Raw genomic sequence first — 57,671 nt, forward strand, 5'->3', positions numbered from 1 at the left:
GCTTAATATATTAACAAGAGAATATATTTTATATTCTTAATAAGTTTTAGAGTATTAATATGACTGGTCATTTTTCACGATAAATAACTAATATGGTTTGAATGCGCATGTTCGTTGCCCGATAAAGATGTACCCGGCAGGCGAAATCGGTAACCCTCTCAGGCGTGGGATTGCATAATGCTCAATATATCGTGGGACCCTGTGTTAATCGCTATCTCTTATCTGGTGGCGTTTATCGCCTCCTTTGTGGCGCTGGACAGCGCCGGAAAGATCCCCCTCTCCAGCCGAAAGGCTGCCCTGTTCTGGCGCATTGCCGGTGGGGTCACGCTGGGCATTGGCATTTGGTCGATGCACTTTATCGGCATGCTGTCGATGCAAATGCCCATGATGATGAGCTACGACCTCTGGTTAACCCTTGCGTCACTGGGTGTCGCGGTGGTTGCATCAGCCACGGCACTTAATATTGCCGTCGCGGGCAAAAAACTTTCTCCCTTTCGACTGATCTTTGCCACGGCGATCCTGAGCGCTGGCGTGGTGTCGATGCACTACATCGGTATGGCGGCCCTGATGCTGGATGGCAGCATCATCTGGGATCGCCGCCTCGTGGGGTTGTCCGTGGTTATTGCGGTTGTTGCCTCCGGCACGGCGCTGTGGCTGGCTTTCCGACTGCGGGATAAACACAAAGGCGTCTTTATCAATCGCATTCTCGCGGCCTTCATCATGGGTGCCGCCATTTGTGCGATGCACTATACCGGCATGAGTGCCGCGCAGTTTCAGGAAATGGCGCATACCCTCCCGGGCGGGATCGGCGAGCTGGGGTTATCCATCTGGGTTTCGGTCACCACGCTCTGCCTGCTCGGCGTGATGTTAATCATTTCACTGATCGATTCCCACCGGCGCACCAACCGGCTGACGGATAATCTGCATCAGCTCAACCGCCAGCTTGAGCTACAGGCGCGTTTTGACGCGCTCACCGGGCTCGCAAACCGCCACCAGATGGATCTCCGCATGCAGGATTGTCTGCGCAGCGCGCTGCTGAGCAAGAAGCCATTTGCGGTTATTTTCCTGAACGTCGATCACTTCAAACGCGTTAACGATACGTGGGGTCACAGCGTCGGTGATGAGCTATTGATCACGGTCGCGCAGCGCATCACGGCCCGGCTCACGCGCGAGATGACCCTGGCAAGGCTCGGAGGCGACGCCTTTATCCTGCTGGTGCCGGAATGTGACGACGACAGGCTCAACGCGCTGGTCACCGCGCTTCTTGAAGATGTGCGACGCCCTCTGTCCGTCTGCGGACATACGTTAAGCACGACGATCAGCGCGGGCGTCAGCCTCTATCCTCAGGACGGCGAAACGCTGCATGAGCTGAAGCTCAAGGCGGATGCAGCATTACATCGCGTCAAGGAAGATGGCCGCAACGGCTGGGCGATTTACCGGACCGAGATGTCAACGGCGCTCCCGGCAAAACCCGGTTTCCTGCAGGAGCTTTCTCAGGCGCTTGAGCGCGATCAGTTTGAACTGTGGTACCAGCCAACCTGGCATGCCGGAGAGAAAACCATTCACGGTTTTGAAGCCCTTCTGCGCTGGCGGCATCCTGAGCAAGGGGTTGTATTGCCTAATCTGTTTATCCCCTCTCTGGAGCAAACGGGCTTAATTATTCCGGTAGGTAACTGGGCCATTGAAGCGGCGTGCCGACAGCTTCATTTCTGGACTGAGCAAGGTTTCAGCCAGTGGACGCTGTCTCTCAACCTATCCCCCATCCAGTTTGAACAGCCTGATATTTTCCAGATCGTCTCGTCGATGCTGGAAAAATATAACTTGTCTCCGTCCCGGCTGATTCTGGAGGTAACGGAAAGCACCGCGCTTAAAAATCTGGACCGCAGCATTGAGTTGCTCAATGCGTTTAATCACGAGGGGATCGTTGTCTCGATTGATGATTTTGGGACGGGCTATTCCAACCTTTTGATGCTGAGCGTGCTGCCAGCAAAAGAACTCAAGATCGACAGAAGCTTTGTCACGTCGATGCTGGAAAATGAAAAAAGCTACAAGCTGGTTGAAACCATTATCAGTATCGCCCGGACCATGGAGATGAATGTGGTGGCAGAAGGGATCGAGACGGAAGAACAGCAGGCGGTTCTCACCCGACTCGGCTGCGATTACCTGCAGGGATATCTTTTCTCCCGCCCCTTACCTGCCGAACAGGTACCGTGGCTACTGCTGCAGATAAACTCAGACAAACAGATTATACCCATTAATAAAATTCAAACGGACCCCGCATTTATTTCTCAAAAAAATCATGCCTGACGGGGTTAAGTGGAGTATGTTTCAAAGGAGTACACGCGAGTCAATTCTGTCATGATTGTCAGGCACATGTTGTCGATGAACAGGAAACGCCTATGTCGCAACCTTGTTTTGATGCGTTGAATGTAATTAAAACACCCGTGTGGCTCGTTTCACCCGTGTCGGAAAAGATCATTTTTGCGAATGTGGCCGCAACGCAGATCATGGGGGATAAAACGCTCGATGACATGCGCAAAGGGATCTATTCAGCCAGTGCGCAAACCGTCCTGTCGATGTATGTATCTGAACTGAAAACAGAGCAGGAGATCGTCGAAATCTGGACAACGAGCCGGGATGGACAGGATACGCCGTTAAGCTGTCGCCTCTCGCTTGCCCACTACGCGCCCTGGGGCGATGTGATTGTTTTCGAGGGCATCTCCCAACAAATACTCTCAGGATTGAAGGCCAGCCGTTCCGCTACCTACCGGCGGAAAAAACAGGGTTTTTATGCGCGCTTTTTTCTGACCAACAGCGCCCCAATGCTGCTAATCGATCCGGCCCGCGACGGCCAAATCGTCGATGCGAATCTGGCCGCGCTCAATTTTTATGGTTATTCACATGATGACATGTGCAGTAAGCATACCTGGGAAATCAATACGCTGGGGCGAGATGTGATGCCCATTATGACTGCGATTGCCGCGCTGCCCGGTGGTCACAAGCCGCTCAATTTTGTTCACCGCCTTGCCGATGGATCCACCCGCCACGTTCAGACGTATGCCGGGCCCATTGAGATCTACGGTGACAAGCTGATGCTGTGCATCATCCACGATATCACCGAGCAAAAAAGGCTGGAGCAGGAGCTGGAACATGCGGCGTTACGTGACTCCATGACGGGGTTACTCAACCGGCGCCAGTTCTACGCGATTACCGATCAAAGCAATCTGAATAAACTTCCCTCGCAGCAGCAATTTAGCCTGCTGCTGGTGGATACCGACCATTTCAAAAACATTAATGACCTGTTCGGCCATCTGAAAGGCGATGAGGTGCTTATCGCCCTTTCCCGGACGCTGGAAGCCTGTAGTCGGGAGGGCGATATGGTGTTCCGCTGGGGTGGCGAAGAGTTCGTTATCCTGCTGCCGCGCACCTCTCTCGACACCGCGATGCAGATTGCCGAGTCAGTCCGTGCAGCCGTTGCCCGCATTACGATTCCAGGCCTGCCGCGGTTTACCGTCAGCATCGGCGTGGCGCGGCACAATCAGGGTGAGAGTATTGACGAGCTGTTTAAGCGTGTGGACGATGCGCTGTATCGCGCTAAAAATGACGGACGCAATAAAGTCCTTGCGGCATGAAACTGGAGTATCCGGAAAAGCCCCGCTACAATGCCCACCTCGAATCAATTAGCGTCAGGTGGGTAAAAGCCGCAATGGGAAAAACAGAAATAATACTCACCTTAATTATTTTACTCCTTATTATATTTGGCTTCTGGTTTATTTTTAGCGGTGAGATCTGGTATCTCGTCGAGTTCCTGGAAAATAGCCTTTACCCGACCTTCGATGCACCGTAACGCACGTTTAATCGCTTGTTTCACCTACCGAATATGTCAGGTATCTGCTTCCGTTACAGCCGCGTAAAATACGCGGCGTTATCCTCCAACAACGTTGATAACGAATCACTTATTCATTTGCTTATGTTGCCCGTGCTCTGACGGGCTTTTTTATTTCCGGCAATTCACCCACGCCAGGCTATATCTTAATCATCTTTATTGATAGAGGTGAGGAAAGATGAGCAAGAAGATCCTGATGCTGGTTGGCGATTACGCCGAAGATTACGAAACCATGGTGCCTTTTCAGGCGTTGCAGATGATTGGTCATCAGGTGGACGCGGTCTGCCCCGACAAACCGAAGGGCGATTACATCATGACGGCAATCCATGACTTTGACGGCGCCCAGACCTACAGCGAAAAGCCCGGTCACCGCTTTACCCTCAATGCCGATTTTTCAGCCGTAAAGGAGCAGGACTACGACGCGCTGCTCATCCCCGGCGGGAGAGCGCCCGAGTATCTGCGGTTAAATGAGGACGTCTTAAAGCTGGTACAGGCATTTGACGCCGCGCGTAAGCCGATTGCCGCAGTGTGCCACGGACCACAGCTGCTTGCTGCCGCGGGGATTCTGAAAGGACGAACCTGTAGCGCCTACCCGGCCTGTGCGCCTGAAGTCCGTCTCAGCGGTGGTCACTACGCCGCTATTGGCATCGATCAGGCCCATGTAGACGGTAACCTGGTTACGGCTCCCGCCTGGCCCGCGCATCCGCAGTGGCTGGCGAAGTTTAATGCGCTATTAGAATAACAGAGACCCGGCATCGGGCCACGCATAGCGAATGAAGCGGTACCGCGTATTGCAGACCTGGCGCATTCTCGCGCCAGGTCTCATAAAACATCAGTGCTTCTCGATATACATCGTCCGGCTATACGCCACGTCTTCCGGGTTATTAATAGGGTAGCCTTTCACCCAGGGCTTAATCAGGCGACCATTGGTGTACTGGTAAATGGGCGCGATAGGCGCTTTCTCCAGGAGGATTTTCTCCGCCATGTTGTAGTCGGTATTACGCGCTTTCGCCGTGGTTTCCAGCGTCGCCTGGTGGATAATTTTATCGTAGGCCGGGTCGTTGAAACGCGAGATATTCCCGCTGTGGGTGGAGGTCAGCAGGGACAGGAAGGTCGACGGCTCATTGTAATCGCCTACCCATGACGCGCGGATCACATCAAAATTGCCGGTATTACGGCTGTCGATATAGGTTTTCCACTCCTGGTTTTGCAGTTTGACGTCCACACCGAGATTTTTCTTCCACATGGACGCCACCGCAATGGCGATTTTCTGATGGTTTTCCGAGGTGTTGTACAGCAGGGTCAACTTCAGCGGACGCTGCGGGCCGTAACCTGCGGCCTGGAGCAAAGTTTTCGCCTGAGCGTTCAGCTCCTGCTGGGACATCTGCTCGAACGGTGAAGGCTCAGGGGTGAAGCCCGCCGTCACGTCAGGGGTGAAATGCCAGGCCGGCTTCTCGCCTGTACCTAATACCTTTTCCGCCATAATGCGGCGATCGATAGTCATGCTCAGCGCAAGACGAACCCGGGCATCGGCCGTCGGGCCCTTTTGCGTGTTGAATGCGTAGTAATAGGTCCCGAGCTGAGGCGGCGTATACACCTGTCCAGGAATGTCCTTCAGGAGCTTCTGATACATGTTTTTCGGGAATGATTCGGTGATATCAATATCCCCCGCCAGATAACGCTTAGTGGCTGACGATTCCTGATTAATCGGAATGAAGGTCACTTTTTGCAGGACAGTTTTCGCGTTGTCCCAGTAGTGCGTATTCGGCACGACAACCAGTTTTTCATTCACCACGCGGTCGTTCAGGACGTACGCGCCGTTACCCACCAGGGCGCCCGGACGCGTCCACTCTTTCCCGCTTTCAACGTTCGCTTTTTGCACCGGATAGAAGGCAAAGTTCGCCGTCAGGTTGCTAAACCACGGGAGCGGTTTGTCCAGCTGGACGCGTAAGGTTCTGGCATCCACCGCCGTCACGCCCAGGGTATCTGGCGCCGCTTTGCCATCAATAATGGCCTGCGCGTTGTTGATGCCTGCCAGCGCCGCAAACCAGGCAAACGGAGAGGTGGATTTCGGGTCAACCAGACGCTGCCAGCTGTAGACAAAATCCTGCGCGGTGACGGGCGTACCGTCAGACCATTTCGCGTTATCGCGCAGGGTGAACGTCCAGATACGGTTATCGTTACTCTGCCAGCGCGTCGCCACGCCGGGGGTCAGCTCCCCTTTCTCGTTCTGATTTACCAGCCCTTCGAAAAGATCGCGAATTACCTGAATCTCGGGTAATCCCACCGCTTTTGCCGGATCGAGCGAAGCCGGTTCGTCTTTGATATGCCTGACCAGCTCCTGTTTTTGCGCCAGTACCGTGCCCTGGGGCACATCAGCAGCGTACGAGAGTGTAGAGAGTCCGCACAGGTACAGTGCAGCGCAAAGACGCGAAACAGGATGCTTCATAAGATCCCCTTTGATGAATTCAGGTAACAAGCAGATGCGTAATTATTTGTTTCGAAACAGAGAAATGCAAATACCTTACGCCTGAATAGTGATTTAAGGCAATTCTCAAGCGTTACGGAAACTATTTGATTAACAGCGGGTTTTGCACAACACTGCCAGTAGAGACTTCTTTATCAGGATTTCGTATGGCAATCACCCGACCACGAGCGGAACGCGGAGCCTTTCCGCCGGGCGCTGAGCAATATGGCCGCTCATTTTTAGGCGCATCGCTGATCTGGTTCCCGGCGCCCGATGCCGATCGCAGCAGCGGTTTGGTCATTGCCGGCACGCACGGAGATGAGAACTCGTCCATCGTCACGCTTTCCTGCGCGCTGCGGACGCTGACGCCTTCATTGCGCCGTCACCACGTGATTCTTGCCGTCAATCCGGACGGCTGTCAGCTTGGATTACGGGCGAATGCGAGGGGCGTTGACCTGAACCGTAATTTCCCGGCGGCAAACTGGCGCGCCGGAGAAACGGTTTATCGCTGGAACAGCTCCGCCGAGGAGCGGGACGTGGTGCTGCTGACGGGAGACAAGCCCGGCTCGGAGCCGGAAACGCAGGCGCTATGCCAGCTTATCCATAAGATCCACCCCGCCTGGGTTGTCTCCTTCCACGATCCGCTGGCCTGCATTGAAGATCCGCGTCACTCCGACCTGGGCGCGTGGCTGGCGCAGGCTTTCGCCCTGCCGCTCGTCACCAGCGTGGGCTATGAAACACCCGGATCGTTCGGTAGCTGGTGCGCCGATTTGAGCCTGCCCTGCATTACCGCTGAATTCCCGCCAATTTCCTCCGACGAAGCCAGCGAAAAATACTTAAACGCGATGATGGAGCTACTGCGCTGGCAGCCTCAAAGATGAAGCACGCCGCTGGTAAAATTAAGCGCCGGTGAAACGTCAACCGCCAGCCACGTCGGGCCATCCAGATCGGCGAAACGGACCTGATTGACCAGCGGCAGCGCCGCGCCGATCGCCCGGGATGTGCAGAGCATGCATCCCAGCATCAGGGAAAAGCCCTGCGCCTGCGCTTCCGCCGCCAGGGCCAGCGCTTCTGTCAGCCCGCCGGTCTTGTCGAGCTTGATATTGACCATCTCATAGCTGCCCTTAAGCGCGCTCAAATTCTCGCGGGTATGACAGCTTTCATCCGCACAGACGGGCAGCGGATGGATAAAATTCTTCAGCGCCGCATCATCCTTCGCTGGCAGAGGCTGTTCCAGCATCGCCACGCCCAGGTCAGCCAGCAGCTGGCATCGCGCGGCAAGCCCCTCGGGATGCCACGACTCGTTGGCGTCAACAATCAGCGTGGCCGAGGGAACCGCCGAGCGAATGGCGACCATCCGCTCGCTGATCAGGCGATCGTCGAGCTTCACTTTTAACAGCGTGGCCCCTGCGTCATAGAGCGCTTTTGCGCTGGCAGCCATCTGCTCCGGCTCACCAATCACGACCGTTTGCGCCGTCACGACGGACTCCGGCAGCGCCCCCCCCAGCAAGGACGTCAGCGATTGTTGCTGCCTGGCGGCCTCAAGGCTCCAGAGCGCACAGTCGATGGCGTTGCGCGCAGCCCCGGCGGGTAAACGCTGCTGTAACGCCTCGCGCGTGAGCCCTTTTTGCAGGTCAGGCACCAGGGTCATGATATGCGCCATCACCGACGCAGGACTTTCTCCATAGCGCGGGTAAGGCGTACATTCCCCAACGCCTTTAACCCCCTCTTCTTCAATTTCAACCACGACCACGCTGGCTTCACTTCGACTGCCGCGGGAGATCACAAACGGGGTATGCAATGGCCAGGCTTCTTCATAGACCTTAACGCTTCTCATCACTGACTCCTTGCGGCCCGGAAAGGCGAAAAATTTGGTTTGCCGTGTTATACGCTGATGGCATACACTAGCCCCGACGTTAACTATATGTAAACAGGAAGATATCTATGTCACAACTCGTTCATTTCCAGGGCAACCCGGTTGCTGTTGCAGGTTCCATTCCGCAGGCTGGCAGCAAAGCGCAGGCTTTTACTCTGGTGGCTAAAGATCTGTCTGACGTCACACTGGCTCAGTTTGCGGGTAAACGCAAAGTACTGAACATTTTCCCAAGCATTGATACCGGCGTTTGTGCCGCGTCCGTGCGTAAATTCAACCAGCTGGCGACTGAAATGGACAACACCGTTGTGCTGTGCATTTCCGCTGACCTGCCGTTTGCCCAGTCCCGTTTCTGCGGTGCTGAAGGCCTGAGCAACGTTATCACCCTCTCCACCCTGCGCAGCGCAGATTTCCTCGAGAAATACGGCGTCAGCATCGCGGAAGGCCCACTGAAAGGTCTGGCAGCACGTGCCGTACTGGTTCTGGATGAAAACGACACCGTTGTCTTCAGCGAACTGGTTAACGAAATCACCACCGAGCCGGACTACACTGCCGCGCTGGACGTGCTGAAAGCATAATAAGTACTTAGCATTCTATACAACTTATTCTCAACCTCGCTGCGGCGGGGTTTTTTATTATATTAAAGCTGAATCGTTAAAGCATAAATGCTCACAAATCACATTAGTCATGCAATAAAAACGTCGACGCGTAACATTAACGTGATCAATAACGCATAATAATCGTTAAAATTCTCTATTTTCATCCCCAGTGAAGCACATCACATTTCCCTTTTTGCCTAAACATTAGATTTGCTTACGAAAGAAAATAATCGTTTCAGCAAAAAGGATAAAATATGAAAATTAAATTCGCTTTTACGCTCCTTGCGGTACTGATTTCTGGCCATGCAGCGGCCAAAACCTGGGTGCTGACAAGCGCTGAAAGCAGCGTAGAGAAAGGAAACTGGAAGATTTCCAGTGATGAGCTGAAAGTTAAAGACCAAACGTTCAGCATTGAGCAAAAAGTCTTACACGGTGGTAAACAGGAAGGCAGCAAAGTCATCATTATTAGCAGCAAAGATGGCCTCACCATCACCCTGAGCCCGACCCGCGGGATGAACCTTCTGCATGTAGAAGGCTTTGGCACCCGACTGGGGTGGAATTCGCCCGTTAAAGAGGTCGTTAATCCGGCATATATCAATCTTGAGAGCCGCAACGGTCTCGGCTGGCTGGATGGTTTCAACGAGATGATGGTGCGCTGTGGCTATGAGTGGACAGGACACCCGGTTACCGCTGACGGGCAAATTTACACCCTGCACGGCAGGGCCGGTAATACCCCCGTTTCGCAGGTCGAGGTTGAAATCGCCGATGCCGCCCCGCATGAGATCCGCGTTCGGGGTTTGATCAAAGAGAGCACGTTTAAAAAATCGGATCTGCAAACCATGACCGAACTGCGCTACGTTCCCGGAACCAACCAGTTCAGCCTGCACGATGTTCTGACCAACCATGCGGATTACCCTCATGATTACCAAATCATCTATCACAGCAACTTCGGCACGCCGATCCTTGAAGAAGGCGCCCGCTTCCTTGCGCCGGCGGCGAGCGTGAGCCCGTTCAATGACTACGCCAAAGCGGGGGTTAACGACTGGCAAACCTATGCCGGGCCGACAAAAGGCTTTGATGAGATGGTCTTTAACATTAAACCGCTCGCGGACAATAACCACGAAACGCTTGCGGCGGTGGTCAATAAAGCCGGAGATAAAGGCGCGTCAATCCAGTTTGATACCCGCCAGCTGCCCGTGCTGACCTTATGGAAGAACACCGATACGCTGAAGCAGGGCTACGTCACGGGCATTGAGCCGGGCACCAGCTACGCCTACCCCGTTACGATTGAACGCGAGCAGAAGCGGGTTAAGCAGCTGCAGCCCGGTGCCAGCGCGCAGTTTGACCTGACCTATACCCTGCTGCACAGCCCGCAGCAGGTGAAAGAGGTCGAAAACAGGATTGCATCGATTCAGGGAGAGACAAAAACAGACATCGTTAACACGCCGATGGCGAAGGAATAAACGCAAAGTAAAAAGCCTCTTTACAGAGGCTTTTTGTTATTCGTCGCCTTTCTTATGATTCAAACCGTACTCGCGCAGCTTGTTCGCGATCGCGGTATGCGAGACGCCAAGGCGTTTTGCCAGCTTGCGGGTGCTGGGATAGCTGCGGTACAGCTGCGTCAGCACTGAACGCTCAAAACGGCTGGTGATATCGTCCAGCGAACCTTCCATCGCCTCTTCGCCAACCGATACCGTCCCCGCGTCGTAATCAGGCAACAGAATATCCTGCGGACGCAGTTCATAGCCTTCCAGCTGGGTCAGCGCACGATAAACGGCGTTTTTAAGCTGGCGAATGTTGCCCGGCCAGCCGTAGCGCATCAGCACCGTGCCGAGATCGGCAGACAGCTTCGGACGCGGCACCCCCTGCTCGTCGGCAAAGCGGGCGACGAACAGCTCCGTGAGCGGCATGATGTCCTGCGGACAATCGCGCAGCGGGGGAATATTCAGCGTCAGGACGTTGAGGCGGTAATAGAGATCTTCGCGGAAGATCCCCTTTTGCACCAGTTCCACCAGGTTTTTCTGGGTGGCGCAAATGACGCGCACGTCCACATGCACTTCGTGATCCTCACCGACGCGGCGGAAGGTTCCGTCGTTCAGGAAACGCAGCAGCTTAGCCTGCATGCGCGGCGACATTTCGCCGATTTCGTCCAGCAGCACGGAGCCGCCGTTAGCCTGCTCGAAGAACCCTTTCTTGCCTTCCGGCGCGTGGCCAAACAGCTCGCTTTCAACGGCGTCTTCCGGAATAGAGGCGCAGTTAAGTGCCAGATAAGGCTTAGCCGCACGCGGGCTCGCCAGATGCACCGCATGAGCCAGCAGGTCTTTCCCGGTGCCGGTATCCCCGGTAATCAGCAGCGGCGCGGTCAGGCTTGCAAGCTTGCGCGCCTGGTCAACCACATGGCGCATTTTCGGGCTGACGGCAATAATCTGGCTGAACGCGCCAACATCCTGGCTGGAAATGTTCTGCAGCTGGCGACCCATGCGTAACGTCGAGCGCAGCATGATCACCGCCCCGGTCAACACGCGGGTATTCCCTTCCCCTTTCAGATAGACCGGCGTGATCTCCATCAGGAAATTCTGCCCGTTAATCACCACATGCTCGCTAAGCGTGTTCTGCGGATTGCTGTCCAGCCAGCGCTGGAAGTTAAAGCCGGGGATCAGCTGCGCGGCGTTATGATTGCTGAGCTTCTCCTGGCTCTGCGCGAAAAGCTGGCAGCTCGCGTGGTTAACGCGCTCAACTTTGCTTTTCAAATCCAGGGAGAGGAACGGCTCAGGCATCGCTTCCAGCAGCGCGCTCAGCGCCAGGTGCTCACGCTCAGAGGGCATCCAGGGAATGGTGCGTACATCCGTAACGCCAGCGATACGGCGGATTTCCGCCATCAGGCTGCTGAAGGTATTAAATTCAATTTCGGCAAAATTGAGGTAAATTCGCCCGACAGGATCGATCTCAATGCCACGTAAATCAATGCTACGTAAAACAAGAAGATCGAGTAATTCGCGGGTCAGACCGAGACGGTCTTCACAGAAGACTTCAAGACGCATGGGAAATTCACCGTTTTAAGCCAATAACAGTAAAATGATATGTCAGAACACGGTGATCGGGAAGATGGCTGTCAACAAATATTGACAGCCAGCACGATAAGTGAACAAAACCTCACGGAGCCGGTTTTTTATTGAGCGTCTCTTTAAGCTGGCCGATCAGCTCGCGCCTGAAATCCCCCAGCCGGGGCTTATCGCCATCAATCCACGGCAGCGGACGGCAGACTTCCATCGCTTTAATCCCCAAACGCGCGGTCAATAATCCCGCGCCGATACCCTGCGCGGCACGAGCGGAAAGACGCGCCGCCAGATCCTGCGACATCCAGTCCATTCCGACTTCGCGCACCAGTTCACTCGCCCCGGCAAACGCGATATTGAGCAGGACCAGCTTGAACAGCCGGAGTCGACTGTAGTAACCCAGCTCTATGCCGTAAAGGTTCGCGATACGGTTGATCAGGCGCAGGTTACGCCAGGCGATAAAGGCCATATCGACCAGCGCCAGCGGGCTGACGGCAATCATCAGGGTGGATTCCGCCGCAGAACGGCTGATCTCGCGTCGCGCCTGGGCATCCAGCACCGGCTGAACCATATGGGAGTAGAGCGTCACAACTTCCCGGTCATTCTGGGTTTCATGGATGGCGGCATACCAGCGCTGAAGCGCCGGATGCGACTGATCGATTCCGGCCTGGCTGGCCAGCTTTTCACAGAACGCGCGGCCTTTGCCGGTGCCGTGGCTGTGGAGCAGATCCCGCGCCTCATCACGCTCGTGCGCGCGCTGGCGCAAACGCCAGAGCCGCCGCCACTCGGTGGCAACCGACCCGATACCCGCTCCCACAATCAGCGCGCCCGCGGCACATCCGCCCAGCGCGACCCAGTCCTGAGTTTGCCAGGCATTCATCGTCCACTGCGCGCCCTGCCCAACCACGCTTACGCCAAACAGCGCCAGACCGGCGGTGACCATCCTGCGCCACAGGCTGCGTTTTGGACGCAGGGCGGCTTCCACAACGGCCTCAGCATGACCTTCCTCGACGCCGGGCTCCTCGGTCAGGGCCGGGGCAAAGTTATCAGCCTGCGTGCCGCTGAACGTCTGCGCGGTTTTGAACGCCTCCTGAGGATCCTGCTCAAGCGTTCCGGTAAAGTCTATGCGCGGTTTTAACGGTTCCGTCATCGCAATTTATCTCCAATCAAAAACTCCAGCGCCGCATCCAGACGGATGTGTGGCAATGGCCGATCGACGCTCATTGCCTGCGGGCGGAAGGCTTCAAACTGAAAGCCCTGGTTCTGCCAGAAGGCCTGGCCCGGCAGCCGCGCAGGCACTTCACCCGGATAGACGGTAAGCGGTTCACCGTCGCTGAGCCGGTTCCCGCGTAATGCCGGTATTTTCTCGCCGTTAAGATCAATCAGCCCGCTTTGCGTTGCCTGCACGGACGCAAGCCCAAGGCAATCCATGCCGATCCCTTCGAAGGCGGCGTTTTGCCAGGCGTCCTGCACCAGCTGCTGCAGCAGCGATACCATATTGGCATGCTGGTCGACCGTGACGTGATCGGCCTTGGTGGCCGCAAAGAGCAGTTTATCGATCACCGGTGAGAACAGACGGCGAAACAGCGTCCGCTGCCCGTAGTGAAAACTTTGCATCAGCTGCGTCAGCGCCAGGCGCATATCGTTGAAGGCCTGCGGCCCGCTGTTGAGCGGCTGCAGACAATCCACCAGCACAATCTGACGGTCAAATCGCAAAAAGTGGTTTTTATAGAATCCCTTGACCACTTTTTCACAGTAGTAATTGTAACGCTCGCGCAGCATCCCGGCGTTAGTGTGCCTGTCGGCCTGCGCCAGCTTCGACTCGCCCACCCTATCCACGTCCGGCCAGGGGAAGAACTGAAGCGCAGGCGCGCCCGCTAAATCACCCGGCAGGACAAAGCGACCCGGCTGAATGAAGTGCAACCCTTCCTGCTTGCACTGGTGCAGATACGCCGTCCAGGCTTCGGCAATGGCCGCCAGACGGTTTTCATCGGCTGGCGCAAGCGGGTCCAGGCCTTCGCACAGCTGTCGCCATTTGGCCGACCACCCGGCGCGCTGCCCCTGTAACAAGCCCGTCATCTGGCGGGACCAGCTGAGGTAATCCTGCGCCAGCATCGGCAGGTCGAGCAACCATTCACCGGGGTAATCGACGATTTCAAGGTACAGCGTAGAAGTATCCTTGAAGTGGCGCATCAGGGATTCATTCGAGCGAAAGCGCAGCGCGAGGCGAATTTCACTCACCCCTCGCGTCGGCGTCGGCCACATGGGCGGATCGCCATAGAGCTGCGCCAGCCCTTCGTCATAGGTAAAACGTGGAATCCCAAAATCACGCTGAGGAACGCGCTTCACGCCCAGCAGGCGTTCTTCCCGCACCGCGCTGAGCAGCGGCAGACGCGCCCCGGCGTGCAGGTTCAGGAGCTGGTTCACCATCGCGGTGATAAACGCCGTCTTACCGCTGCGGCTCAGCCCCGTCACGGCCAGACGCAGATGACGGTCAACGCCACGGTTCACCAGTGAATTGATTTCGTTTTTAAGTCGCTTCATCGCCGTCCTTCGTTGCCTGGAAGCCTTGAATGCATGGCTTCAGAATACAATAAATGGGGGCAGATCGTTGATTATCAATTCTTATTTATTGCTATTGCCGTTTTCTCTCCAGTAAGATGAACGGTATTGCTGTCAGTCCGGAGTGAGTAAGGTGTATGTCACCCACCATCTATGATATCGCACGGGTTGCGGGCGTATCGAAATCAACCGTTTCCCGCGTTCTGAATAAACAAACGAATATTTCTCCCGAAGCGCGTGAAAAAGTGCTGAAGGCGATTGACGAATTAAATTATCAGCCCAACAAACTGGCCCGCGCCCTGACCTCTTCAGGCTTCGATGCCATTATGGTTATTTCGACCCGTTCAACCAAAACCACTGCCGGTAATCCTTTTTTCTCCGATGTCCTGCATGCCATTACGGCAAAAGCGGAAGAAGAAGGATTTGACGTTATTTTACAAACGTCAAAAAGCAGCGAAGATGATTTGCTGAAATGCGTGAGTAAAATAAAACAGAAGATGATCAAAGGGATCATTATGCTGAGCTCACCGGCAAATGAATCCTTTTTCACCACGCTGGATGAGTATGGCGTACCGGTAGTGGTTATCGGTAAAGTGGAAGGTGAGTATCAAAATATCTATTCCGTCGACACGGATAATTTCCATGACAGCGCCACGCTGACCGAAACCTTTATTAAAAACGGACGCCGTAAAATTGCCTGTCTGCATGCCCCGCTTGATTATCATGTTTCGATCGATCGCCTTGCGGGCTATAAAGCCAGTCTGGAAAAGCACCATATTGCCCTTAACCCGGACTGGATCAGGGATGGCGGTTATACCCATGAGAGTGCGCTTACGGCAGCGCTGGAATTGTTGTCTTCACCCACGCCGCCTGATGCAGTATTCGCTACCGACAGCATGAAGTTACTTAGCCTCTATCGCGCGGCGGATGAGTTGAACCTGATGATCCCGGAGCAGGTGGTGATAGCCGGATACAGTGACCCGATGCTGTCTCTCATTTTAACGCCCGCACCTGGCGGCTTTGATATCCCCACCCGAAAACTGGGGGAAGAGAGCTGCGATCTTCTTTTCAGGCGTATTGCGGGTCATCCCGCTCCGCAAAAAGTGCTGGTTGATACCCACTTTTTGTTGGCTGCTTCCCTTCGCTAAAGCCAGGGGCGAAGTGCCCCTGGCGTGCAGTCGGTCAGAACGCGTAGTTTACGCCAACCCCCGCATAGTGGAAGCGGTCGCTTTCGCCTTCATCGTGGTTTTCCCACTCATAGGCGTATTCCAGCGTCATGGATAAACCATTGTTGAAATCGTAAGCGTAGAGGAGACCGAGTCGGTTGAAATCGTGTCCTTCACGCTCAGGATCGTCCTGCCAGTCCCAGTTAGACCAGCGATCGAGCCCCAGGCGGGTATAAGGCGTTAAGGTGGTCTGGCCTAACGAAATAGGCAGATAGGCACGAATTTCCTGAGTAGAAAACTCGCCGTTATTACGGGAACTGTCCATATTGAAGCCGCGCTCTAAATAATAATTCACTTTAGCAGCAAAGGTTTTGTTAATGGTCCAGGTAAAGCCCGTTTCGGTTTCAACGCGGCTGTCAGCATAGCCGGTTTTTTGCAGATCGTTAGCAAACTGATACATGGCAAACCAGCCGCCAAAACGCCAGTCGTCGGTTAATTTAATATCCCAGTCAGGCTGAACTTTGTAGCGCTGCATATTAGCGCTGCCGTCTTTGGCACCGTGCTCATCTTTAAAGTGATAACCATAATTACGGAAACCGCCGGTCAGACCGAAGGTGAAATTATCGGTTCCGATAAAGCGATAGCGTAATTGAAATTCAGGACGATCGAAATAGGTTCCACGGGTCATACTACTGTAATCAACCGGCCCCTCCTGATACATCGCCAGCGAAATAGTCCACGCATCCCAGGTTGCATTGAACCATACGGAAGGTTCATATAATCCATCTTTATCGTCGCCCTGCCCCTCAACGTTTTCGATTTCATACATTGCGCCAATATTAAATTCCCACTGTTTAGCTGCTTCTGATGCTTGTGCACAGCTAACTCCTGCGCACAGAACGAGCGCAGCACTTCTTAGTAGAGTACTCATTTAATTTTCCCTTTATAAGTAACAAACAAAAAAACCGGAAATTTTCATTTCCGGCGAACACCTTTCTTATCTAATAGCCGCTTCGGTTTCAGCGTCGAAGAAATGGCACTTATTCATATCGAACTGGATATTGATATTATCCCCTGCGGCATAATCATTCGCCGCGCCAGCGCGAACCACCAGCTCATGACCGCCAACGGTGGCGTAAAGCATAAATTCTGCGCCGGTCAGTTCGGCTACGCTGACTTTCGCCGCGATATTTTTACCACTGCTCTGCAGAGTGAGAATATCTTCCGGGCGGATCCCAAATACCACCGCTTTGCGCTGATACCCTGCGGCATTCAGTGAAGCGAGCTTGTCTTCCGGGATCGCCAGACGCAGCGTTTCCGTGACGAAATAGCGATCGTCGATAGCACCGCGAATAAAGTTCATGGCTGGCGATCCGATAAACCCAGCAACAAACACGTTTGCCGGTTCGTTGTACACCTGCTTCGGAGCGCCAACCTGCTGAATAATGCCGTCTTTTAAGATCACGATTCGGGTCGCCATCGTCATGGCTTCCGTCTGGTCGTGAGTCACGTAAATCATCGTGGTGTTGAGCTTCTGGTGCAACTTGCTGATTTCAGCCCGCATCTGCACGCGAAGCTTGGCATCAAGGTTGGAGAGCGGTTCATCCATCAGGAACACGCCCGCTTCGCGCACGATCGCCCTGCCCAACGCCACGCGCTGTCGCTGGCCGCCGGACAGCGCGCCCGGTTTACGCTTGAGGTACTCGCGTAATCCGAGGATCTGTGCCGCCCAGTTAACGCGCTCGTCGATAACCACAGGCGCAATTTTTTGCATCTTCAGGCCGAACGCCATGTTGTCGTAGACCGTCATATGCGGATAAAGCGCATAGTTCTGGAACACCATCGCGATATCGCGTGACTTGGCGGGCACGTCATTCATGCACACCCCGTCAATAATCAGTTCACCCGCGCTGATCTCCTCCAGACCGGCAATCATGCGCAGCGTCGTGGATTTCCCGCAGCCCGAAGGCCCGACGAAGACGATGAACTCCTTGTCTTCTATTTCGAGACTGAAATCCTTAACCACGTGGACCTGGTTATCATAGATTTTCTGAATGTGTTTCAGGGACAGTTGAGCCATTGTTAATTCCTTATCAATACGTCCGGGATGCCCAAAACTCGGTCAGGCATTTCCAGGTCAGTTCCCGCGTTGAATGAAGTTGTAAACCCGCATGGTTCAGGCCAGATCCAATCCCAACCGATAGCATTCCCGCCGCGTTGATCGCCTCAACGCCTGCAGGTGCATCTTCGATACCTATAGCCTCGTCAGGACGCACATTCAGGCCTGCACAGGCAGCAAGGAAGATCTCCGGGTCTGGCTTTGAGCGGCGAATACGGGAAGCATCGGCGCAAAAATCGAAGGCCTGATGAATGCCCAGCGCGTGCAGGATCCCCGGGGCATTCAGGGATACGGAGGCGAGCCCAATTTTGACCTTCGCCGCACGGATATCCGCCAGGACGTCGCGAATACCCGGAAGCAGTGAATCCTCCGTCAGCGACGCCAGAGACTGGACATAGAGCGCGTTCTTTTTCGTCGCCAGCGCGAGGCACTGCTCATGGCTGAACATCCCCTCTTTCCCGCCATGCTTCAGGATGCGCTGCAGGGAATCCATGCGGCTAATGCCCTTCAGCTGTTCGTTAAATACTTCGTCGAAGGTGATGCCGATTTCATCCGCCACTGCACGCCAGGCCAGAAAATGGAGGTGTGCGGTATCGGTGATCACACCGTCCAGATCGAATACAACCGCCTTAAGCGTCATGGCGCCCCTCCGTGGTAGCGGTCCCATTAACAGGTGCAAGAAAATCCTTATAAGCGCAAACTGTCCGCCCCGATATGTGTAGCGTCTTGCCCCACAGCGTCAACATGGAAGGTGCCGAAGCTTCAATGGTTAACACCTCGTTTTCACAGGTGAAGTGCAGCGTTGCATTTCGCCAGCGCAGCGGGAATGCCAGTCTTCGCCAGTGGGCCGGCAACCTGGGCGAAAGATGCAGCTCCCCATCCACTATCTGCATACCGGCAAAGCCCTGAATGACGCCGGACCAGATAGCGCCGGTCGCAGCGGCGTGAATTCCGTCATCGCAGCTGTGCGGGTCGTCCCCAAGATCGATAGCGACGCCATCGCGCCAGAAGGCGTAGGCACCTTCGACGTCACCACAGCGGGCAGTCACAATGCCGTGAATGGCCTTGCTCAGCGAAGAGTCATGGATCGTGCGGGGCTCATAGAACGCCAGATTGGCGGCACACTGCTGCGGGGTAAACCGCTCCGGCAACAGGTAGGTAAGCATCACCACATCAGCCTGCTTAAGGATCTGCATGTCGTTGACTTCCGCGCGGGAATAATCGAGCAGAATGGTCTGCTTACCCGCTTTGGCTTTGTAGCGGCTGAGATCGATGGCCGGTTTGGCCATGAAGGTATCATCCTGCGGGATCACACCGTCTGGATTGGCCTCCGGCAGCCATAAGCACGTCAGGAACCGTGTCGCTTTCTGCGTAAAACCTTCATCCTCGCGCCCAAACATCGCCATAAACTGGCGAGCGCAGGCGACGTTGTGCCAGGCCAGATAGTTGGTATACGCGTTGTTGTTCACATGCTCGGTGTATTCGTCCGGTCCGATAACGTCATGGATTTCGAGACGACCATTAATTTCCGTCGCGCGGCCCATCCAGAACGCGGCGGTTTCCATCAGCAGCGTCAGGCCTTCGTTTCGCATAAAGGTCTCATCCTGCGTCGCCTGCCAGTAAGCGACGACGGCCCAAGCAATGTCCGCCACGATGTGGTGTTCCGCCAGCGCGGAGGCCACCTTCTGGCGCGTGCCGGTTCGGATGTTGATAGCCGCGAACTCCGGCGTCTCTTCCAGCCCGCTGGCGGCGCTTTCCCATGGGAACAACGCGCCGGGCCAGCCGTTGCGACGGGCTTTTTCCCGCGCCCCGGCCAGGTTGAGCCAACGATAGCGCAGCAGGCTACGGGCGATTTGAGGCCGGGTGAAGAGATGGAAAGGCAGCAGGAAAATTTCGGTATCCCAGAAGACGTGGCCTTTATACCCCTCGCCCGTCAGCCCTTTGGCGGCGATACTGCTTCGCTCATCATGGGCTGGCGTCATGGTCGTCAAATGCCAGACGGCGTAATCCAGCGCCATCTGATCCTGATGTTCCGTAGACTCCACCTCCACCCGAGCATCGCACCAGACCTCTTGCCAGGCACACGCCGAACTCTCAAGCAAGGCGTCGTAGCCTCTTGCCGCACAGACCTTAAGATCGGCCAGCGCGTTTCGGGCGAACGAGGCCTGCGACAGTGCTTTATCACTGCGATGTGCCACCCAGACGATTTTTTCAAGCGTGACAGTGTCACCCTTAGCAATCGTCAGCGAATGATGAACGCTGAGACGACGATTTTTGGCGGTGAAACAGCTATCGCTCTTCGCGGAGAGCTGACAATATGCTGAAACAACAATCTCAGACGCGCGGTCCTGCGTTTCATACACGCCCTGCATATATTGCTGGTCGAACACTCTGACCGACATTTCATCCAGATGCTGTCTGCCGCTGTTCGTTTGCGTTGCGTCAATGCCGGTTTGCACCACGGCCTGCGTGGCGGTATCGAGCGGTGTAATCGAAAGCTGCATGGCCACTAAGGGCAACTGGTCCAGCGACACAAAACGACGGCTCTCCAGACGATAGCGTTTCCCGTCAGGCGAGCGCCAGACGACGCTGCGACGAAGCTCGCCATTAGCAAACGCCAGCTCGCGCTGCCACTCGAGGATTTCGCCTGACAGGAGCGTGAAATTGAAGCCATCCAGCTCAACATCGATACCGATGATATCCGGCAGATTGATCAGCTCAGTGGTCTCGTTGCGACCAGCACGATGATAGAGGCCCGCAAGATACATGCCTCTGGTTTGCTGGGTGTAATCTTCTTCGTGCGCAGCGCGGATCCCCATGTAGCCATTACCGCAGGCCATGATGGAGGCGTATTTATTCAGGCTGTGTGGACAAAAGCCCGGGTCGGTTAATACAGACACGTTTAGCATATCGTCACGCTTTCCCCTGTTTCTGCTGATTCATACAGCGCGGCGACAAGCTGCTGGATAACCAGCCCCTGCTCCGCATCAGCGATCATGACGGGCTCTCCCTGCACATGCCGCACAAAGGCATCCATACTGCGCATATGACGCTGGTCGTCAGCCTCTTCACGCTGCGTGAGGGTGACTAAAGTCCCGGCTTCGTCGTTGTAGATGTGCGCCGGGAACAGCATGGCGCCAGCCTTTTCACCGCAGAATGCGACGTTCATGATGGATTGTTCACGGATATTGAGCGCAAACGACGTGTCCAGACGCAGAATGCCGCCGTTGCAGAACTCAATGGTGCCAAACAGGGCATCTTCAACGGTAAACTGCGTGGGATCCCACTCGCCAAATTGGCCGCTGCTTTTACGGTTTCCCAGCCTCTGGAAGCTGTGTGCCGTCACCTTTTTTACCGCCGGGAACCCCAGCACGTACATCGCGGCATCGAGCATATGGATGCCGATATCAATCAGCGGCCCGCCGCCCTGAAGCGTTTTGTTGGTAAAGACGCCCCAGCCGGGAACCCCGCAGCGGCGTAGCGCCTGCGCCGTGGTGTAATAAATTTCGCCCAGTTCCCCCTTTATCACAGCTTCACGCAGCAGTTGCGTATCGAGAGCAAAACGATGGTGAAAATCATACGCCAGCACTTTTCCCGCCTTGCGCGCGGCCATGCGCATCCGATCGGCCTCCTGCGGCGTCATAGCAGGCGGTTTTTCACACATCACGTGGCAGCCTGCTTCCAGCGCGGCCATGACGTGCCCGAAATGGAACCGGTTAGGCGAACAGACGCTCACCATATCCGGCTTAACCGCCTCGAGCATCTCTCGCGCATCCTGCCATATCGAGTGAATACCATGACGTTCCGCAAACGCCCGAGCCTGTTCAGGATGGCTGTCCATGACAGCCACCATCTGAACATCACTGCGCGTGGCGTAATACGAGGCATGCACTTTATCCGCGACCTGCCCGGCGCCAATGATGGCGACGCGCAGAGGCGAAGGTATAGAAGCACTCATCACGCTCGTCATCCTTAGCATTTACGCAAGTAAGTGAGCGAATCCCGGTATGCCTGAGCCGGATCCTCGGCGCGAACACGGCACTCATACACCACGTAACCCCGGTAGTTATCCGCACGCAGCCGATCGAAAAGGCTGGCAAAATCGAGGCTGCCGCTGCCCGGCTGGTAGCGGTGGTTATCTGCAATGTGCACATGGCCCAGCAGATCGCGGTGCTGATGCAGCGCATCCGTCAGCGAGTCTTCTTCGATGTTCATATGATAGAAATCGCCGATGATCTGCACGTGCTTCAGGCCGTTCTCTTCGATATAGCGACGCGCGTCAGCCAGGGTGTTGATCATGTGATCCTGATAGCGGTTCAGCGGCTCCAGATAGACGGTCGTTCCGGTGCGCGCCGCCACCTCATCCAGCCAGCGCAGGGAGGCGCTTACGGCTTTGCGGTCACCGTCCAGGCTGCGTGGAGAGGTCATTGGCGGCAGACGGAAGGTAAACATTCCCCAGGCAGCAGGCACGATAATGCCCTTGCCGCCCACTTCAGCCAGCGCTTCCAGGATACGTTCAATCTGCTTTAACCCGTTCAGACGACGTTCTTCGATGAAGTCGCCTATCCAGCCATCGTATCCGCCGCAGGCCGTCGTCACCGGCAGACCGGTGGCCTTAATCGCCGCTTTTACCTCGGCGAGGTTTTCCACCAGCAGCTTGCCGTCAATTTCGTAGCCATCAAAACCCATCGCTTTGATGTACTGGAATTTCTCCATGATATTGACCGGGAAAAAGGCCTGATTTTGTGTTGCGATTTTCATGTTTTGCTTTCCTTAGCTTAAAAAGTGACGCCCATTTTGATGCTCAGTTCCGGGTGCTGATCGACAAACTTCATGTAGCTTTCCGGGCTGGTGGTGAAGGTGACGACCGGGTCGATGAGATCTTCACAATTTAGATAGCCGTTCATCAGCAGTTCCCAGCAGGTCTCTTCAATACGTTTACGGTTCCAGCGCGGGTAATCCGGGTTGGGTTCGCTACAGGCGCGGGAGAAGACAATCTTCGCGTTATTGAAATGCGCTTCGCGGCCGAGGTTAAAGCCTTCCGCGAACGGTTTCGCGAAGGCTACGTAGGAGATAGTGCCGCCATAGGCGAGCCCGCGCAGCGCGGACTGCAGCGCATCTGCAAAGCCGCTGGTTTCGATGATCACGTCCGCGCCCTGCTTCCCGGTCAGCTTTTTGATTTCCAGACCGACATCGGTGCCGATTGGGTTCAGACAGTGGTCTGCCCCATGACGGCGGGCAATCTCACAGCGGTGTTCGATAGGGTCGACGCCGATGACGATTGACGCACCGGCTTTTTTGGCCAGCTGGATCGCAATTTGCCCAATGGCTCCCAGACCGACCACGACAACAAAGTCGCCCACGCGAACGTTGGCATCACGCACGCCGCTCATGGCGAACTGCGCCGGATCGTAGCAAACAGCGTTTTTCCAGGAGGCGCCCTGCGGCATTTTGCGCAGCTTATAGTTATTCACCGCGTTAACGATCACCGTTTCCTGCAGCGGTGCGTAGCAGCAGACGCTGTCGCCGATCTGGTATTCCGTGACATCAGCACCGCATTCGATAATCTCGCCAACAATCATATTGCCCAGCTGGAACTTACCGAATTCGATCCCGCGGGCCGCCCCCTCTTCACGCGGCGTGAACATCTGCCACTCCGCGTTGAACTCTTCGTCAATAAACGGACTGGCGGCGCGGAAATCCACCACTTCGGTACCGTGTTTAGGCGCGCCAAAGCGGGCGCGAATTTTCACTTCATGGACGGCAACCGGACGATCTTCATATTCCACCAGCGCCGCTACACGAGGCGCTGTCGCAACTAATTTTTTCATGACTGACTCCTTGTTAAAATTGGCCGCCTCAGCCCTTCACGCCACCGGCGGTCAAACCACTTTTAATAAAACGTTCAGACAGGGCGTACATGATGACAACCGGAAGCGCCGTCACCAGCGATGCCGCCATCATGCGACCCCAGATATAATCTGGCGTGCTAAAGAGCGTGTTCAGCCCAACCGGCAAGGTGAAATGGCTGGCGCTGGACAGGAAAATGGACGCAAACAGATAGTCGTTCCACGCCACCATGAAGCAGTAGACAAACACCGACACGAGCCCGGAAATCGCCAGCGGCACGGTGATGCGAAAGATGATTTGCAGGCGGTTAAGGCCGTCCATCATCGCGGCTTCTTCGATTTCGTCCGGGATGGTGTCGAAATAGCTGCGCAGCATGAACACCGCTGTCGGTAACGTTTGGGTCACCATGGTGATAATCAGCGCCAGCTCGGTGTCGTAGATCCCAAGGGCAGTGATGATTTTGAACAGCGGCACCACCAGCAATATCCCGGAGAACATGTAGACGGTGTAGAAACTCGCATTGATCGTCGTGCGGCCCTTAAAACGCAGTTTGGACAGGGCGTAAGCCCCCAGCGTGCCGAGAAATACGGCAATTACCGAGGAGATCAGCGACACCACCATGCTGTTTTTGAAATAGTCCACGAACGGGAAAATCAGCGGATTAAAGATGTCGACGTAATGCTGAAGCGTCCACGCCTGCGGCAAAATGGTCGGGTTAAGCGATATCGCCTCTTTCGCGCTCTTAAATGACGTCATCAGCATCACGAAGAACGGGAACAGCGTGATGACCAGAAACACCGCCAGCCCGAGATAAAAACCAATACGGCTCAGTACGCGTTTATTTGTTGCCATTGAGGTTTACCCTTTTTCTGGTCAGCAGAATCACCGCGAAGATGATCACGAACAGCACGACAGAGATCGCCGCAGCCTTACCCAAATCGTTGAAAGCGAATGCGGTTTTGTAGAGGTAGACGCCCAAAATATCGACCTTGGTCGTCAACAGGTAGACATCCGCAAACATGTAGAACATCCAGATAGTGCGGAGCGTCACCACCGTTGCCAGCACCGGCATAATCGCGGGCAGCGTAACGATTCGAAAACGCTGCCAGGCATTCGCGCCGTCCATTTCCGCCGCTTCATACAGCGACTTATCAATGGTCTGCAAAATCGCGAGGAACGAAATGAACGCGTACGGGAAGTAGCGCCAGATGGCGAACAGCACCACCAGCACAAAGCTGCTGCCAGGATTGTCGAACCACAGCGGCGCCTGGTCATACAGATGCAGCAGGTCAACGCCCAGATAGTTCACAATGCCGTAGCCGTTGTTGAACATGTATTTCCATGCAAACACCAGCGAAATGGACGGGGTGACGTAGGACAAAATCACCAGTGAACGTGCCGTTTTCCGCAGACGGAATTCACGGTTAAAGAAGATCGCCACCGCCAGCCCCAACCCCGTGCTGCCGATCACCACCAGCGCGGTGTACCAGAACGTCATCCACAGCGAGTGCCAGAATGCCGCATCACTGAGAATGCGAATGTAATTATCCAGCCCGACAAACACAGCGCTAATGCGCGGGTTAAGCGGCAGACGTAAGAAACTGATTTCAATATTGGAAATCATTGGCCAGGCCACCAGGCCCCCCAGCAAAATCAAGCTGGGGGCCAACAGCAGCATGGCGAAAGGCATATCTGAACGACCAGAAAACAACGTCTTCATAATTTCCTTCCGCAGAGCGCTCCTATCGTTGTGAAATCAGATCGGTCACACGCTTCTGGCTGTTACTAAGCGTGTTGCTGAGATCTTTTTTCCCCACCGTGACGTTATGCACCATGGAACTGATGATGCCGGACCCGGTAACATCGCCCATGCGTGTGAAGTTTTTGTCGCCCACGGCGCCAAATACCTGCACATTCGGGAACTGCGCAATCAGTTCGTAAGGCAGTTGCCCAAACGCTTTAATCACATCGTTGTTTTTCCAGGTATCGGTGCCCACCACCAGCTTGTTCACCGGCAGTGCCGCGCCGGGCGACATCATGACCCAGTCGGTTGCGTTTTGAGCCTGCTCCATCCAGGTCACAAACTTTTCAGCCGCCTGGGTCTCATCTTCGGTTTGACCGGTGGTAATCGTCAGCGACGTGACCATGCCGTAAACGGCAGAAGAGGTTTCTGTTGGGACGACGAAGCCCAGGTTGGCAGGGTTTCCGTCCTGGAATACCGCCGGAAGGATGTAGGTGGAGTAAACCGCCATCGGCGCAGAACCGTTCATGAAGGCATCTTTGATCTCCATGACGTCGTTTGAACCCGGCATGGTGGTCGCGGCCAGATCTTTATAAAACGCCAGGGCTTTTGCCATTTCAGGGGTATCGATGTTGACGTTCCCTTTGGCATCAAAAACGTTCGCGCCGCCGGAAAGCGCAAACTGGGAGAATGCCTGCTCCGTCATCACGCTTTCGGCGGTGGGCAGCGCAATGCCGTAATGTTTTTTGGCCGGGTCGTTAAGGCTCTGGCTGGCTTTCAGCAGCTGCGCCCAGTTATGCGGCTCCTGGATACCCGCCGCAGCCAGTGCATCTTTGTGATACCAGACGCCGGATAGCCAGGCGCTGACTGGCACACCCGTCCAGGCAGAACCGTCTTCCGTACGAACAACACGCAAGATGCCGTCATAGAAGGTGTCCTCGCCTACCGCTTTAATGGCTTCGCCGATAGCTTTGCGATCCAGCAGCTGTTCCTTGTCCATGACTTTCGCGTAGTCATGGCTGACTTCAATCACCTCTGGCAGCGCGCCCGTTCTGGCGAGCGTAATAACCTTGGTGTTGTAGGCATCCTCTTCGACCGGCACCTGTTTCACCGTGATGCCTGGGTTCTCTTTCTCGAACTTTTCGATAAGCTTCGTGATAACCGCCTGGCGCTCCTGCTCGACTGACGAGTGCATAAACTCAATAGTGACAGCAGACTTTTTGTCGTCCTTGCACCCTGATAACAAGGCGCACGAAACCAGTGCTGAAATCAGCACAATTCTGGGCATTTTCATTTTTAAGGTCCTTTTTAGTTTTCTTTAATCCACAACACCTGCCATGGATATAGGGTCAGCGTTTTATCTGTAATATCTTTCCCGGAAATCAACTCCGTTCCGGAATGAATATCGGATTCCATCGTTTGAATGCCATCACTGAAATTAAACAGCGCCGTTACTTTCTCACCACAATCCGCCACGCGAACGATTTTTAAAACATGTTTACCTGACGCACTGAAATAAGCTTCACTGTCAGGATGGAATGCTTTCTCCGCCCGACGCAGCGCGATTAACTGGCTTAACGAGCAATAGATCTGAGAACGCAGGCTATTTTTATCTTCAAGCAGGCTATCAATTTGCCCTGCCGTGTATTTCTCACGATTAATCGCACGGTTATATCCCAGGCGTTCAACACCTGCATAATCATTATGGGAACCGAGAATGCTCTGGATATAAACCGCAGGCACGCCGGGGAAGCTTAAAAGGACGGCATGCGCCAGAATAAACCGGGCAATCCGATCGCTATCAAGACCGTCACGCGTACTTAAAGCATCCAGATAGGTCACATTAATTTCATAAGGACTGCGTGTACCATCCGGGTTATTTTTCCAGTTAACCAACGCCCCTTCAGCCTGAAGTTTTTCCACAAGCGAGAGGATTTCCGACTCGGGTAAAATTCCGCGTAACGGATTCAGACCAATCCCGTCATGCGAGGCCAGGAAGTTAAACCAGGTGGTTTTCGTGGAAGGCAACGTCAGCGACGCTGCCCACTGGCTCAGCGTCCGGACGTCCTGAGAATGCACCGCATGCAGCACCAGCGGGGGCAAAGAGAACTGATAAACCATCTGCGCTTCATTTTCGCCGTCACCGAAGTAAGCAACGTTATCTTTATGCGGAACGTTCGTCTCGGTAACAATCACCGTTCCAGGGGCGACAGCCTCGGTAATCGCGCGGAAAAGCTGGATGAGCTGGTGGGTTTGCTCAAGGTGGATGCAGTTTGTTCCGGGTATTTTCCACATGAATCCCACCGCATCCAGACGAATGTATCGCGCCCCTTCAATCAGGTAATGCAGCAGCACGTCAACCATCGCGATCAGCACCTGCGGAGAGGCGAAATTGAGATCGACCTGGTCCTCGCTGAAGGTGGTCCACAGGTGTCGCACGCTGCCGTCATGCAGCGTGAAAGGTGTAAGAAGCGGTAAGGCACGCGGACGCGTCACCGCGGATAAGTCTGTTTCAGGATCGACAGAAATAAAGAAATCTTCATATCCTGGCATTTGCTTCAGGTAATTAGCGAACCATTTGCTTTTGGCTGACATATGGTTGCATACGAAATCGAACATTAAACTGGCTGACTGTTTTAATTCAGCAACGTCTCGCCACGTTCCGGTTTCCGGTGCAACCTCGTGATAATCGATAACAGAAAAACCGTCGTCCGAAGACCATGGATAAAAAGGCAAGAGATGAACATGAGAAAAAGAACGAGAAAGCCACCTGTTATAAAAACGTGTAAACACCGGTAGCGCCTTCTCCCCTTTCGCTGAAAACTGATCGGCATAGGTAATCAGGACAACGTCTTTTTCATCCCAACCCGTTTTACGTTTTTCCGTAATAACAGAAGCGGCATTTCCAATATTTTCCAGCAGCACATTAAGATGGGCGTCAGAAAACGTTTCCCCGTAAACAATATTAATGAGTTCTTTAATTTTTGTATTCATTTCATTTTCCATGGTAGCGGTCCCACGGAGTGGCAATCTACTCCCATGAAAAATATCTGTCAACGGACCAGAAAGGAGAAAAAGGTGATTGCAAAGCAGCTCAGCGCAATATTGTGAGCTGCCGCAAAGAAAGAACCGGGAAAAGAGGAAATGCGGTTAACCGTCGCCAGTCCCTCCCCCGTCAGGGAAAGGGCTAACGCCAGCGGGAATTATTGGGATAAGTAGCGGCGAGATAGCCGTTTTGCCACCTTTTGCAGCAGCGGTTCGAGCGCCACGGCCAGCACCATTCTGACCGGCTTGCGGGCAACGGATTTGATCGCCCAACCCGCCACACCTGCCGGGCCGAACCGTAACGCGGTCAGCAGGACCAGTTTACCTGCGATTTTCAGGCCGGGTTTTACCTTCTGACCGGCCTGTTGCCAGTGTTGTTTCATCTCATCTCTCTCTTAAAGCTGACGAAAGCGACTTCTCAGCGTAAAGGTATCCGACGTGACATAGCGTTCCATTTCCCGTAGCCGCTTCTCACCAGCGGCGAGTTGCTCATCAACGGCATTGAGAAGATCGCTGCTGGTCGGGGCTCCCTCCGCAGCCAGTTCTCCTTCGGGCATCGGGTCAAGAACAAACGACAGGACGATGTATGCCACCAGGGTAATAAACGCCAGGCCAAAGAAGATCGATAGCACCGCGACCACGCGGACCAGTTTGACCGGGACATCAAGATAGTGAGCCAGCCCGGCACAAACGCCGCGCACCATGCCCTGCTGTGGAATACGCCACAGCTTTTTGTTCAGATTCAGTCCAGACATTAACGGTCCCTCCAGTTTGGATGCTCAGCATCCAGGATGGCTTCCAGCGCCTGAATGCGTTCGCGCATTTTGTTCGCCTCGTCGGAGAGCTGTACCAGACGCTGTTGTTCACTCTGGGAGAGTTCGCCCCGAGAAGAACGGTTGCTGTAGTGCAGCCATAGCCAAATCGGCAAAACGAACAGCACGAAAATTGTCAGGGGAATGGCCAGAAAAAGCGCGCTCATGTGTACTCCTTGTCTTATGATGCGGCACGCTCAGGTGCCGCAGGAATTATTATTGGTTGTCTTGCTTCATTTTGGCTTTCAGTGCCGCCAGCTGCTCGCTGATTTCATCATCAGCCTTCAGATCGGCGAACTGTTGATCCAGCGACTTCTGCTTGCCGATGCCGTGGCTTTCGGCTTCCGCTTCCATGTGGTCGATACGACGTTCAAACGATTCAAAACGCGCCATCGCTTCATCAAGCTTACCGCTGTCCAGCTGACGACGCACGTCGCGGGAAGAGCTTGCCGCCTGGTGACGCAGGGTCAGCGCCTGCTGACGCGCGCGGGTTTCGTTAAGTTTATTTTCAAGCTCACCAATCTCTTTCTTCATACGGGTGAGCGTGTCATCCACCAGCGTGACTTCATGCTCGAGCGTCGCGACCATATCAGCCAGCTTCTGTTTTTCGATCAGCGCCGCACGGGCCAGATCCTCTTTGTCTTTACGCAGCGCCAGCTCCGCTTTTTCCTGCCATTCGTTCAGCTGAGCGATTGCCTGTTCAATACGACGCGTAAGCTGTTTTTTCTCCGCCAGCGCGCGGGCGGAGGTTGAACGCACTTCAACCAGCGTGTCTTCCATCTCCTGAATCATCAGGCGGACCAGCTTCTGCGGATCTTCCGCTTTCTCAAGCAGTGAGTTGATGTTGGCGTTCACGATGTCGGCAAAACGAGAAAAAATACCCATAATCAAATCCTCATAGTTCTGTTATCGGGCGATGCCCTGCTGTACTGCTAATACAAACATCATGCCAGGTTTTTATCTTATTGATTTTACAGAGCCTGATTGATTTTTGCGCAGCAACGGACTATTCTTCCCTGGTGAATATCGCTAAGGAGTGGTTAATTTCATCATGCCCGGATACAAAGACAATTTACTCGGCGAAGCAAACAGCTTTCTCGAAGTGCTGGAACAGGTCTCTCGCCTGGCGCCGCTCAATAAACCGGTGCTGATCGTCGGTGAACGCGGAACGGGGAAAGAGCTGATAGCCAACCGTCTGCATTACCTCTCCGGGCGCTGGGATGGCCCCTTCATTTCCCTTAACTGCGCGGCGCTGAATGAAAACCTGCTCGACACCGAGCTCTTCGGCCATGAAGCGGGGGCGTTTACCGGTGCCCAGAAACGCCATCCCGGACGCTTTGAGCGCGCCGACGGCGGTACGCTGTTTCTGGATGAACTGGCCACCGCGCCCATGCTGGTGCAGGAAAAACTGCTGCGCGTGATTGAGTACGGCGAGCTGGAGCGCGTCGGCGGCAGCCAGCCGCTGCAGGTTAACGTACGCCTGGTGTGCGCCACGAACGCCAACCTGCCGGAGATGGTGGCGGAGGAGAAATTCCGTGCCGACCTGCTTGACCGCCTGGCCTTTGACGTCGTTCAACTTCCTCCCCTGCGCGAGCGCAGAAGCGACATCATGCTGCTGGCAGACCAGTTTGCGATTCAGATGTGCCGCGAGCTCGGACTGCCGCTGTTCCCCGGCTTCAGCGATTATGCGCAGGAGACGCTGCTGGCTTACCACTGGCCGGGAAATATCCGTGAACTGAAAAACGTCGTGGAGCGCTCCGTCTATCGCCACGGCAGCAGCGAGACGGAGCTGGACAATATCATTATCGATCCTTTTCAGCGCAGCGCAGCGCCCCTGTCCGCACCAGCGTCTTCAGGCGATCTCCCTACTCTCCCCCTTGATTTACGCCAGTTCCAGAACGATCAGGAGAAACAGCTGCTGGAGCAAAGCCTGAAGTCGGCAAAATATAACCAGAAACGGGCGGCTGAACTGCTGGGTCTGACCTACCATCAATTGAGGGCATTGCTCAAAAAGCATCAAATGCGCTGACAATATCAGCACTTACCTGCAGACATTTTTACGAAGCAGGCGTAAGTGCGATACACTTTGCAGATCGAACCTAAAAACCTTAAAAATTATGCGTCTGGTTTTATCGTCCTTTTTAGCACTCGGTCTGTTTAGCAGCCTGGCCTTTGCCGCGCCCGGGCAAACTCCCCAGCCTGACATTCGTGACAGCGGCTTTGTCTATTGCGTAAGCGGCCAGGTGGATACCTTCAACCCGCAAAAAGCGGGCAGCGGCCTGATCGTGGATACCCTGGCCGCGCAGCTTTACGACCGTCTGCTTGATGTTGACCCATACACCTACCGTCTGGTGCCTGAGCTGGCGGAAAGCTGGGAAGTGCTGGATAACGGCGCAACGTACCGTTTTCACCTGCGCGATGACGTCGCGTTTCAGCGCACGCCGTGGTTTACCCCCACGCGCAGGCTGAACGCAGATGACGTGGTCTTTACCTTCCAGCGCATCTTTAACCGCAACCACCCGTGGCATAACGTTAACGGGGATAATTTCCCCTATTTCGACAGCCTGCAGTTTGCTGATACCGTCAAGAGCGTGCGCAAGCTGGACAACCGGACGGTTGAATTTACGCTGACGCGCCCGGATGCCTCCTTCCTCTGGCATCTGGCGACCCACTATGCGTCAGTCATGTCCGCTGAATACGCGGCGAACCTGACGAAAAAAGATCGTCAGGAGTTACTCGATCGTCAGCCGGTCGGCACCGGTCCGTTCCAGCTCGCTGAATACCGCGCCGGGCAGTATATTCGTCTGCAGCGTCATGAGCATTTCTGGCGCGGCACCCCGCTGATGCCGCAGGTGGTGGTCGATCTCGGTTCAGGTGGAACAGGACGTCTGTCGAAACTGCTCACCGGGGAGTGCGACGTGCTCGCCTGGCCCGCGGCCAGCCAGCTCACCATTTTGCGTGACGATCCGCGCCTGCGCCTGACGTTACGCCCCGGCATGAATATCGCTTATCTGGCCTTTAACACGGATAAGCCGCCGTTGAATAACCCTGCCGTACGCCACGCTCTGGCGCTGGCGATTAACAACCAGCGTTTGATGCAGTCGATCTACTACGGCACGGCGGAAACCGCCGCCTCAATTTTACCGCGCGCCTCGTGGGCCTATGACGGTGAAGCTAAAATTACGGAATACAATCCGGCAAAAGCGCGTGAACAGCTGAAGGCGCTGGGGGCGGAAAACCTCACTTTGCAGCTTTGGGTGCCAACCAGCTCCCAGGCGTGGAACCCGAGCCCGCTCAAGACCGCCGAACTGCTGCAGGCAGATATGGCGCAGGTGGGCGTCAAAGTGATCATCGTACCGGTTGAGGGCCGTTTCCAGGAGGCGCGCCTGATGGACATGAATCATGATTTAACCCTGACCGGCTGGGCGACCGACAGTAACGATCCGGACAGTTTCTTCCGGCCGCTCCTGAGCTGTGCGGCGATAAATTCGCAGACCAACTACGCCCACTGGTGTAACCGGGAGTTTGATGCCGTGCTGCAAAAAGCGCTGGCTTCCCAACAGCTGGCCTCACGCATCGACACCTATGATGAAGCGCAGAAGATCCTTGCCCAGGAACTGCCGGTGCTGCCGCTGGCCTCTTCCCTGCGTCTTCAGGCCTATCGTTATGATATTAAAGGCCTGGTGCTGAGTCCGTTCGGCAACGCCTCGTTCGCCGGCGTGTCGCGTGAAAAAGAACAAGAGGTGAAAAAACCATGATTATTTTTACCTTACGTCGGCTCCTTTTGCTGCTGGTGACGCTCTTTTTCCTGAACTTTGTCGGCTTCAGCCTGAGCTATTTCACGCCCCACGCCCCGCTCCAGGGGTCGTCGCTGTGGGATGCCTGGCTGTTCTGGTTTAACGGGTTGCTGCACTGGGATTTCGGCGTGTCCAGCATTAACGGGCAGCTGATTTCTCAGCAGCTGAAAGAGGTTTTCCCGGCCACGATGGAGCTGTGTATTCTGGCCTTCGGCTTTGCCCTGATGGTCGGCATTCCCGTGGGCATGCTGGCCGGGATCTATCGCAATAAATGGCAGGATAAGTTTATCAGCGCCCTCGCCCTGTTCGGCTTCTCCATCCCGATATTCTGGCTGGCGCTGCTGCTGACGCTGTTCTTCTCGCTGACGATGGGCTGGCTGCCGGTTTCGGGTCGCTTTGACCTGCTCTATACGGTTAAAACGGTGACGGGTTTTGCCATCATTGACGCGTGGCTGTCCGATTCGATGTGGCGCCATGAGATGATCGTCAGCGCCGTGCGCCATATGGTATTGCCGGTTCTGACGCTGGCGGTTGCGCCAACAACCGAAGTGATCCGCCTGATGCGCCTGAGCACTATTGAAGTGTTTGACCAGAACTATGTCAAAGCCGCCGCCACTCGCGGGCTGTCACGCCTGACCATACTGCGCCGCAACGTCCTGCACAACGCGCTGCCGCCGGTTATTCCGCGTCTGGGATTACAGTTTTCCACCATGCTGACGCTGGCGATGATCACCGAGATGGTCTTCAGCTGGCCGGGCCTGGGGCGATGGCTGATTAACGCCATCCGCCAGCAGGACTACGCCGCTATTTCTGCGGGCGTGATGGTGATTGGTTCGCTGGTGATTATTGTTAACGTGTTGTCCGATATTCTGGGTGCCATGGCTAACCCATTGAAGCATAAGGAATGGTATGCCTTACGATAGCGTATACAGTGAAAAGCGCACGCCCGGCGTGCTGCGTACCGTGTGGCGTAAATTCTATGGTGACACCACGGCAATGATCGGCCTTTACGGCTGCGCCGGCCTGGTGTTGCTTTGCGTCTTTGGCTCGTGGTTCGCGCCGTACGGCATCGACCAGCAGTTCCTTGGCTATCAGCTGCTGCCGCCGTCCTGGTCGCGCTACGGTGAAGTCTCTTTCTTCCTGGGAACGGACGACCTCGGACGTGACGTGTTGAGCCGCCTGCTGAGCGGTGCAGCCCCGACGGTCGGCGGCGCATTTGTGGTGACGCTCGCGGCTACGATCTGCGGGCTGGCGCTCGGTATTTTTGCGGGATCCACCCATGGCCTGCGTTCGGCGGTCCTTAACCACATTCTGGATACGCTGCTGTCGATTCCGTCCCTGCTGCTGGCAATCATTGTTGTTGCCTTTGCCGGTCCGCACCTGTCGCACGCCATGTTCGCCGTCTGGCTGGCTATCCTGCCCCGCATCGTGCGCTCGGTTTACAGCATGGTGCATGATGAGCTGGAAAAAGAGTACGTCGTCGCCGCGCGTCTGGACGGCGCGACGACCTTCAACATTCTGTGGTTTGCCGTGCTGCCCAACATCGCCGCCGGGCTGGTCACTGAGATCACCCGCGCCCTGTCGATGGCGATCCTGGACATCGCGGCGCTCGGCTTCCTCGATCTCGGTGCACAGCTGCCGTCGCCCGAATGGGGTGCGATGCTCGGCGATGCGCTGGAGTTGATCTACGTAGCACCCTGGACGGTCATGCTGCCGGGTGCGGCCATTATGGTGAGCGTGCTGCTTATCAACCTGCTGGGCGACGGTATTCGCCGTGCAATTAACGCGGGGGTGCAATAATGCCGCTTCTTGATATTCGCAACCTCACCATCGAATTCAAAACCGGTGAAGGCTGGGTTAAAGCCGTCGATCGCATCAGCATCACCCTTGCAGAGGGTGAAATACGCGGGCTGGTGGGGGAATCCGGCTCGGGAAAAAGCCTGATTGCCAAGGCTATCTGCGGCGTGGCGAAAGACAACTGGCGCGTGACGGCAGACCGTATGCGTTTTGACGATATCGATCTGCTGCGCCTCTCCCCCCGCGAGCGGAGAAAGCTTGTCGGGCATAACGTCTCGATGATTTTCCAGGAGCCGCAGTCCTGTCTCGACCCGTCCGAACGCGTGGGTAAACAGCTCATGCAGAACATTCCCGGCTGGACCTATAAAGGCCGCTGGTGGCAACGCGTTGGCTGGCGCAAGCGCCGCGCCATCGAGCTTTTACACCGCGTTGGGATTAAAGATCACAAAGATGCGATGCGCAGCTTCCCCTATGAGCTGACCGACGGCGAATGTCAGAAAGTGATGATTGCCATCGCGCTGGCAAATCAGCCGCGTTTGCTGATTGCGGATGAGCCCACCAACGCGATGGAACCCACCACGCAGGCGCAAATTTTCCGCCTGCTGTCGCGTCTCAACCAGAATAACAACACCACCATTTTGCTGATCAGCCATGACCTGCAAATGCTCAGCAAATGGGCGGATAAAATTGACGTCATGTACTGCGGGCAAACGGTCGAAACCGCGCCGAGTGAAGATCTGATCGGCGCGCCGCATCATCCGTATACGCAGGCGCTTATCCGCGCCATTCCGGATTTTGGCAGCGCGATGCCGCATAAGAGCCGCCTGAATACCCTGCCGGGGGCGATTCCGCTGCTGGAATCCCTGCCGATAGGCTGTCGTCTGGGGCCAAGGTGCCCCTATGCTCAGCGTAAATGTATCGAGACGCCACGCCTGACCGGGGCCAAGAATCATCTGTACGCCTGTCATTTCCCGCTGAACATGGAGAGAGAGTGAAATGGTCGAAACCTTACTGGAAGTTCGCAACCTGAGTAAGACCTTTCGCTACCGCACGGGGCTGTTTCATCGTCAAACTGTCGACGCGGTGAAGCCGCTGAGCTTTACGCTGCGTGAAAAACAGACCCTGGCGATCATCGGCGAGAACGGTTCCGGGAAATCCACCCTGGCGAAAATGCTCGCCGGCATGGTTGAACCGACTGCAGGCGAAGTGTTGATTGACGATCATCCTCTGACGTTCGGCGATTACTCTTTCCGCAGCCAGCGCATCCGCATGATTTTCCAGGATCCCTCGACCTCGCTTAACCCGCGCCAGCGCATCTCTCAGATCCTCGATTTTCCGCTGCGTCTGAACACCGACCTGGAGCCAGAGGCGCGCCGTAAGCGCGTATTTGAAACCCTGCGTATGGTTGGGCTGTTGCCGGATCACGAAAGCTACTACCCGCATATGCTGGCCCCCGGCCAGAAACAGCGTCTGGGCCTGGCGCGTGCGTTGATTTTGCGGCCAAAAGTGATCATTGCGGATGAAGCGCTTGCCTCGCTGGATATGTCGATGCGCTCGCAGCTGATTAACCTGATGCTGGAATTGCAGGAAAAACAGGGGATCTCGTATATCTACGTCACCCAGCATCTGGGAATGATGAAGCACATCAGCGATCAGGTGATGGTCATGCACCAGGGCGAAGTTGTCGAGCGCGGCAGCACGGCGGATGTGATGGCCTCCCCGCTTCATGAGCTGACAAAACGACTGATTGCCGGTCATTTTGGTGAAGCATTGACCGCCGATGCGTGGAGAAAAGACCGCTAAGCGCGACGCTCAACACAAATTGCCCCACTAAATTAAGGATTAAATAGCCTGCGTGCGCTACTTAATCCTTTAATTTTTCGTCTCCATCCCTGCTCCATATTTTAAGCAATATCAATCAACAGTTCTTCTCCAGAATATCCGGACATTACGGAGGAGAAGAAATGAACACCGCCACTTACATTTTAAAATACACAGAGTATCTCATCAGAAAATGCCGCTCATTTTTAATGACGGACCTGCATTTTCATACCGTGAGGCTTAAGAGAACAACCGGGGAAACCCCTAACATTAACTCGCCCACGACGTTGAGTGAAAAAATATGTCATCGACTGGTCTATGACCATAATAACTTCTACACGATGCTTGCCGATAAACTCGCCGTTCGGGCATATGTTTCCTCCAGAACAACGCGCGTGAAAACGGTGCCATTAATCGGCGTTTATACCAGGCCGTCGCAGATTGATTTTTCAGTTCTTCCTGACAAATTCGTCCTTAAGTGCAACCATGACAGCGGCAGCACAATAATATGTACAAACAAAGCGCAATTTAATGAAAAAGAAGCGTGTAAAAAGCTGAGCCTCGCGTTAAAGAAAAATCTTTACTACACCACGCGCGAATGGCAGTACAAAAACATTACGCCGAGTATACTTTGCGAGCCGTTTGTCGATCTCTTCGACGATGCTGACAGGAACACAACGCCCGAAATGCTGAGGATCCATTGTTTTCACGGCGTTGCCCACTATGTAGAAGCGGATTTTACGGATGATAACGGCAAAGGGTTTATCAACGTTTATGACAGGTACTGGAACTTACAACCCTTCCGGATGGAATATCCAAATACTTCAGCAGAACCAGGCGAACCGCTCTTATTCCGCCAGGCTTTGTTGGCCTCCCAGGAGCTGGCGGATGGAATTGACTACTGCCGCGTTGACCTTATGCTAAAAAAAGATGAAATCTATTTCAGCGAAATAACCTTAAGCCCGAGACGCGGTAAGCTGACGATTACCCCGCAGGAGTGGGATGCTAAGTTAGGAAAAATATGGCATTTATCGCCGGCAGGCACATTTGACCTGCCGCTGAAGCTCACGAGTCGGGCCAGGTGAGTTTAAATATCGAGTGGTTTTGCGTCGATAAGGTATAGGTAACATCGCCACCATGAGCCAGCATGATGGCTTTTACCACCGACAAGCCCAAACCACAGCCTTCCGGGTTCACATGTCTGGCGCCATTATCGCGCTGAAAGGGCTGAAACAGGAAATCATGAAACTCTCTGGGGATGCCCGGTCCCCCGTCCTGAATAAGGATAAAATTGCCTTTATCAGAAACGCCATTTTTCACGATGAGCGTGCGCGAGGTTGAATAGTGTAAGGCATTATCAAATAAAACGGTCAAACACTGATTGATGCGCAATGGATCGAATACGCACTGCTGCTCCCTCAGGTCTGTATTGACGGTAAAAGCCTTACGGCTGAACTCGGGCATGAACGTATCGAGTGCGTTCTGTATTGTCCCTTTTAGATCCGTTCTTGACTGGCATAACGTGTATCCCGCCCCGCCATCCGAACTGATAACCCGGAGATCTTCAATCAGGCGGGTTAACCCTTCCGTCTGTTTGAGAAGATTATTAAACAGCACCGGATCCGGGGTAAAAACGCCGTCAACCAACCCCTGAAGCCGTCCGCGTAAGATCGTGACAGGGGTTCTCAGCTCATGCGCAATAGCGGCATTCCAGGATTTCCTCTGAATATCCAGCGTCTGTAGTTTTTCCGCCATTTCATTGAAATCCGTCACCAGGTGATTGATCTCACCCAGCCGGGAACTGGCGCAGAATGCCCGGGCGTCCAGATCGCCCTGAGAAATCTTTTTCAGGCTGGACGCTACCGCGTTTAGCGGGGTGAGGATCCGCGATGACAGTTTGACCGTGAAAAAGAGGGCAATAATCATACTGATCGTAGTCGCGGTCCCAATCCATACCCAGTCCCACATCGTCATCTGCTCGTCATCGCCCGCAGCAGGGCCGCCCGGGAGGTGATCCAGAATAAAGGAGTAAAAAAACCAGGAGCCGAGTATGGCGATGGCAATGATCGTAAACGTCAGCAACAGCATATACGTTAAGATCTGACGGCTCAGAACAGACTCTTTGTTCATTTCTTTTCCCCAAGCCGGTAGCCCATGCCTCTGATGCTCTCGGGAACACCATAGAGGCCGGCAAGCTCCAGTTTTTTACGCAACTTGCTCATATGGCTGTCGACCGTTCTGTCGAGCGTATCCCCTTCCGGCAGACACGCGTTGAGCAGCTCTTCGCGGGAGCAGACCTTTCGCGGATATCTCACCAGGTATGTGAGCAATTTAAATTCGGTCGTCGTTAATACCGGGGAGACAACCTCTGCGCCCACGGTGACTTCCACGTAGAAGTCATCCGGATAGACCGTAATAAATGGCGTTCTGAGCGGCTGGGAACCCGCCTGCTGAAGCGCGGGTTTTGTCCTGCGCAGCACCGCCTCAACCCGGGCGACAACTTCAGAAGGGTTGAAGGGTTTGATCACGTAATCATCCGCGCCCAGCCTCAGCCCCATGAGCTTATCGACATCCTGATCGAGAGCGGAAACCATAATGACGGGGACAGCGCTTTCCTGACGAAGCGTGGTAAGTACGCTCCAGCCGTCACATACGGGCAGGTGAATGTCCAGCAATATGAGATCCGGTTTATGGAGGCGATCGAGCGCTATGGCCTGTTCGCCCTGCCTGGCTCGGAGCGTTTTCATTCCCGAACGCTCCAGGTAGCTCATCAGTATATCGGCGATTTCGTCTTCATCTTCAACAACAAGGATCAGCGTATTTTTGTGCATTTTATCTCCGCGGGTGAAATCCCTTTGAGCTCGCTATTAGATATCTTTAGCACAATAAGACACAGCCTCCGCGAAAAAGTGCCGTGGTCACGAAAATTTCCCGGTTGATTTAAATGCCCCGTTATTTCTCCACATAGCCTACACATTCAGTCAATAAAGACTCGACAATGTCCGCGCATAATCGCTATTGAGGCATAGCCCTTTGTGCATTGCGCGTTACAAATTACCACTGTTTCTTAAAGATTTTATGAAGTTGGCTGAAATAATGAACATGGAACTTTCTAAATATTTCTCTCCTAAAAAACTGGGTATATATTCCCTGTTCCTGCTGCTGTCGTGGGTATTACTTTATACCTGGCTGATGCTGGTACACAAAATGGATGAAAAAGTCGCCTCAACGCTGCTCTCTTCACCCATCATCTATGGCTGCATTGCATTGTCGGTTGTCTCTCTGATAATCCAGAATAAAGCCGGCGCGTTAACTGAGCTACTCGTCGTCGCCTTCTGGCTGATGGTGATTTTTGTTTATCTCATTATTACGTTCACCGTGCTGTTAAACGCGATGCCCGATATAGAAGATCTTATCTTTTACTACGAGTGTTATTTGATCATTTTTTTTGGTGGAGCCCCGCTGTACCTTATTATGAGAATGATTTGAGCCGTTGCTCCACACAGCCTCCACAAACCGCCCATGTCCGCTAAACAGGCGCGCGGTAGACTCTCCCTCACGCTATTTTGCACAAAAATAACTCACCTAATAAATCTGATAAAAATTACCCATAATGATGAACCGTAATAATCTTCGTTCTTCTGAACCTGCCGGAGTGATGCACTCGCTAAAAAAACTCGCGATACGGCACCGGAAAAAACTGGTTGTCACTTTTTTCCTGGTGGTGGCCGAAAACGTGACGTTTTTACTTTATCCCGTTCTGGCTGGCATCGCGATAAATGCCATCCTCGCCGGTGAAACGCTTAACGCCGCGCTGTATGGCCTGATGGTACTTTGTATGTGGTTCATCGGTGCGGCCAGACGGAGCGTTGACACGCGCACGTTTGCACGCATTTATGCCGGACTCGCGGTATCCGTCGTCCTGGCACAGCGCAAATATCAGCTTAACCATTCGGCGATCGCCGCCAGGGTAACGCTCTCGCGCGAATATGTGGATTTCTTTGAAATGCACCTTCCCCTGCTTATTACCTCGCTGAGCTCACTTTTTGGTGCCGCAATCATGTTGCTGTTTATTGAATTTTGGGCCGGCGTCATCTGCTTTGCGATTGTATTTATCCTGCTCGGATTTGTCTCAGGATATGCCCGTAAAAATGAATGGCTGTTCATGCGCCTGAATAATCGGCTGGAAAAAGAAGTGGATTATGTTCATAAGGCGGGCACGGCTACCCTTCACCGCCATTACTCCACGCTGGCGCGTTTGCGTATCGCATTATCTGACCGCGAGGCGTGGGGTTATTTGTGGGTCGGCGTGCTTGTTGCCGCGCTTTTTACGCTGACCATCGTCTGGATGACGCGCTCAACCGGCATTACCGCCGGACATATTTACTCGGTGATGACCTATATGTGGATGTTCGCGACGAGCCTCGATGACGCGCCGCAGCTTCTTGAGAAATTTTCGCAGCTCAGGGATATCGGCAAGCGCGTATCCACTGATGATGAAATTCACGTAACCGGACGTTAATTTAATGCCGCATTTTTTTATTGAACGCCCCGTTTTCGCCTGGGTTGTAGCGCTTTTTATCGTCCTGGCAGGGCTCCTGTCTATTCCCCGTTTGCCGGTTGCGCAGTATCCGGCGGTGGCGCCGCCTGGAATCATTATTTCCGTCAGTTACCCGGGGGCCAGCCCCGATATCATGAACACGTCGGTGGTATCGTTAATCGAGCGCGAAATCTCCGGCGTAGATAATTTGCTCTACTTTGAATCATCCAGTGACACAACCGGTTCGGCATCGATTACCGTCACCTTTAAACCGGGCACGGACATCAAGCTGGCGCAGATGGATCTGCAGAATCAGATTAAGATCGTCGAGCCTCGTCTGCCTCAGGCGGTAAGGCAAAACGGCATTAACGTCGAGGCCGCTAACTCTGGCTTTTTAATGATGGTGGGGCTGAAGTCGGCGACGGGTCAATTTGAGGAAGCCGATTTAAGCGACTATTTTGCCAGAAACGTCAGTGACGAGCTTCGTCGCGTGCCCGGCGTAGGGAAAGTTCAGCTGTTTGGCGGCGAAAAAGCGCTGCGCATCTGGTTGGATCCCATGAAGCTCCACGGCTACGGGCTTTCGGTGAGCGATGTTCTTACCGCCGTTGGCCAGCAAAATGCCCTTGTTTCGCCCGGCAAAACGGGAGATGAGCCAGCCTCTGCAGGACAAGGGGTGACGTATCCCATCACCGTGAAGGGACAGCTCTCCTCAGTTGAGGCGTTCAGGAATATCACCCTGAAATCTGACGCATCCGGCGCCCGCCTGAAACTGTCCGACATTGCGCGGATTGAATCTGGCCTGCAAAGCTACGCTTTTGGTATCCGCGAAAATGGCGTGCCCGCAACGGCGGCGGCAATCCAGCTCTCGCCTGGCGCGAATGCGATGAGTACGGCTTCCGGCGTACGGGCGCGCATCGACGAACTTTCCCGGGTGTTACCCGAAGGAATGGCGTTTACGATCCCCTTCGACACCGCGCCGTTTGTGAAACTTTCTATCATGAAGGTCGTTCAGACATTTGTGGAAGCGATGGTCCTGGTCTTCCTGGTTATGCTGCTGTTTCTGCACAAGATACGCTGTACGCTTATCCCGGCGATTGTGGCTCCCGTCGCACTTCTTGGCACATTCACCGTGATGCTATTGAGCGGCTACTCCATCAATATTCTGACGATGTTCGGCATGGTGCTGGCGATAGGGATTATCGTTGATGATGCCATCGTGGTCGTGGAGAACGTTGAACGACTGATGGAGGAAAAAAGCCTGTCCCCGCGTGACGCCACGCGGCAAGCCATGCAGGAAATCACTCCGGCGATTATTGGCATCACGCTGGTGCTAACCGCCGTCTTTATCCCCATGGGGTTTGCGGAAGGATCCGTCGGGATTATCTACCGACAATTTTGTATTTCCATGGCGGTCTCCATACTGCTGTCCGCGTTTCTTGCCCTGACGCTGACGCCTGCCCTGTGCGCAACGCTACTCAAGCCGCATAAGCCAGGAAAGAGAGGCGGAAGGTTCGCGGTCGGGTTTAACGCGCGCTTTCGTTCGCTCACCGCCAGTTACGAAGCCGGGCTGGGTGCCGTTCTGAAGCGAACCGGGCGTATGCTGCTCCTGTACGCTGCGCTTTGTGCTGCGCTGTTTCTGGGATTGTCTTCGCTACCGTCTTCTTTTCTGCCGGATGAAGATCAGGGCTACTTTATGTCCTCAATCCAGCTGCCTTCTGATGCCACGATGCAGCGTACCCTCAACGTGGTTAAAAAATTTGAAGAGGAAATTGCGGCCCGGCCGGATATTGAAAGCAACATTATGATCCTGGGGTTTGGATTTTCAGGTTCAGGACCTAACTCGGCTATGGCCTTCACCACGCTGAAGGACTGGAAAGATCGGCAGGGCTCGACGGCCCAGGGGGAAGCCGACCGGATACAGGCCAGCATGGCAAACGTCTCTGATGCCGTCACGATGAGCCTGCTCCCGCCGGCCATTTCGGATATGGGCACCTCGTCGGGCTTCACCTGGTACGTGCAGGACAGAGCGGGACTGGGCTACGAGGCGTTAAAGCGCGCTGCCGACGCGCTGGTCCTGCAGGCCAACCAGCGCCCTGAACTGAGTGACGTGTATATAGACGGTCTGCCGGAAGGAACAAGCCTCGCGCTCCAGGTGGACAGAGAAAAGGCGGAAGCGATGGGCGTCTCGTTTGATGAAATCAACCAGACGCTCTCCGTCACCCTGGGCTCAAATTACGTCAACGACTATACGAACAACGGCCGCGTTCAGCAGGTGATCATTCAGGCCGATGCGCCCTACCGAATGCAGCCTGAGCAGATACTGACATTATCAGTGAAAAACCGGATGGGACAGATGGTGCCGGTATCGACGTTTGCCACGCTTTCCTGGCACGTTGCGCCCCAGCAGTTGACGCGTTATCAGGGATATTCGGCTATTCGCATTACCGGAAATGCGGCGCTGGGAGAGTCCAGCGGCACCGCAATGAAGGTTATGGAGGACGTGTCCAGGAGTCTGCCTCAGGGCATGGCTGGCGAGTGGGCCGGCAGTTCATTGCAGGAGAGAAAATCGGAATCTCAGCTTCCGGGCCTTATCGTCCTGTCGATACTGGTCGTGTTTATGGTGCTCGCCGCCCTGTATGAGAGCTGGTCTATTCCATTTGCGGTCATGCTGGTCGTTCCGCTGGGTCTTATCGGCGCGGTAATCGCGGTGTCCGTTGCCGGCATGACGAATGACGTTTTCTTCAAGGTCGGCCTGATTACGCTTATCGGCCTGTCGGCCAAGAACGCCATTCTGATTGTTGAATTTGCGAGGCAGCTCCATCGCCAGGGGCAGCCCCTGCTGGCGGCAACCATTCATGCCGCCGGCCAGCGCCTGCGCCCTATTCTGATGACGTCGTTAGCCTTCACCTTAGGGGTTGTTCCGTTGATGCTGGCCAATGGTGCGAGCGACAGTACGCAGCATGCCATCGGTACCGGCGTATTTGGCGGCATGATTAGCGGTACGCTTCTCGCCATTTTCTTCGTACCGGTTTTCTTTATCGTCATCGCGCGCTTCATCGACAGCCTCAGGAAAGCGTGAATACCCTCGCGGGATCGCGCTTCCTCGCTGGTTGGATGAGGTGAACCTGTTGCCGGGTGATATACTGGACGAATGCTGAAATTTTGAGCCCCCGCGAGTCCTCGGCGCATTCTTCGGGGCAGGCGTCTTCGGAGAAGAGCGAGAAATATCGTGACACAAGGGGCTGTGAGTGGGCTATAATTTCGAGCTAATTTCGAATGATTTTGAAATACTGCCTGTAACGCTATGAATTACAAGGCAAAATTAGCAATGAATATAAGGATTAAAGCTATGGGTTTTCTTTCCGGTAAGCGCATTCTGGTGACTGGCGTTGCCAGCAAACTGTCCATCGCATACGGCATCGCACAGGCAATGCATCGCGAAGGCGCTGAGCTGGCGTTCACCTACCAGAACGACAAGCTGAAAGGCCGTGTTGAAGAGTTTGCCGCGCAGCTGGGTTCCAGCATTGTTCTGGAATGTGACGTTGCACAAGACGAAAGCATCGACGGCATGTTTGCTGAACTGGCAAAAGCATGGCCGAAATTCGACGGTTTCGTTCACTCCATTGGCTTCGCTCCTGGCGACCAGCTGGACGGCGACTACGTGAACGCGGTTACCCGTGATGGCTTCAAAATCGCTCACGACATCAGCTCCTACAGCTTCGTTGCGATGGCGAAATCCTGCCGAGCGATGCTGAACCCGGGCGCAGCCCTGCTGACCCTGTCCTACCTGGGCGCTGAGCGTGCTATCCCTAACTACAACGTTATGGGCCTGGCGAAAGCCTCTCTGGAAGCCAACGTACGCTACATGGCGAACGCAATGGGTCCTGAAGGCGTGCGCGTTAACGCCATCTCTGCAGGTCCTATCCGCACCCTGGCAGCTTCCGGTATTAAAGATTTCCGTAAAATGCTGGCACACTGCGAAGCGGTTACCCCGATTCGTCGTACCGTTACCATTGAAGATGTGGGTAACTCTGCAGCATTCCTGTGCTCTGACCTTTCCGCTGGTATCTCCGGCGAAGTGGTTCACGTTGACGGCGGCTTCAACATCGCTGCAATGAACGAGCTGGAAATTAAATAAGCTGTGACTCTCTTCCCGCACGGGAAGAGAGTTTTCCCCCCGCACCGCCCCTTCGTTATTCCGTTCTGCTATTTGTTATCACCTAACAATATTTTTCCCTTTATCTGCCTTACGCCAGGATATTGATCGCCATTTTGAGATCAAGGAACGCACATGGAACAACGCCGTTTTTCCGGCAAAGGCCACTGGTATCACGAGACCCAGTCGAACCACGCGCAGACGGATGTTCTGCCTCTGGTGCCCGAAGCCGCTAACGTCGACGATCGTTTTTTGCTCGATTTAGCCCTGCCTGATGAGATTGTCGCCGCCTGTTCTGGCTGGCTTACCCCTGCCAGAGCCTTATGCCACCAGCTGTTTCCGCTCTCGATTCCCGTGAACCGCCTGCATACGCTCAGCGCCTACGATCGGCTCAGCACCGCGCTAACGGTCGCACAGGCCTGTGGCGTTCAGCGGCTTTGTAACCATTACGCCGCCCTCCTCGCCCCGCTTCCCGGCCCGGACTCCTCGCGCGAAAGCAACCGACGTCTGGCGCAAATTACGCAGTATGCCCGCCAGCTCGCCAGCTCCCCTGATGTCATTGATGATAAAGCGCAGAACCAGCTTGATGAGGTTGGCCTGTCAATCTATGACATTGTGGTGATTAACCAGATTATCGGGTTTATTGGTTTTCAGGCGCGCGTGGTCGCGGTTTTTCAGGCCCTGTTAGGACACCCCGTTCGCTGGTTGCCAGGCCATCATATTCAGCCGCACACGCTGCCCGCGAGCCACGCCGCGTGGGTGCCGCTGTTGCCCGTCGTCGAGCTGCGCTATGCGAGTGCGCATCAGCTTGAGTCGCTGTCCCGCTGGCAGGCAGAACCCGCGCTGGAGGCGCTGACGCCGGTCCTTTGCCATGAGCCTTCGCTGCTCGACCTGACCGGAGAAATCCTGTTAAATACCCGCGAAGCGATCCCGCTGACGTCCCCCGCACTTTCGGCGGCGGTCGAACTGCTGACGCGCTCTCCGGACCGCTTCAGCGCCGCGCAGTTTACCCCGCTCACGGATCAGGGACTCCCCGGCGAACATGCCATCACGCTGCTTACCCGGAGCGCGTTTGATGGCTGGCTCAATCGTCTGAAAGTCGCGTTTGGTAAAGAGGAATAACCATACTAATTACCCAAAGAGCGCTTGCTGAGACAGTGAGAATCGCGTAAAACTGTCAGCCGCTCAATGGCTACGAAAATAGAACATTATGTTTCAGGACAACCCGCTGCTAGCGCAGCTTAAACAGCAACTGCATTCCCAGACGCCGCGTGCAGAAGGGGTCGTAAAAGCCACGGAAAAGGGCTTTGGCTTCCTTGAGGTTGACGCGCAGAAAAGCTACTTCATTCCGCCACCGCAGATGAAGAAAGTGATGCATGGCGATCGCGTCATGGCCGTCATTCATACCGAGAAGGACCGCGAGTCTGCCGAGCCGGAAGAACTGATCGAACCGTTCCTGACCCGTTTTGTGGGTAAGGTGCAGAGAAAAGACGATCGTCTTGCTATCGTGCCGGATCATCCCCTGCTGAAAGATGCCATTCCCTGCCGCGCCGCCCGTGGCGTTGAGCATGATTTTAAAGAAGGTGACTGGGCCGTAGCAGAAATGCGCCGTCATCCTCTGAAAGGCGATCGCGGTTTTTATGCTGAGCTGACCCAGTTCATCACCTTTGGCGCCGACCATTTCGTACCATGGTGGGTCACGCTGGCACGCCACAATCTTGAAAAAGAAGCGCCGAACGGCGTAGCGACCGAGATGCAGGACGAAGGTTTGACGCGCCGCGATCTCACCGCGCTGGAGTTTGTCACCATCGACAGCGCCAGCACGGAAGATATGGATGACGCGCTGTACGCTGAAGAGAGCGCCGATGGCAAACTGCATCTGACCGTCGCCATTGCCGATCCAACCGCCTGGATTGCCGAAGGCAGCAAGCTTGATGACGCGGCGAAAATCCGTGCGTTCACCAACTACCTGCCGGGCTTCAACATTCCGATGCTGCCGCGCGAATTGTCAGACGATCTCTGCTCGCTGCGTCCAAATGAAGTGCGCCCGGTCCTTGCCTGCCGCATGACTATCGCCGCAGATGGCGCGATTGAAGACGATATCGAGTTCTTTGCCGCCACCATCGAATCGAAAGCCAAGCTGGCCTACGATAACGTCTCCGACTGGCTTGAAAATACCGGTAGCTGGAAACCTGAATCAGACGCCATTGCCGCGCAAATCCGCCTGCTGCATCGCATCTGCCTGAACCGCGGCGAGTGGCGTAAAACCCACGCGCTGGTGTTCAAAGACCGCCCGGATTATCGCTTTGTTCTGGGCGAGAAAGGCGAAGTGCTGGACATCGTGGCCGAACCGCGACGCATTGCGAACCGCATCGTTGAAGAGGCGATGATTTCCGCCAACATCTGTGCCGCACGCGTGCTGCGCGACAGGCTGGGCTTTGGTATTTACAACGTCCACACTGGTTTTGATCCGGCGAATACCGAAGCGCTGGCGGCCCTGCTGAAGACTCACGATGTGCACGTTGATCCGGAAGAAGTGCTGACGCTGCCGGGCTTCTGCAAGCTTCGCCGCGAGCTGGACGCGCAGCCGTCGGGCTTCCTGGACAGCCGCATTCGTCGCTTCCAGTCCTTCGCTGAAATCAGCACCGAGCCTGGCCCGCACTTTGGCCTTGGCCTCGAAGCTTACGCCACCTGGACATCGCCGATCCGTAAGTATGGCGATATGGTTAACCACCGTCTGCTGAAAGCGATTATCAAAGGTGAAACCATTGCCCGTCCTCAGGAGGACACCACGCTGCAGATGGCCGATCGTCGCCGTCTGAACCGCATGGCCGAGCGTGACGTTGGTGACTGGCTGTATGCACGCTTCCTGCAGGATAAAGCCGGTACGGATACCCGTTTCGCCGCAGAGATCATCGATATCAGCCGCGGGGGCATGCGCGTCCGTCTGGTCGATAACGGTGCTGTCGCGTTTATTCCTGCGCCGTTCCTGCATGCGGTTCGTGACGAAATGGTCTGTAGCCAGGAAAACGGTACCGTGCAAATTAAAGGTGAAACAGTTTACAAAGTCACCGACGTGATTGACGTTACTATCGCCGAAGTTCGCATGGAAACCCGCAGTATTATCGCGCGCCCTGTCGCCTGATAACCGGTTCAATTGTCGGCCGTTTCCTTTCCGGAAGGGCCGACAATTTTTCTTTTTATCCCCGCCACAAAATCATTATTTTTCCTTACTATTTTCAGCATCCCTTCGCCCAAAACCGCCATAATTATCTACAGTAAAAGAGTGTTGTTATATTCGGTTACGTGAATTTCTATACGCTCAGTATCCTTTTTAACCTGACTCGTTTTATTATAAGAAAGCAGGGAAAAACAACAGGTTCACTTCGGTTTTGCCGCTGTTTCTCAACGGAAAAGTCGACAGCAAATGAATAATTTGTGCGCTAATGAACAGCTGCGGGAGAAAACATGATGGACGATCTGGAGCAGAATTTGCTGTTTCGCTACATGGGAACTCACAGCCCGTGGTGGCGCCTGTCAGCTGACAGCAACGCTCTGCACCTCTCCACCAGCGAAAATGCCGATGTCACTCAGGTCGTGGCGCTGGATGAAGAACAGGCCGATCTCATCCGTCATTTAACCGTTATTACCTCCAGCATTTCCATGTCGCTCTCCCTGTACGGAGAAGATGTCCCGGTTCATCTTGTGGGCCGTAAAATCACCCGCAACGAGTGGGCAGGCACCGCTTCCGCCTGGAACGATACGCCCTCCGTGGCGCGCGATCTGGCTCAGGGGCTCTCTTTCGCGGAGCAGGTTGTCTCTGAGGCCAACTCCGTCATTGTTATTCTCGATCAGCACGGCAATATTCAGCGTTTTAACCGGCTTAGCGAAGAGTACACCGGCCTGAAAGAGCAAGAAGTCATTGGTCAGAACGTATTTAAGCTGTTTATGAGCCGCAGCGAAGCGGCAGCCTCAAAGCGCAATATTACCGGTTTTTTTCGCAACGGCAGCTCCTACGAAGTCGAACGCTGGATCAAAACGCGTAAAGGGCAGCGCCTGTTTCTGTTCAGAAACAAATTCGTGCACAGCGGCAGCGGTAAAAATGAAATTTTCCTTATCTGTTCCGGGACCGATATTACCGAGGAGCGCCGCGCTCAGGAGCGGCTGCGCGTGCTGGCCAATACCGATACCATCACCGGCCTGCCAAACCGCAATGCGATCCACGATCTGATTTCTGACGCCATCGACAACCGCGGCGACACGCAGGTGGGCGTGGTGTATCTCGATCTGGATAACTTTAAAAAGGTCAACGACGCTTACGGGCATATGTTTGGCGATCAGCTGTTGCAGGCTGTCGCCCTCGCCATTTTGAGCTGTCTGGATGAAGAACAGGTGCTGGCGCGTCTTGGCGGCGATGAGTTTATCGTCATGGCCACCAATACCTCTCAGGGATCTCTGGAGGCGATGGCGTCGCGCATTTTAACCCGTCTGCGCCAGCCGTTCCGAATCGGTCTGATTGAGATTTATACCGGCTGCTCTCTGGGTATCGCCCTCGCCCCGCAGCACGGGAACGACCGGGAAAGCGTTATTCGCAACGCCGATACCGCCATGTACACCGCCAAAGAAAACGGCCGGGGCAAGTTCTGCGTCTTCTCCCCCGAGATGAACCAGCGCGTGTTTGAGTATCTCTGGCTGGATACCAACCTGCGCAAGGCGCTGGATAACGATCAGCTTCTGATCCACTATCAGCCGAAAATAACCTGGCGCGGAGAAGTCAGAAGCCTTGAAGCGCTGGTCCGCTGGCAATCACCAGAACGCGGCCTGATCCCGCCGCTGGAGTTTATCTCTTATGCCGAGGAGTCGGGGTTGATTGTGCCGCTGGGCCGCTGGGTGATGCTCGATGTGGTTCGCCAGGTGGCAAAATGGCGCGATAAGGGAATAAACCTGCGCGTGGCGGTGAACGTCTCTGCACGCCAGCTGGCCGACCAGACCATCTTCAGCGACTTAAAGCAGGCGCTGAAGGATCTGAATTTTGAATACTGCCCGGTCGACGTTGAGTTGACCGAAAGCTGTCTTATCGAAAATGAAGAGCTGGCGCTGTCCGTGATCCAGCAGTTCAGCCGACTCGGGGCGCAAATTCATCTGGATGATTTTGGCACCGGCTACTCTTCCCTTTCTCAGCTGGCCCGCTTCCCTATCGACGCCATTAAGCTCGATCAATCTTTCGTCAGGGATATTCATAAGCAGTCTATTTCCCAGTCACTGGTGCGCGCTATCGTCGCGGTGGCGCAGGCGTTAAATCTGCAGGTGATTGCCGAGGGTGTGGAGAATGCAAAAGAAGACGCCTTTCTGACCAAGAACGGCGTCAACGAACGGCAGGGTTTTCTGTTTGCTAAGCCGATGCCCGCTGCCGCATTCGAGCGATGGCTAAAACGATATCAAGCGCGAAATCAACGTTAACTGGCTTTACGCAGGCCCGCCGCGTGATGGCGGTTTTGCAGCGTGACCAGACGTTCCATGTAGGCGATATCTTTCGGCTCCAGGCAGAAAGCGGCATCAACCCAGTCTTCCGTGATGTCCATCAGTTCACTGCGGGGCAATTGCAGAACGCGCGTACGGGCGCGCAGCATCGCCCTTACGCCATTCAGTTTTGGCCGCAGCGTATCGATGAAGGTTCGTGTAGAGACATAGCTTTGTCCCGGTTCAAACAGGACATCCACCAGCCCGTGCTGCTCGTACCATTCAGCCGTATGGGATTCCCCTTTGTAGATAAGTTCCTCCGCCAGCTTCATGCCTGCACGGCGTGCAACCAGGGAATATCCTCCCATACCCGGAAACAGGTTGAAGGCTATCTCCGGGAAACCTAAACGGGCATCGCGCTGAGCCAGGACGAAATGGTGCGCCAGAGCGGCCTCAAACCCGCCCCCTAACGCACTGCCTTCTACCATTGCCAGAGTGATGGCTCCCGTATCAAACCCCCGTGAGGCCGCATGGACGCAATCAACGCAGGCGCGAGCGTACGCCCGTAACGCTTCCCGACGTCCGTTCTGAATGCACTCGACGAAGAACTGTAAATCACCGCCCGTATTGTACATCTCGGGAACCAGCGATCCGGTTACCCAAAAATCAACCGCAAACCCGGACTGGCGAACCAGCCATGAAAAGTTCATGATCTCCTCTATTAACGCATGGTTAAAGCAAGGACGTGGCTGAGCCCGCAGCATCATCCAGACCGTGTGACGCTCCGCCTCGTAATACCCTGACAGCTGAGTGAACCGTTCAGTATCGGTAAACAGTGTGCAGGTAGGCTGATTGATAACTGTCATAGTCTAATTCCTCTTATAAAAAAGCGCCTTGCGCGCAGTTTTAGACTAATCCAGTCATTAAGCCTGCTGCATGAGGGGGAATAAATTTATCACTTATGTTTATGTAATTTAGTTATTGCATTTTTTCCCTTCTCTTTTGAACCTAATTTCTGCATCATTGAAAATATTAACTTTTCGCGCCTGGGGTGAGATTATGTCGACTATTGACGCACAAGCTGTAGCACAACGAATTGATACCGTGCTGGATATCCTGGTGGCGGGCGATTATCACTCTGCTATCCGTAATCTCGAGATCCTGAAGTCTGAACTTCTTGCTCAGAATGGTGCTGACAATGCGCCAGAAAACAGACAGCCAAAAGCGCCGTGGGAAGTTTAATCCCACCGTCTCCGACCTCGTTTCGCTTTATTAAATGGATGCTATGAATTCCCGACAACAACTCATTTTGCAGATGGTCATCGATCAGGGACGCGTAAGCGTAGTCGATCTCGCTAAAACCACCGGCGTTTCTGAAGTCACCATCCGTCAGGATCTTAATCTGCTGGAAAAACAGAGCTACCTGCGTCGCGCTCACGGATATGCTGTCCCGCTGGACAGTGATGACGTCGAGACGCGCATGATGAATAATTACGCGCTCAAACGTGAACTGGCGGAATTTGCCGCGTCCCTGGTGAACAACGGCGAGACCGTCTTTATTGAAAACGGCAGCAGTAATGCCCTTCTGGCGCGCACGCTTGCCGATCAAAAAGACGTTACCATCATCACCGTCAGCAGCTATATCGCGCATTTGCTCAAAGAGACGCGCTGCGAGGTGATTCTGCTGGGCGGTATTTACCAGAAAAAAAGTGAAAGCATGGTAGGCCCGCTGACCCGTCAGTATGTTCAGCAGGTTCATTTCAGCAAGGCCTTTATCGGGATTGACGGCTGGCAACCGGAGACAGGTTTTACCGGCCGGGATATGATGCGCTCCGACGTGGTGAATGCCGTGCTGGAAAAAGAGTGTGAAGCCATTGTGCTGACCGACAGCTCTAAATTTGGCGCCGTTCACCCTTATACGATGGGCCCGGTTTCACGCTTTAGCCGCGTGATTACCGATGAACGGTTGAGCGATGCGCACCGTAATAAACTGGAAGATGACGGGCTGATCGTCAATATTATTAAAACGACCGCCTGAGTTCCCTCCGCGCCCGAATTTCGGGCGCATACGCCCTTCTTTCTCTGAGATGATTCCTGGTACTTCTTTAAGAGTTTTTACCTGTTTAACCTGCATTAAAGTCGTAAAATTAATGTTAGCGATATAACAGGAAGTGACTATCACCTGCGTGATTACGTAACGCCTGCGCGACCAGCTTTCACGGAGAACAGAATTAAGTATTCGATTCGTCTATACTTAACGTGTACATCTTTCCGTGAATCGATAATTCAGGAGAAAGTATTATGACCTTAACCAGCAAAAAATTAGCCGCCGCTGTTCTGGCAATCACTGTAGCAATGTCCCTGAGCGCGTGCTCTAACTGGTCTAAACGTGACCGTAACACCGCTATTGGTGCCGGTGCCGGTGCTCTCGGTGGTGCAGTATTAACGGATGGTAGTACGCTGGGTACATTAGGTGGCGCTGCTGTCGGTGGTATTATCGGTCACCAGGTTGGCAAATAATTATTATCTAAGCCTTCCCCGGTATTGCGATATTTGAACGCCTTTCAGGTCTGACATACGCACGTATATAACACGAGCCACGGCATTTGCCGTGGCTCATTTATTTTAACCGCCTGCCAGTTTGACTTTCATCCCTTTGGCTTCCAGCAGTGATTTTATTAAATCGCGCTTATCTCCCTGGATTTCAATAATGCCGTCTTTCACGGCGCCGCCGCAGCCACATTTTTTTTTCAACTCGGCCGCCAGCTTTGCCAGTTCAGCATCATCCAGGTCAATGCCGGAGATTAGGCAAACCCCTTTCCCTTTTCGTCCACTGGTCTGGCGCTGGATCCGAACGATGCCGTCCCCCTTTGGACGTTCCACTTTCGCTTTCGGCTCGTCTATACGCCCGCTATCGGTTGAATAGACCAGACGGCTGTTGGAATCGGTCATTAGGCCCCCTTTTTCAGCGATGCGTTGATAGCCTTAAGCGTCTCAGCCGGGTTGGCAGACTGCGTTACCGGACGCCCGATGACCATGTAGTCAACGCCAGCAGCCAGCGCCTGCTCAGGCGTCATAATACGGCGCTGATCGCCCACTTCGCTGCCTGCAGGACGGATACCCGGCGTAACCAGTTTAAAATCCTGGCCCAGCGCTGATTTGAAACGTACCGCTTCCTGCGCGGAGCAGACGACGCCATCCAGGCCGCAACGCTGCGTCAGACGCGCGAGACGTTCGGCATGCTCGGCGGGTGACAACGTAACGCCCAGGTCGCGAAGATCGTTTTCGTCCATACTGGTCAGCACCGTGACCGCAATCAGCAGCGGTGCATCTTTACCGAACGGCAGGAGCGCCTCGCGGGCGGCCGTCATCATTCTTGCCCCACCCGATGCGTGGACGTTGACCATCCATACGCCCAGCTCTGCGGCTGCGGCAACGGCGTGCGCCGTGGTATTCGGGATATCGTGGAATTTCAGGTCGAGGAAAACGTCAAAGCCGCGCTGCTGCAGATCGCGAACGATTTGCGGTCCAAACAGCGTGAACATCTCTTTGCCAACTTTCAGACGGCAGTCGCGAGGGTCGATGCCGTCGACAAACGCCAGTGCAGCGTCACGCTTATTGTAATCAAGCGCAACAACAACAGGAGAATCCGTAATTACGCGGGAAGTGGAGGATGTAACAGACGTCATGACCAGCCCTTTTCGTCTATGGGCGCGCAGCGGCGCGGAACAGATAAACGGCCAGCATTCTACCTGCCGACGCCGCAAATTGACAGGATCCATTTACGCGCCTGCCAGGCCGGCAAACCGCACGGAGTTCAGGATACGGGAAAAACGATCAGTATGTTGTAACTAAAATGCGGCGTTTTAAAAAATTACTGCCCGTCCAGGCCGCGGATTGGCTTGATGGTGGACCAGGCGCGGCAGGAAGGACAGTGCCAGTAGAGCGTATACGCGGTAAAACCACACTTCTGGCAGCGATAGCGCGGCTTGCTGCGCACCTGTTCGCCAACCATGTCGCGCAGCACCATCAGGCTCTCTTTGGCGCGCCCTTCTTCTGCGTCGTTCAGGTGGTAATCCATCAGCTTGTGGAACACCCGCATGGTCGGATGACGCTGCAGCTGACGAGTAATGTAAACCTGCGCGGTGTCGCTTCCCTCATACTGCTCAACGACGTCTGAGAGCATCAGTTCAGCGGTGGCGCCGGTATTTTCTTCCACGCAGCGACGCAGGAACGCTACCCACTCTTCCTGCTTGTCGAGCTGTTGATAGCAGGTTTGCAGCATTTCCAGCGTTTCACTGACCAGCTCTTTGTCCTGGTCGATAACCCGCAGCAGGCTTTCAACGGCTTTGGCGTAGTCGCCATTCGCCATAAAGACGCGCCCCATCATGATGGATATTCGCGCGCTGTTGCGGTCCGCCGAGGCGCCTTTCTTCAGCAGCGCCATGGCTTTATCCATGTCGTCGTTGCCCATCTGCTGAAGAGCAAGCTCACAGTAGAAATGGGCGATCTCAACGCGCTGCTTATCTTTACCCAGCTTCACCAGACGTTCAGCGGTATCAATGGCTTTCTGCCAGTCGCTGGTGGCCTGATAAATCTGCAGGAGCTGCTGCAGCGCGCCGATGCGGAAATCTGTTTCGTCCACCAGCTGCGCGAACATATCTTCAGCGCGATCGTACAACCCCGCGGCCATGTAATCCCGCCCCAGCTGTTGCACCGCAAGGAGACGTTGATCGTAGGTCAGCGAGGCGCTTTCCATCAGGGTCTGATGAATACGAATGGCGCGATCGACCTCACCGCGCGAGCGGAACAGGTTGCCCAGGGTGAGATGCGCTTCAACCGTCCCCGTATCCTCTTTAAGCATATCGAGGAACAGGTCTACCGCTTTGTCCTGCTGATTGCTCAGGAGGAAGTTCACCCCCGCAACGTAGTCGCGGGAGAGGCGGTTGGCCTCATCCTGTTTTGTTTGTTGCGCACTTCTGCGGCCCATATACCAGCCATAGGCTGCGGCTACAGGCAAAAGCAGAAACAACAACTCCAGCATAGTCGATTATTCCTTCACGACCGGCACACCAGAGCTTTCCGGGATGTCAGACGCAGGGGCAATGTTATTTTCGAGTCGCTTAATTTTACGTTCAGCGCGCGCAAGAGAAACACGGACTTTCAGCCAGAACAGACCGCAAACCAGCCAGCCAATGGCAAAGCCGGCAGCAAATAAGACCGCCAGCAGGCTCGAGACGCGATACTCACCCTGAGCCAGCAGATAGTTAAACGTCACCTGCTGATCGTTTTGTGCACCCAACGTGACTGAAATGACAAAAATCGCCAATACCAGTAAGAAAATGAGTAAATATTTCACATTACTTCCCGTTATGTGGTTCAAGCGAATAAAGTGTGTTCAATTCACCGCAATCAGCCTTATAAACTACCATTTTAGCGACGAGCGCGAAACGGAAAAAGTGACGCGCAGGTCATGGATGTATGGGCAAAATGCGGAATATCAACCGTCAGGCGTCTGTCTGGTCCCTTTCGGCTATTTCTTCTTTCTCTTCTGGCGGTGGCGTTAGCGGGCCGCAGAATCGTTCAGTGAGCCAGGTCGCCATCATAATCAGCAGCCATGAGATGAGCGTGGCGACGACCAGGTCGCGCGGCCAGTGCATTCCCAGCAGCAGGCGGCTGCCCATAACCCCCGTCGCCCAGATCAGTAAAACCACGATAGTGATCGTTCGACGCCTTGGCCAAAGCAGCCCAACCCCCAGCAACGCCCAGCTGGCCGCAAACATGGTGTGGCCGGAAGGAAACGCGAACCCGGTCTCTTTCTGCCAGTGTTTGCGCAAGAATTTCGGGATATCCTGCTGTTCCGCAAGCTGTTCTTTCACCAGCGCGCCACGATCTTTACGCTTTAAATTGTAGAACTCATCTACCGGAACATGATGCGTTTTTTCCAGCCAGACGACAAAAGGACGCGGCTCCTGAACGCGATCTTTAACCCAGGACTTCACGCCCTGACCGACAAGGATAGCGCCCCCGAGGATCGCAAAGAGCATCAGCGCCGCGCGCAGACGAAAGCGCAGACACCACAGAAACCAGGCGCAGAGGAGTACGTGGGTAATAATCCCCCACGGCTGGGTGACCGTTTCCGTTATCCAGTATAACGTTTTCAGCCACGTGGCATTATGCCCGGGCTGCCACATCCAGCCTGAAAGCCATACGGCCAGAGGCATAATCAGTAAAATGGCCGCACCTGCTGCCGTACGTCTGGCGATTGAAAGCATGTCTTCTCCTTTTTCGCTAAGCGTCACAATCATAACTGAAATTAATCATCCTGGTGGATATGTCGGATCGTGCGTTTAACGTTCATATAGCATGGTGCCCATTAGGCGAACCTGCTGAGCTTGTGGCAAAATGAACTGATACAGAAAGCAAAACAGGGCAAAGGCACGAAACGTGTCAGCCTACTCTGGAGAATCACATGCAGCTTAAACGTGTGGCAGAAGCCAAACTGCCAACCCCATGGGGCGATTTCCTGATGGTGGGTTTTGAAGAACTGGCAACCGGACAGGATCATGTCGCGCTGGTTTATGGTGACATTTCAGGGCAGACGCCGGTTCTGTCCCGCGTCCATTCAGAGTGTCTTACCGGCGACGCGCTGTTCAGCCTGCGCTGTGATTGTGGTTTCCAGCTGGAAGCCGCCCTGTCTCATATTGCAGAAGAAGGCCGCGGTGTGCTGCTTTATCACCGTCAGGAAGGTCGTAATATTGGTCTGCTGAATAAAATCCGCGCCTACGCGCTTCAGGACCAGGGCTACGATACGGTTGAAGCAAACCATCAGCTTGGCTTTGCCGCTGACGAACGCGACTTCACCTTATGCGCCGATATGTTCAAGCTGCTGGGCGTCGACGAAGTTCGCCTGCTGACCAATAA

General features: G+C 54.6%; 54 protein-coding genes (1 of these 54 running past the window's edge). 26 read left to right on the forward strand and 28 right to left on the reverse strand.

Translation table 11 applies throughout. From position 1 onward, the window contains the following. Positions 1 to 177 precede the first annotated feature (177 nt). The 4 genes from UR289_RS05755 to UR289_RS05770 all read left to right on the forward strand — a co-directional run bounded on the left by UR289_RS05755 (position 178) and on the right by UR289_RS05770 (position 4,628). On the forward strand, positions 178 to 2,307 hold the full coding sequence (locus tag UR289_RS05755) for a putative bifunctional diguanylate cyclase/phosphodiesterase (protein WP_320709390.1): 2,130 nt from the start codon (positions 178 to 180) through the stop codon (positions 2,305 to 2,307). Between the two features lie 92 nt (positions 2,308 to 2,399). Next, complete coding sequence (locus UR289_RS05760) at positions 2,400 to 3,632, forward strand: sensor domain-containing diguanylate cyclase (protein WP_320709391.1); 1,233 nt, start codon at positions 2,400 to 2,402, stop codon at positions 3,630 to 3,632. A 74-nt stretch (positions 3,633 to 3,706) separates the two neighbouring features. Next, entirely contained in the window at positions 3,707 to 3,847 is a 141-nt protein-coding gene (locus tag UR289_RS05765; RefSeq protein WP_021240268.1) for an Ecr family regulatory small membrane protein, read from the forward strand. Between the two features lie 217 nt (positions 3,848 to 4,064). Continuing rightward, complete coding sequence (locus tag UR289_RS05770) at positions 4,065 to 4,628, forward strand: DJ-1/PfpI family protein (RefSeq protein ID WP_033145709.1); 564 nt, start codon at positions 4,065 to 4,067, stop codon at positions 4,626 to 4,628. 90 nt (positions 4,629 to 4,718) lie between these two features. Here the strand turns inward: UR289_RS05770 and UR289_RS05775 are convergent, their stop codons facing one another. Next, a complete protein-coding gene (locus UR289_RS05775) occupies positions 4,719 to 6,335 on the reverse strand; it encodes a peptide ABC transporter substrate-binding protein (protein WP_073000629.1) in 1,617 nt (538 codons plus the stop codon). Between the two features lie 185 nt (positions 6,336 to 6,520). Here UR289_RS05775 and mpaA point away from each other — a divergent pair, with 185 nt between their 5' ends. Further along, entirely contained in the window at positions 6,521 to 7,234 is a 714-nt protein-coding gene (mpaA, locus tag UR289_RS05780; protein WP_167818634.1) for a murein tripeptide amidase MpaA, read from the forward strand. Here mpaA and ycjG read toward each other — a convergent pair. Next, positions 7,225 to 8,190, reverse strand: coding sequence for an L-Ala-D/L-Glu epimerase (gene ycjG / locus UR289_RS05785; RefSeq protein ID WP_096151546.1), 966 nt, complete (start codon positions 8,188 to 8,190; stop codon positions 7,225 to 7,227). The two genes, mpaA and ycjG, sit on opposite strands and share 10 nt — an antisense overlap. Before the next feature lie 107 nt (positions 8,191 to 8,297). Here ycjG and tpx point away from each other — a divergent pair, with 107 nt between their 5' ends. After that, on the forward strand, positions 8,298 to 8,804 hold the full coding sequence (tpx, locus tag UR289_RS05790; protein WP_023335907.1) for a thiol peroxidase: 507 nt from the start codon (positions 8,298 to 8,300) through the stop codon (positions 8,802 to 8,804). A 275-nt stretch (positions 8,805 to 9,079) separates the two neighbouring features. After that, a complete protein-coding gene (locus UR289_RS05795) occupies positions 9,080 to 10,288 on the forward strand; it encodes an aldose 1-epimerase family protein (RefSeq protein ID WP_048979160.1) in 1,209 nt (402 codons plus the stop codon). A gap of 36 nt (positions 10,289 to 10,324) precedes the next feature. Here UR289_RS05795 and tyrR read toward each other — a convergent pair whose 3' ends face one another. The 3 genes from tyrR to UR289_RS05810 form a co-directional block, all read right to left on the reverse strand. Beyond that, positions 10,325 to 11,866 (reverse strand): transcriptional regulator TyrR, encoded by a 1,542-nt coding sequence (tyrR, locus tag UR289_RS05800; protein ID WP_023335909.1) that lies wholly within the window; start codon positions 11,864 to 11,866, stop codon positions 10,325 to 10,327. A gap of 112 nt (positions 11,867 to 11,978) precedes the next feature. Further along, the gene (locus UR289_RS05805; RefSeq protein ID WP_320709397.1) at positions 11,979 to 13,031 is read right to left on the reverse strand and encodes a YcjF family protein; all 1,053 of its coding nucleotides are present in this window, start codon (positions 13,029 to 13,031) and stop codon (positions 11,979 to 11,981) included. Then, positions 13,028 to 14,425, reverse strand: a complete 1,398-nt coding sequence (locus tag UR289_RS05810; protein ID WP_143346908.1) for a YcjX family protein — start codon at positions 14,423 to 14,425, stop codon at positions 13,028 to 13,030. The genes UR289_RS05805 and UR289_RS05810 overlap by 4 nt, the downstream gene beginning before the upstream one ends. 155 nt (positions 14,426 to 14,580) lie before the next feature. Here UR289_RS05810 and UR289_RS05815 point away from each other — a divergent pair, with 155 nt between their 5' ends. Continuing rightward, complete coding sequence (locus UR289_RS05815) at positions 14,581 to 15,591, forward strand: LacI family DNA-binding transcriptional regulator (RefSeq protein ID WP_320709399.1); 1,011 nt, start codon at positions 14,581 to 14,583, stop codon at positions 15,589 to 15,591. Between the two features lie 34 nt (positions 15,592 to 15,625). On the opposite strand, the gene UR289_RS05820 is transcribed toward UR289_RS05815, so the two are convergent. The 15 genes from UR289_RS05820 to pspA form a co-directional block, all read right to left on the reverse strand. After that, the gene (locus tag UR289_RS05820) at positions 15,626 to 16,540 is read right to left on the reverse strand and encodes an OmpG family monomeric porin (protein ID WP_241174781.1); all 915 of its coding nucleotides are present in this window, start codon (positions 16,538 to 16,540) and stop codon (positions 15,626 to 15,628) included. A 66-nt stretch (positions 16,541 to 16,606) separates the two neighbouring features. After that, positions 16,607 to 17,689, reverse strand: a complete 1,083-nt coding sequence (locus tag UR289_RS05825) for an ABC transporter ATP-binding protein (RefSeq protein WP_087822715.1) — start codon at positions 17,687 to 17,689, stop codon at positions 16,607 to 16,609. Between the two features lie 13 nt (positions 17,690 to 17,702). Next, a complete protein-coding gene (gene pgmB, locus UR289_RS05830) occupies positions 17,703 to 18,368 on the reverse strand; it encodes a beta-phosphoglucomutase (RefSeq protein WP_047061000.1) in 666 nt (221 codons plus the stop codon). Next, complete coding sequence (locus UR289_RS05835; protein ID WP_320709401.1) at positions 18,358 to 20,637, reverse strand: glycoside hydrolase family 65 protein; 2,280 nt, start codon at positions 20,635 to 20,637, stop codon at positions 18,358 to 18,360. The genes pgmB and UR289_RS05835 overlap by 11 nt, the downstream gene beginning before the upstream one ends. Beyond that, the gene (locus UR289_RS05840; protein ID WP_320709402.1) at positions 20,631 to 21,686 is read right to left on the reverse strand and encodes a Gfo/Idh/MocA family oxidoreductase; all 1,056 of its coding nucleotides are present in this window, start codon (positions 21,684 to 21,686) and stop codon (positions 20,631 to 20,633) included. The genes UR289_RS05835 and UR289_RS05840 overlap by 7 nt, the downstream gene beginning before the upstream one ends. A 14-nt stretch (positions 21,687 to 21,700) precedes the next feature. Then, positions 21,701 to 22,489 carry a sugar phosphate isomerase/epimerase family protein gene (locus UR289_RS05845; RefSeq protein ID WP_033145723.1) on the reverse strand — a complete coding sequence of 263 codons (789 nt, stop codon included), beginning with the start codon at positions 22,487 to 22,489 and terminating at the stop codon, positions 21,701 to 21,703. Positions 22,490 to 22,506: 17 nt separating this feature from the next. After that, positions 22,507 to 23,559 carry a zinc-binding alcohol dehydrogenase gene (locus UR289_RS05850; protein WP_320709403.1) on the reverse strand — a complete coding sequence of 351 codons (1,053 nt, stop codon included), beginning with the start codon at positions 23,557 to 23,559 and terminating at the stop codon, positions 22,507 to 22,509. Between the two features lie 28 nt (positions 23,560 to 23,587). Then, positions 23,588 to 24,430, reverse strand: coding sequence for a carbohydrate ABC transporter permease (locus UR289_RS05855; RefSeq protein ID WP_047061003.1), 843 nt, complete (start codon positions 24,428 to 24,430; stop codon positions 23,588 to 23,590). After that, on the reverse strand, positions 24,417 to 25,298 hold the full coding sequence (locus UR289_RS05860; RefSeq protein WP_023312040.1) for a carbohydrate ABC transporter permease: 882 nt from the start codon (positions 25,296 to 25,298) through the stop codon (positions 24,417 to 24,419). The genes UR289_RS05855 and UR289_RS05860 overlap by 14 nt, the downstream gene beginning before the upstream one ends. Before the next feature lie 22 nt (positions 25,299 to 25,320). Beyond that, positions 25,321 to 26,613 (reverse strand): ABC transporter substrate-binding protein, encoded by a 1,293-nt coding sequence (locus UR289_RS05865; protein WP_320709406.1) that lies wholly within the window; start codon positions 26,611 to 26,613, stop codon positions 25,321 to 25,323. A gap of 14 nt (positions 26,614 to 26,627) precedes the next feature. After that, a complete protein-coding gene (locus UR289_RS05870; protein ID WP_320709407.1) occupies positions 26,628 to 28,325 on the reverse strand; it encodes a sugar phosphorylase in 1,698 nt (565 codons plus the stop codon). Between the two features lie 197 nt (positions 28,326 to 28,522). Then, entirely contained in the window at positions 28,523 to 28,747 is a 225-nt protein-coding gene (gene pspD, locus UR289_RS05875) for a phage shock protein PspD (RefSeq protein WP_023312043.1), read from the reverse strand. Between the two features lie 12 nt (positions 28,748 to 28,759). Further along, entirely contained in the window at positions 28,760 to 29,119 is a 360-nt protein-coding gene (pspC, locus tag UR289_RS05880; protein WP_023312044.1) for an envelope stress response membrane protein PspC, read from the reverse strand. Continuing rightward, positions 29,119 to 29,343: an envelope stress response membrane protein PspB gene (gene pspB / locus UR289_RS05885; protein ID WP_023312045.1), complete on the reverse strand. Its 225-nt coding sequence runs from the start codon at positions 29,341 to 29,343 to the stop codon at positions 29,119 to 29,121. The genes pspC and pspB overlap by 1 nt, the downstream gene beginning before the upstream one ends. 49 nt (positions 29,344 to 29,392) lie before the next feature. Continuing rightward, on the reverse strand, positions 29,393 to 30,061 hold the full coding sequence (gene pspA, locus UR289_RS05890) for a phage shock protein PspA (RefSeq protein WP_320709409.1): 669 nt from the start codon (positions 30,059 to 30,061) through the stop codon (positions 29,393 to 29,395). Positions 30,062 to 30,227: 166 nt separating this feature from the next. On the opposite strand from pspA, the gene pspF reads away from it, so the two are divergent. From pspF to UR289_RS05925, 7 genes are all read left to right on the forward strand, one after another. Next, positions 30,228 to 31,205 (forward strand): phage shock protein operon transcriptional activator, encoded by a 978-nt coding sequence (pspF, locus tag UR289_RS05895; RefSeq protein WP_320709411.1) that lies wholly within the window; start codon positions 30,228 to 30,230, stop codon positions 31,203 to 31,205. 88 nt (positions 31,206 to 31,293) lie between these two features. Beyond that, positions 31,294 to 32,934 carry an ABC transporter substrate-binding protein SapA gene (gene sapA, locus UR289_RS05900; protein ID WP_320709412.1) on the forward strand — a complete coding sequence of 547 codons (1,641 nt, stop codon included), beginning with the start codon at positions 31,294 to 31,296 and terminating at the stop codon, positions 32,932 to 32,934. Next, complete coding sequence (gene sapB / locus UR289_RS05905) at positions 32,931 to 33,896, forward strand: putrescine export ABC transporter permease SapB (protein ID WP_320709414.1); 966 nt, start codon at positions 32,931 to 32,933, stop codon at positions 33,894 to 33,896. The genes sapA and sapB overlap by 4 nt, the downstream gene beginning before the upstream one ends. Then, a complete protein-coding gene (gene sapC / locus UR289_RS05910; protein ID WP_032656751.1) occupies positions 33,883 to 34,773 on the forward strand; it encodes a putrescine export ABC transporter permease SapC in 891 nt (296 codons plus the stop codon). Before sapB ends, sapC begins: the two co-directional genes overlap by 14 nt. Further along, positions 34,773 to 35,765, forward strand: a complete 993-nt coding sequence (sapD, locus tag UR289_RS05915) for a putrescine export ABC transporter ATP-binding protein SapD (RefSeq protein ID WP_033145732.1) — start codon at positions 34,773 to 34,775, stop codon at positions 35,763 to 35,765. Before sapC ends, sapD begins: the two co-directional genes overlap by 1 nt. A gap of 1 nt (position 35,766) precedes the next feature. Then, positions 35,767 to 36,573, forward strand: a complete 807-nt coding sequence (gene sapF / locus UR289_RS05920; protein WP_023312051.1) for a putrescine export ABC transporter ATP-binding protein SapF — start codon at positions 35,767 to 35,769, stop codon at positions 36,571 to 36,573. A 161-nt stretch (positions 36,574 to 36,734) separates the two neighbouring features. After that, on the forward strand, positions 36,735 to 37,676 hold the full coding sequence (locus UR289_RS05925) for an ATP-grasp fold amidoligase family protein (RefSeq protein ID WP_320709416.1): 942 nt from the start codon (positions 36,735 to 36,737) through the stop codon (positions 37,674 to 37,676). Here the strand turns inward: UR289_RS05925 and UR289_RS05930 are convergent. Beyond that, positions 37,657 to 38,721, reverse strand: a complete 1,065-nt coding sequence (locus UR289_RS05930) for an ATP-binding protein (protein ID WP_033145734.1) — start codon at positions 38,719 to 38,721, stop codon at positions 37,657 to 37,659. The genes UR289_RS05925 and UR289_RS05930 overlap by 20 nt on opposite strands. Further along, positions 38,718 to 39,422 carry a response regulator gene (locus UR289_RS05935; RefSeq protein ID WP_143346894.1) on the reverse strand — a complete coding sequence of 235 codons (705 nt, stop codon included), beginning with the start codon at positions 39,420 to 39,422 and terminating at the stop codon, positions 38,718 to 38,720. The genes UR289_RS05930 and UR289_RS05935 overlap by 4 nt, the downstream gene beginning before the upstream one ends. Positions 39,423 to 39,693: 271 nt before the next feature. Between UR289_RS05935 and UR289_RS05940 the strand changes: the two genes are divergently transcribed. From UR289_RS05940 to pdeR, 7 genes are all read left to right on the forward strand, one after another. Next, the gene (locus tag UR289_RS05940) at positions 39,694 to 40,080 is read left to right on the forward strand and encodes a hypothetical protein (RefSeq protein WP_033146540.1); all 387 of its coding nucleotides are present in this window, start codon (positions 39,694 to 39,696) and stop codon (positions 40,078 to 40,080) included. A gap of 124 nt (positions 40,081 to 40,204) precedes the next feature. Continuing rightward, positions 40,205 to 41,113: an ABC transporter six-transmembrane domain-containing protein gene (locus tag UR289_RS05945; RefSeq protein ID WP_320709418.1), complete on the forward strand. Its 909-nt coding sequence runs from the start codon at positions 40,205 to 40,207 to the stop codon at positions 41,111 to 41,113. Between the two features lie 4 nt (positions 41,114 to 41,117). Then, positions 41,118 to 44,210, forward strand: a complete 3,093-nt coding sequence (locus UR289_RS05950; RefSeq protein ID WP_320709419.1) for a multidrug efflux RND transporter permease subunit — start codon at positions 41,118 to 41,120, stop codon at positions 44,208 to 44,210. Positions 44,211 to 44,480: 270 nt separating this feature from the next. Then, positions 44,481 to 45,269 (forward strand): enoyl-ACP reductase FabI, encoded by a 789-nt coding sequence (gene fabI / locus UR289_RS05955; RefSeq protein WP_003856831.1) that lies wholly within the window; start codon positions 44,481 to 44,483, stop codon positions 45,267 to 45,269. Between the two features lie 153 nt (positions 45,270 to 45,422). Beyond that, positions 45,423 to 46,409, forward strand: coding sequence for a CMD domain-containing protein (locus tag UR289_RS05960; RefSeq protein WP_045143074.1), 987 nt, complete (start codon positions 45,423 to 45,425; stop codon positions 46,407 to 46,409). Between the two features lie 88 nt (positions 46,410 to 46,497). Next, a complete protein-coding gene (locus tag UR289_RS05965; protein WP_033145738.1) occupies positions 46,498 to 48,432 on the forward strand; it encodes an exoribonuclease II in 1,935 nt (644 codons plus the stop codon). Between the two features lie 323 nt (positions 48,433 to 48,755). Further along, positions 48,756 to 50,747 (forward strand): cyclic di-GMP phosphodiesterase, encoded by a 1,992-nt coding sequence (gene pdeR, locus UR289_RS05970; protein WP_047061011.1) that lies wholly within the window; start codon positions 48,756 to 48,758, stop codon positions 50,745 to 50,747. On the opposite strand, the gene UR289_RS05975 is transcribed toward pdeR, so the two are convergent. Next, positions 50,744 to 51,613 (reverse strand): crotonase/enoyl-CoA hydratase family protein, encoded by an 870-nt coding sequence (locus tag UR289_RS05975; RefSeq protein ID WP_039263551.1) that lies wholly within the window; start codon positions 51,611 to 51,613, stop codon positions 50,744 to 50,746. The two genes, pdeR and UR289_RS05975, sit on opposite strands and share 4 nt — an antisense overlap. 193 nt (positions 51,614 to 51,806) lie before the next feature. Between UR289_RS05975 and UR289_RS05980 the strand changes: the two genes are divergently transcribed. The 3 genes from UR289_RS05980 to osmB all read left to right on the forward strand — a co-directional run bounded on the left by UR289_RS05980 (position 51,807) and on the right by osmB (position 53,267). After that, positions 51,807 to 51,989: a hypothetical protein gene (locus tag UR289_RS05980; protein ID WP_024907126.1), complete on the forward strand. Its 183-nt coding sequence runs from the start codon at positions 51,807 to 51,809 to the stop codon at positions 51,987 to 51,989. Between the two features lie 43 nt (positions 51,990 to 52,032). Then, positions 52,033 to 52,785, forward strand: a complete 753-nt coding sequence (locus UR289_RS05985) for a DNA-binding transcriptional regulator YciT (RefSeq protein WP_023312063.1) — start codon at positions 52,033 to 52,035, stop codon at positions 52,783 to 52,785. 263 nt (positions 52,786 to 53,048) lie between these two features. Continuing rightward, the gene (gene osmB / locus UR289_RS05990) at positions 53,049 to 53,267 is read left to right on the forward strand and encodes an osmotically-inducible lipoprotein OsmB (RefSeq protein WP_008501216.1); all 219 of its coding nucleotides are present in this window, start codon (positions 53,049 to 53,051) and stop codon (positions 53,265 to 53,267) included. A 105-nt stretch (positions 53,268 to 53,372) separates the two neighbouring features. Here the strand turns inward: osmB and yciH are convergent, their stop codons facing one another. From yciH to pgpB, 5 genes are all read right to left on the reverse strand, one after another. Continuing rightward, the gene (yciH, locus tag UR289_RS05995) at positions 53,373 to 53,699 is read right to left on the reverse strand and encodes a stress response translation initiation inhibitor YciH (RefSeq protein ID WP_023312064.1); all 327 of its coding nucleotides are present in this window, start codon (positions 53,697 to 53,699) and stop codon (positions 53,373 to 53,375) included. Continuing rightward, positions 53,699 to 54,436 carry an orotidine-5'-phosphate decarboxylase gene (gene pyrF, locus UR289_RS06000; RefSeq protein ID WP_320709426.1) on the reverse strand — a complete coding sequence of 246 codons (738 nt, stop codon included), beginning with the start codon at positions 54,434 to 54,436 and terminating at the stop codon, positions 53,699 to 53,701. Before pyrF ends, yciH begins: the two co-directional genes overlap by 1 nt. Before the next feature lie 185 nt (positions 54,437 to 54,621). Further along, positions 54,622 to 55,791 (reverse strand): lipopolysaccharide assembly protein LapB, encoded by a 1,170-nt coding sequence (gene lapB, locus UR289_RS06005; protein WP_320709428.1) that lies wholly within the window; start codon positions 55,789 to 55,791, stop codon positions 54,622 to 54,624. A 6-nt stretch (positions 55,792 to 55,797) separates the two neighbouring features. After that, positions 55,798 to 56,106: a LapA family protein gene (locus tag UR289_RS06010; protein ID WP_023312067.1), complete on the reverse strand. Its 309-nt coding sequence runs from the start codon at positions 56,104 to 56,106 to the stop codon at positions 55,798 to 55,800. Positions 56,107 to 56,254: 148 nt separating this feature from the next. After that, positions 56,255 to 57,022, reverse strand: coding sequence for a phosphatidylglycerophosphatase B (pgpB, locus tag UR289_RS06015; RefSeq protein WP_033146543.1), 768 nt, complete (start codon positions 57,020 to 57,022; stop codon positions 56,255 to 56,257). Between the two features lie 197 nt (positions 57,023 to 57,219). Here pgpB and ribA point away from each other — a divergent pair, with 197 nt between their 5' ends. After that, on the forward strand, positions 57,220 to 57,671 hold the 5' portion of the coding sequence (gene ribA, locus UR289_RS06020) for a GTP cyclohydrolase II (RefSeq protein ID WP_008501210.1). It continues 139 nt past the right edge of the window; only the first 452 of its 591 coding nucleotides appear in the window; the start codon lies at positions 57,220 to 57,222; its stop codon lies beyond the right edge, outside the window.

Source organism: Enterobacter sp. 302C9 (genome assembly GCF_034106085.1).
Classification (GTDB): Bacteria; Pseudomonadota; Gammaproteobacteria; order Enterobacterales; family Enterobacteriaceae; genus Enterobacter; species Enterobacter asburiae_B.

Coding starts and splice junctions, on each gene's coding strand:
- UR289_RS05755 (WP_320709390.1), top strand. CDS start 178: ATGCTCAATATATCGTGGGACCCTGTGTTAATCGCTATCTCTTATCTG.
- UR289_RS05760 (WP_320709391.1), top strand. CDS start 2,400: ATGTCGCAACCTTGTTTTGATGCGTTGAATGTAATTAAAACACCCGTG.
- UR289_RS05765 (WP_021240268.1), top strand. CDS start 3,707: ATGGGAAAAACAGAAATAATACTCACCTTAATTATTTTACTCCTTATT.
- UR289_RS05770 (WP_033145709.1), top strand. CDS start 4,065: ATGAGCAAGAAGATCCTGATGCTGGTTGGCGATTACGCCGAAGATTAC.
- UR289_RS05775 (WP_073000629.1), bottom strand. CDS start 6,335: ATGAAGCATCCTGTTTCGCGTCTTTGCGCTGCACTGTACCTGTGCGGA.
- mpaA (WP_167818634.1), top strand. CDS start 6,521: ATGGCAATCACCCGACCACGAGCGGAACGCGGAGCCTTTCCGCCGGGC.
- ycjG (WP_096151546.1), bottom strand. CDS start 8,190: ATGAGAAGCGTTAAGGTCTATGAAGAAGCCTGGCCATTGCATACCCCG.
- tpx (WP_023335907.1), top strand. CDS start 8,298: ATGTCACAACTCGTTCATTTCCAGGGCAACCCGGTTGCTGTTGCAGGT.
- UR289_RS05795 (WP_048979160.1), top strand. CDS start 9,080: ATGAAAATTAAATTCGCTTTTACGCTCCTTGCGGTACTGATTTCTGGC.
- tyrR (WP_023335909.1), bottom strand. CDS start 11,866: ATGCGTCTTGAAGTCTTCTGTGAAGACCGTCTCGGTCTGACCCGCGAA.
- UR289_RS05805 (WP_320709397.1), bottom strand. CDS start 13,031: ATGACGGAACCGTTAAAACCGCGCATAGACTTTACCGGAACGCTTGAG.
- UR289_RS05810 (WP_143346908.1), bottom strand. CDS start 14,425: ATGAAGCGACTTAAAAACGAAATCAATTCACTGGTGAACCGTGGCGTT.
- UR289_RS05815 (WP_320709399.1), top strand. CDS start 14,581: ATGTCACCCACCATCTATGATATCGCACGGGTTGCGGGCGTATCGAAA.
- UR289_RS05820 (WP_241174781.1), bottom strand. CDS start 16,540: ATGAGTACTCTACTAAGAAGTGCTGCGCTCGTTCTGTGCGCAGGAGTT.
- UR289_RS05825 (WP_087822715.1), bottom strand. CDS start 17,689: ATGGCTCAACTGTCCCTGAAACACATTCAGAAAATCTATGATAACCAG.
- pgmB (WP_047061000.1), bottom strand. CDS start 18,368: ATGACGCTTAAGGCGGTTGTATTCGATCTGGACGGTGTGATCACCGAT.
- UR289_RS05835 (WP_320709401.1), bottom strand. CDS start 20,637: ATGCTAAACGTGTCTGTATTAACCGACCCGGGCTTTTGTCCACACAGC.
- UR289_RS05840 (WP_320709402.1), bottom strand. CDS start 21,686: ATGAGTGCTTCTATACCTTCGCCTCTGCGCGTCGCCATCATTGGCGCC.
- UR289_RS05845 (WP_033145723.1), bottom strand. CDS start 22,489: ATGAAAATCGCAACACAAAATCAGGCCTTTTTCCCGGTCAATATCATG.
- UR289_RS05850 (WP_320709403.1), bottom strand. CDS start 23,559: ATGAAAAAATTAGTTGCGACAGCGCCTCGTGTAGCGGCGCTGGTGGAA.
- UR289_RS05855 (WP_047061003.1), bottom strand. CDS start 24,430: ATGGCAACAAATAAACGCGTACTGAGCCGTATTGGTTTTTATCTCGGG.
- UR289_RS05860 (WP_023312040.1), bottom strand. CDS start 25,298: ATGAAGACGTTGTTTTCTGGTCGTTCAGATATGCCTTTCGCCATGCTG.
- UR289_RS05865 (WP_320709406.1), bottom strand. CDS start 26,613: ATGAAAATGCCCAGAATTGTGCTGATTTCAGCACTGGTTTCGTGCGCC.
- UR289_RS05870 (WP_320709407.1), bottom strand. CDS start 28,325: ATGGAAAATGAAATGAATACAAAAATTAAAGAACTCATTAATATTGTT.
- pspD (WP_023312043.1), bottom strand. CDS start 28,747: ATGAAACAACACTGGCAACAGGCCGGTCAGAAGGTAAAACCCGGCCTG.
- pspC (WP_023312044.1), bottom strand. CDS start 29,119: ATGTCTGGACTGAATCTGAACAAAAAGCTGTGGCGTATTCCACAGCAG.
- pspB (WP_023312045.1), bottom strand. CDS start 29,343: ATGAGCGCGCTTTTTCTGGCCATTCCCCTGACAATTTTCGTGCTGTTC.
- pspA (WP_320709409.1), bottom strand. CDS start 30,061: ATGGGTATTTTTTCTCGTTTTGCCGACATCGTGAACGCCAACATCAAC.
- pspF (WP_320709411.1), top strand. CDS start 30,228: ATGCCCGGATACAAAGACAATTTACTCGGCGAAGCAAACAGCTTTCTC.
- sapA (WP_320709412.1), top strand. CDS start 31,294: ATGCGTCTGGTTTTATCGTCCTTTTTAGCACTCGGTCTGTTTAGCAGC.
- sapB (WP_320709414.1), top strand. CDS start 32,931: ATGATTATTTTTACCTTACGTCGGCTCCTTTTGCTGCTGGTGACGCTC.
- sapC (WP_032656751.1), top strand. CDS start 33,883: ATGCCTTACGATAGCGTATACAGTGAAAAGCGCACGCCCGGCGTGCTG.
- sapD (WP_033145732.1), top strand. CDS start 34,773: ATGCCGCTTCTTGATATTCGCAACCTCACCATCGAATTCAAAACCGGT.
- sapF (WP_023312051.1), top strand. CDS start 35,767: ATGGTCGAAACCTTACTGGAAGTTCGCAACCTGAGTAAGACCTTTCGC.
- UR289_RS05925 (WP_320709416.1), top strand. CDS start 36,735: ATGAACACCGCCACTTACATTTTAAAATACACAGAGTATCTCATCAGA.
- UR289_RS05930 (WP_033145734.1), bottom strand. CDS start 38,721: ATGAACAAAGAGTCTGTTCTGAGCCGTCAGATCTTAACGTATATGCTG.
- UR289_RS05935 (WP_143346894.1), bottom strand. CDS start 39,422: ATGCACAAAAATACGCTGATCCTTGTTGTTGAAGATGAAGACGAAATC.
- UR289_RS05940 (WP_033146540.1), top strand. CDS start 39,694: ATGGAACTTTCTAAATATTTCTCTCCTAAAAAACTGGGTATATATTCC.
- UR289_RS05945 (WP_320709418.1), top strand. CDS start 40,205: ATGATGAACCGTAATAATCTTCGTTCTTCTGAACCTGCCGGAGTGATG.
- UR289_RS05950 (WP_320709419.1), top strand. CDS start 41,118: ATGCCGCATTTTTTTATTGAACGCCCCGTTTTCGCCTGGGTTGTAGCG.
- fabI (WP_003856831.1), top strand. CDS start 44,481: ATGGGTTTTCTTTCCGGTAAGCGCATTCTGGTGACTGGCGTTGCCAGC.
- UR289_RS05960 (WP_045143074.1), top strand. CDS start 45,423: ATGGAACAACGCCGTTTTTCCGGCAAAGGCCACTGGTATCACGAGACC.
- UR289_RS05965 (WP_033145738.1), top strand. CDS start 46,498: ATGTTTCAGGACAACCCGCTGCTAGCGCAGCTTAAACAGCAACTGCAT.
- pdeR (WP_047061011.1), top strand. CDS start 48,756: ATGATGGACGATCTGGAGCAGAATTTGCTGTTTCGCTACATGGGAACT.
- UR289_RS05975 (WP_039263551.1), bottom strand. CDS start 51,613: ATGACAGTTATCAATCAGCCTACCTGCACACTGTTTACCGATACTGAA.
- UR289_RS05980 (WP_024907126.1), top strand. CDS start 51,807: ATGTCGACTATTGACGCACAAGCTGTAGCACAACGAATTGATACCGTG.
- UR289_RS05985 (WP_023312063.1), top strand. CDS start 52,033: ATGAATTCCCGACAACAACTCATTTTGCAGATGGTCATCGATCAGGGA.
- osmB (WP_008501216.1), top strand. CDS start 53,049: ATGACCTTAACCAGCAAAAAATTAGCCGCCGCTGTTCTGGCAATCACT.
- yciH (WP_023312064.1), bottom strand. CDS start 53,699: ATGACCGATTCCAACAGCCGTCTGGTCTATTCAACCGATAGCGGGCGT.
- pyrF (WP_320709426.1), bottom strand. CDS start 54,436: ATGACGTCTGTTACATCCTCCACTTCCCGCGTAATTACGGATTCTCCT.
- lapB (WP_320709428.1), bottom strand. CDS start 55,791: ATGCTGGAGTTGTTGTTTCTGCTTTTGCCTGTAGCCGCAGCCTATGGC.
- pgpB (WP_033146543.1), bottom strand. CDS start 57,022: ATGCTTTCAATCGCCAGACGTACGGCAGCAGGTGCGGCCATTTTACTG.